Here is a 57,671-nt window from a genome sequence, read left to right as displayed (position 1 = left end):
CGATGGTCGTGCCGCAGCGCGAGCAGTGACCGACGGAGTGGGAGTACGGGCGCTTCTCGGCGACGACGCGGCCCTCGGCACGGAGCGCGGCGACGACGGCGGAACGCGCTTCCAGCCGGTCCAGGCCCTGGAACGGGCCGTGGGCGGTGATCACGGCGTTCTCGTCCATGATCGTCAGCTGCGGCAGGTCGTGCCGACGGCCGATCTCGAAGTCGTTGGGGTCGTGTGCCGGCGTGACCTTGACGGCGCCGGTGCCGAACTCCGGGTCCACGTGCGGGTCGGCGACGACGGGGATGGAGCGGTCGGTCAGCGGCAGCTTGATCTGCCGGCCGACGAGGTGGGCGTACCGCTCGTCGTCCGGGTGGACGGCGACGGCGGTGTCGCCGAGCATCGTCTCGGCGCGGGTGGTCGCCACGACGATCGAGTCCTCGCCGTCGCCGTAGCGGATGGAGACCAGCTCGCCGTCGGTCTCCTCGTACTCCACCTCGATGTCGGAGATCGCGGTCAGGCAGCGCGGGCACCAGTTGATGATGCGCTCGGCGCGGTAGATCAGGCCGTCGTCGTAGAGCCGCTTGAAGATGGTCTGGACGGCGCGGGAGAGGCCCTCGTCCATCGTGAACCGGTCGCGGGACCAGGCGACGCCGTCGCCCAGGCGGCGCATCTGCCCCTGGATCTTGCCGCCGGACTCCGCCTTCCAGCGCCAGACGCGCTCGACGAACGCCTCGCGGCCGAGGTCGTGGCGGGACTTGCCCTCCTTGGCGAGCTGCCGTTCCACCGCGTTCTGCGTGGCGATGCCCGCGTGGTCCATGCCGGGCTGCCACAGCGTCTCGTAGCCCTGCATCCGCTTGCGGCGGGTGAGGGCGTCGATCAGCGTGTGCTCGAAGGCGTGCCCGATGTGGAGGTTCCCGTAGACGTTCGGAGGCGGGATGACGATCGCGTAGGGCTCTTTCTCGCTCTTCGCATCCGCCTCGAAGTAACCACGTTCTACCCAGCGCTCGTACAGCTTTCCCTCTACCTCGGCCGGCGCGTACTGCTTCGGCAGGTCTGCGGGGGCGTCGTGGCGTCCGTTGACGGGCTGCTGGGTGTTCTCGGTCACGGCTCCACAGTGTAGAGGGAGCACCGGCCGGGCCAGAACTCAGTTCTCCGCTGCGGGCCCGGCACGCTCCGCTACTACTTTGTCCCGGTTCCGATGCAGAACGCCGCCCCCGATGTACAGCGCTGATCGCCGTCAGACAGGATGGGCTGAGCATCGGAATGCCGTGTTCGTTGAGGGGAAGCACCATGAGCAACAACCAACCGCCGGGACCCTACGGGCAGCCGCCGCAGGGCCCGCCGCCCGGCGGAGGCCCGAATCCGTACGCCCAGGGCGGCGGTGCCCCCGGTGCCCCCGGTGCCCCCGGTTCCCCTGCGCCCGGCTACGGCTACCCGCAGCAGCCGGGCCAGGCGCCGCCGCCTCCGCCGGGTGCGCCGGCCGGCGCTCCTGGCGCACCGCAGCCCGGTCCGTACGGGCAGCCGCCGTTCGGCGGGGCGCCGGGCCAGCCGCCTGGCCAGGGGGGCAACAAGAACCGCACGACGCTGATCGTGATCGCCTCGATCGTGGCGGTCGCCCTCATCGGTGGCCTCGTCTTCTTCCTGACGAGCGGCGGCGATGACGACGAGAACGACAACGCCCAGGGCGAGAACAGCGAGAACAGCGAAAACAACGAGAACAACCAGAACAACGAGAACAACGGCAACGGCGAGGACAACGCCGGCGACGGCACCGACGAGGGCGCCAACGGCGGCGCGCCGCCCGCCGGCCCGAGCTACGCCCTCTCCTTCCCCCAGCAGTCCGGCGAGTTCCAGCAGATGGCGGAGAGCCCGGGCTTCGGCGAGCCCAGCGACGAGGAGCTGCGGCGGCTCGGCCTGGGAGACGTGGAGAGCGACGAGGCGCAGTACCTCACCTCGGACCCGGGCCGGTTCGCCAATACCGGGATGTGGGATGACGGCTCGGTGCTCTCCGGCGCTCTGGGCCTGTGGGGCCAGATCGACAACCCGGACGCCACCGTGAGCGCGATGTTCGGCCTCGCCGAGGAGCAGCTGGGCCAGGGCATGAACGCCGGTGCTGAGCTGCAGGGCAGCCCCGTCGACCTGTCGGACGGCGAGGTGTCGCTCCAGTGCCAGATCGCCAACGGCACCGAGCCCGACCCGCTGCTGGGCTACGTCCAGGAGACGACCGTGTGCGTCTGGGCCGACCACAGCACCATGGGCATGGTGTACTACTCGCCGCTGCCCGACCTGCCCTCCGACTTCGACCCGATGGATGAGGACCCGCCGACCTTCGTCGCGCCCGATCCCGTCTCGATCGAGCAGGCCGGCGAGTACACGCGCCAGCTGCGGGCCGACTCCCTGGTGAACGCCGGCTGACCCGGCGCACCGCCCAAGGCGGCGTCACAACGCCCTGGGGCCCGCGGCCGCTCGGCGGTCGCGGGCCCCAGGGCGTTTGGGCGAGTGCGTCAGGTGGCCGGCGGCCAGGCGCTGGCCGGATCTCAGGCCGTCTTCTCCTGCGGCGGCACCGAACGCTGCTTGGTCAGGCGGGAGCGGGGCACGAGCGTGGGGTTCACGTTGGACCGGACCACGGCCTCGGTGATGACGACCTGGCCGACGTCCTGGCGGGAGGGGACCTCGTACATCACGGACATCAGCACCTCCTCCATGATCGCCCGCAGCCCCCGCGCTCCCGTGCCGCGCAGGATCGCCTGGTCGGCGATGGCCTCCAGCGCCGGACGGTCGAACTCCAGCTCCACGCCGTCGAGCTCGAAGAGCTTCTGGTACTGCTTCACCAGCGCGTTGCGCGGCTCGACGAGGATGCGCAGCAGCGCCTCGCGGTCGAGGTTGTGCACCGAGGTGATGACGGGGAGACGGCCGATGAACTCCGGGATCATCCCGTACTTCACCAGGTCCTCGGGGAGCGCTTCGGCCAGCAGCTCGGCGCTGTCGCGGTCGCGCTTGGAGCGGATGTCCGCCCCGAAGCCGATGCCGCGGGCGCCGGAGCGGGCGCGGATGATGTCGTCGAGCCCGGCGAAGGCGCCGCCGACGATGAACAGCACGTTGCTGGTGTCGATCTGGAGGAACTCCTGGTGCGGGTGCTTGCGCCCGCCCTGCGGCGGGACGGCCGCCGTCGTGCCCTCCAGGATCTTCAGCAGGGCCTGCTGGACGCCCTCCCCGGAGACGTCCCGGGTGATCGACGGGTTCTCGCTCTTGCGGGCGACCTTGTCGATCTCGTCGATGTAGATGATGCCCTGCTCGGCCTTGCGGATGTCGTAGTCCGCGGCCTGGATGAGCTTCAGGAGGATGTTCTCCACGTCCTCCCCGACGTACCCCGCCTCGGTGAGGGCGGTGGCGTCGGTGATGGCGAAGGGGACGTTGAGCATCTTTGCCAGCGTCTGCGCCAGCAGGGTCTTGCCGGAGCCGGTGGGGCCGAGCAGCAGGATGTTGGACTTGGCGAGCTCGATGTCCTCGTCCCGCTCACGCCCCTGGCCGGCCTCGGCCTCGCTGGCCCGCACCCGTTTGTAGTGGTTGTAGACGGCGACGGAGAGCGCCTTCTTGGCGTCCTCCTGACCGACGACGTAGCTGTCGAGGAAGTCGTAGATCTCGCGCGGCTTCGGCAGCTCACCGAGCTCCGACTCCGGTGACTCCGCGAGCTCCTCCTCGATGATCTCGTTGCAGAGATCGATGCACTCGTCGCAGATGTAGACCCCCGGGCCCGCGATGAGCTTCTTCACCTGTTTCTGGCTCTTGCCGCAGAAAGAGCACTTGAGCAGATCGCCGCCGTCACCGATGCGTGCCACGAGGTGCTTCCCCTTCGCCTGCGCACCGCCGGGGAGACGGTGCCTGGTGCTTGCTGAAGACGACGGTACCTTGTCGCCCCGCCGGATTGGCCCCCCTTAGCGCGAATCCCACCGTGGTGGGCGTTCCACGCCAAGGGGGATGGGCCACGCCGGTATCAGATAGTCGCCGAGCGCGTCGTCACGATCTGGTCCACCAGACCGTAGTCCACGGCCTCCTGGGCGGTGAGGATCTTGTCGCGCTCGATGTCCTGGCGGATCTGCTCGATCGGCTTGTTGGAGTGCTTGGCGAGCATCTCCTCGAGCTGGAGGCGCATCCGCTGCACCTCGTTGGCCGCGATCTCCAGGTCCGAGACCTGGCCGCGGCCGGTCTCGCTGTACGGCTGGTGGATCAGGACGCGGGCGTGGGGAAGCACGGTGCGCTTGCCCGGCGTGCCCGCGGCCAGCAGCACCGCGGCGGCGGAGGCGGCCTGGCCGATGCAGACCGTCTGGATGTCCGGCTTGACGAACTCCATCGTGTCGTAGATGGCCGTCAGCGCGGTGAACGAGCCGCCGGGGCTGTTGATGTACATGGCGATGTCCCGGTCGGGGTCCATCGATTCCAGGCAGATCAGCTGGGCCATCACGTCGTTGGCCGAGGCGTCGTCGATCTGCACGCCGAGGAAGATCACACGCTCCTCGAAGAGCTTCGCGTACGGGTCGTACTCGCGGATGCCCTGGGAGGTGCGCTCGACGAAGCGCGGAACGATGTACCGGGACTCGGCCGGGAGACGGTCGTAGAGGCCGGAGCCGGGAAAGTTGTTCATCGGTGAGTACCGCCTTGGGGTAGGGCTGCGAACAGGGCCGGAACAGGCGCGCCTGGGCGGGGGCTCAGGCGCCCGTGCCGCCGCCGCCCGCGATATCGGCGGCGCTGGTGATGACCTCGTCGATGAGGCCGTAGTCCTTGGCCTCCTCGGCGCTGAACCAGCGGTCGCGGTCCGAGTCCCGCTCCCACTGCTCCAGGGTCTGGCCCGAGTGCATGGCGGACAGCCGCGCCATCTTCCGCTTCGTCCGCAGCAGGTGCTCCGAGTGGATCTTGATGTCCGAAGCGGAGCCCGCCAGTCCGGCCGAGGGCTGGTGGATCAGCACCTCCGCGTTCGGCAGGGCGTACCGCTTGCCCGGAGCCCCCGCGGTCAGCAGGAACTGCCCCATGGAGGCGGCCAGTCCCATGGCGATCGTCACCACGTCGTTCTTGATGTACTGCATGGTGTCGTAGATCGCCATGCCGGCGGTGATGGAACCGCCGGGGCTGTTGATGTAGAGGAAGATGTCCTTGTCCGGTTCCGCGGCGAGCAGGAGCAGCTGCGCCGTGATCCGGTTCGCGATGTCATCGTCTACGGGCTGGCCGAGGAAGATGATCCGCTCGTTGAGCAGCCGGTTGTAGACCTGATCGCCGAGGCTGCCGCCGTTGGTCGGCTCCGCCATGGCGGGGGGCATCGAGAGCGTCACGTGTCCACCTGCTCATTCTCGTAACGGCCGCGGCTTCTCGCCCGGTCGTCGCTTGGCGTCTGCGTTGTATCTAGGGACCCTAACGCGCGGCGCCGACCGGCCCGTCCCGACCAGGGAACTGTTCGCTGTGAGCGCAGGGTCAGGCGCCCGGCTTCTCCTCGCCCCCGGCGGTCTCGTCCGCTCCGGCGTCCGCCCCGGCCCCGGTGCCGGCCTCGTCAGCGCTGGTGCCGTCGCTGCCATCGCCGCCGTCGCTGCCGTCGCCGTCGTCGTCGAGGCTGACCACCTCGCCGTTGCTGTCCTTGACGCTGACCTTGTCGACGATTGACGCGAGCGCCTTGCCGCGGCTGACCTCGCCGACCAGCATCTGGACCTGGCCGCCCTGGACGACGGCCTGCACGAACTGGTCCGGCGACATCCCGACGGAGCGGGCGCGGGCGACCAGGTGCTCGGTGAGCTCCTCCTGGCTGACCGCGATCTTCTCGCGCTTGGCGACCTCGTCGAGCACGAACTGCGTCCGGATGCCCTTCTCGGCCTGCTCCTTCAGCTCCGCCTCGAACTCCTCGGAAGACTGGTCGCGCATCTTCAGGTACGCGTTGAGGTCCATGCCGATCTGGCCGAGCTGGTGGTGGACCAGGTTGTGCTTGCGGGTCTCGATCTCGTCCGCGAGCAGCTTCTCCGGCATCGGGATCTCAGTCCGCTCCAGCAGCGCCTCCAGGACCTTCTCCTGGACCTCGGTGACCTGCTGGTACTTCTTCTGGTCGGTCAGCCGCTTGCGGCTGTCCTCGCGGAGCTCCTCCAGGGTGTCGAACTCGCTGGCGAGCTGCGCGAACTCGTCATCCAGCTCGGGAACCTCGCGCTCGGAGACGTTCTCGACGGTGACGGTGATCTCGGCCTGCTGGCCCTTGGCGGGGCCGTCCTTCAGCTCGGCGGTGAAGGTAGCGCTGCCGCCCGCCTCCAGGCCGGTGACGGCCTCGTCCAGGCCCTCGATCAGCTCGTCGGAGCCGATGGTGTACGTGGCGTTGGGCGGGACCGCACCCTCGGCCTTCTCACCGTTGACGGTGGCGCTCAGCCCGATCCGCACGACGTCGCCCTCGGCGGCGGCGCGCTCGACGACCGTGGTGGAGGCGAAACGCTCGCGCAGCCGCTCGATGCTCTGGTCGACGTCCTCGTCGGTGACCTCGATCGCGTCGACGGTCACCTCGACGTCGGACAGGTCCGGGATCTCGATCTCCGGCCGGACGTCCACCTCGGCGGTGAAGGTCAGCGACTCGTTGTCCTTCAGCTCCGTGATGTCCACCTCGGGCTGACCGAGCGTGCTGAGCTCACCCTCCGCGACCGCCTCGGAATAGAACTTGGGGAGGGCGTCGTTCACCGCCTGCTCCAGGACGGCGCCGCGCCCGAACCGCTGGTCGATGATGCGCGCGGGCACCTTGCCGCGGCGGAAGCCGGGCACCTGGACCTGCTGGTTGATCTTCTTGTACGCCGCGTCGAGGCTGGGCTTGAGCTCCTCGAAGGGCACCTCGACAGTGAGCCGAACCCGGGTGGGGTTCAGGGTCTCCACGGCGCTCTTCACGGTCGGTCTCCTTGGGCTGACATCGGGAGTGAGGTGGCACTGGCGGACACTTGCGCGCGCGGGCACACTGCTGGCGCGCAAGTTTTCACGCGTCCCTCCATCGTACGCAGTCGGGGTGGCCGGATTCGAACCGACGGCCTTCCGCTCCCAAAGCGGACGCGCTACCAAGCTGCGCCACACCCCGTCCGGCTCGCGTCGCGACACGTAGCGTACAGGGCCCCAGGGGGGCATTTCCGGCCGGACCTGTGGGAAAGCCGGGATCGGGACGGCACCCGGGCCGCGGCGTCCCGCTGGTACGATGCGGGTGCGTGCCGCACGGCACCGCGCGGGCGTAGCTCAATGGTAGAGCCCTGGTCTTCCAAACCAGCTACGCGGGTTCGATTCCCGTCGCCCGCTCGCACACGGCCCGGCTCCCGTGGGGAGCCGGGCCGTTTTCCTGTGCCGCAGCGCTCTGGGCGGGGAGGCGGCGGGCCGTCACTGGCCGAGGTCAGTGTCGGTGATGGATTCGTCCACCTCGTTGACTGAGTCCGTGACGGAGTTGAGGAAGTCCTCTATGGGCTCGGCGGCGCCGGTGGAAGCGAGGGTGAAGCCGAAGAGGATGGCCACGATGGCGGGGCCCCACTTGATGGTCCCTCCGCGGATCAGGAAGAAGAGGATCACGCCGAACAGCAGGGTCAGCGAGAACGAGATAACCACAACTGATCACACCTTCGGAAGGTTCGCCACTGCTCCGCCAGGGGCTTGACCACGGCCGCCGCACCCCCGCAGGGACCATCGTGCCATCAACTCCCTGGCCGGGGGAGGGCGGTGGCGCTCGGAGCGGCTGGATCGGCACCCTGCGTACCGAGGTGGTTCGTTACCCGGTCGTTAGCACCCGGACACGCGGAGTAAGCCGAAATCACGTCATTTTCCAGCGGATTCCAGGGGGGCGAGAAATGCGTCACACCCCGCGCCCGCACCGTCCGCGAGGGACGGAGCGCCGGTGCGGGCCACCCACACGAGGGAGCGCACCTGCCACGGCGCATATCTGTACAAACCACGCGACAGACCAGACATGACGGCTGCTTTCGATCACGTCGCGCGCGAGCGGCGCCCCGCCCGGTGATCACCTTCACGCCTCGGTCTCGTTTCACTGGATAAACCTTCATGAAATCCGGGCGCGGATATCGGAGGGTGATTAGCGCCAGGGCAACGACACGCACTATCGTGCGGCCGATGTTGCACGTCCGTAATCAACGAGCCCAGTCGTCCGCGCCCCGGGGCAACGCGGCCGATCCCCCACTGGCGGTCACGGACGGCCCGGCCCGGGTGAAGCCGCGCGACCCGTACTTCGACAACGCGAAGTACCTGGCCATCGTCCTGGTCGCCCTCGGGCACTGCTGGACGCCACTGCGGGACGACTCACGCACCGCAGCCGCCCTGTATCTGTTCGTGTACGCCTTCCACATGCCCGCGTTCATCCTGATCGCCGGCTACTTCTCGCGGACGTTCACGGCACGGCCGGACCAGCTGAAGCGGCTGGTGTCGGGCGTCGCGGTGCCGTACCTGATCTTCGAGGTCGCCTACGTGCTGTTCATGCGGTGGGCCAGCGACTCGGAAACCCCGCCGCTCGAGCCGTTCAGCCTGCTGGACCCGTACTACGTGACGTGGTTCCTGGCCGCGCTGTTCGTGTGGCGGCTGACCTCCCCGCTGTGGCGCATCGTGCGCTGGCCGGTCCCCGTCTCGCTGGCGATCGCCGCCGTCGGGGCGGTCTCCCCGCAGATCGGGGCGGACCTCAACCTCCAGCGGGTGCTTCAGTTCCTGCCCTTCTTCGTCATCGGGCTGCACCTGCGGCGCGAGCACTTCACCTGGCTGTGCCGCCCGGTGGTGCGGGCCGTGTCGGTGCCGGTCTTCCTGGCGGCCCTGGCGTGCGCCTACTGGGCCGTCCCCCGCATGAACCACGCCTGGTTCTACCGCAGCGACGCCGCACAGGAGCTGGCGGCTCCCTGGTGGACGGGGATCCTGATGAGCCTGGCGCTGTTCGGCTGCGGGCTGCTGCTGACGGCCTGCTTCCTGGCGTGGGTGCCGCGCCGGCAGCTGTGGATGACGGCGCTGGGCGCGGGCACGATCTACGGCTACCTGCTCCACGGCTTCATCGCCAAGGCTTCACGCTGGTGGGGCTGGTACGACGCGGAGTGGGTCACCACGCCGGCCGGCGAGGTGGCGGTGACGCTCATGGCCGCGGTGCTCATCACCGCGCTGTGCACGGCGCCGGTGCGGAAGGTCTTCCGGATCGTCATCGAGCCGACCATGGACTGGGCGTTCAAGCCTGACCGGCCCCGGCCGTCGCCGTCCGCCCCGCCGCGGCCCCGGGCGGAGGCGCACGCCGGCTGAGGACGGCCGCGGGGCCGCTGCGCCGGGGCCGCGGGGCCCGCCGGGGCCGGTCAGGCCAGGTGCACGCCGTGGCTGGCGAGGTAGGCCACCGGATCGACGTCCGTGCCGTACTCGGGGCTGGTGCGCACCTCGAAGTGGAGGTGCGGGCCCGTGCTGCGGCCGGTGTCGCCGGATATTCCGACGCGGACGTTCGCGGCCACCGTCTCGCCGGGGGAGACCGAGATCTCCGACAGGTGGGCGTACAGCGTGTAGTGGCCGTCGCTCATGCGCGCGATCACGAGATTGCCGTAGTCCCCCGACTCCCCCGCGAACTCGACCGTGCCGGGGCCGACGGCGCTGACGGGCACGCCGACCGGGGTGGCGAAGTCCACCCCGGTGTGGTAGCCGGCGGCCCAGCTTCCGGGAAGGCCGTAGGGGGCGGAGATCTCGTAGCCGGCCACCGGAGCGGTCCACGCCTCGGCCCGGGTGACGGCCCAGAACGGCAGCGGCACCACGCCGGGCACGGCCGGCGGCTCGAACGGGATGGCGGGTGACGGCGGCGCCGCGCGGCCCGCGACGCTCGAAGGGCTGGACGGGCGGGGCGGCTTGGCGTCCTGCCCCGAGGCGGCGGGAAACGTCGTCCAGGGGCCGGTGAGGACCAGGCTCCCCAGCAGGGCGCAGGTGGCGAGGTGCCGTGCCGCGCGACCGGTCGGAGGGGGGCGGCGCGGGAGCTGACGCCGTGTCACCGCCGGTGGCTGCTTCGTGTCAGCGCTCATGCCCCGAGCCAACGGCAGCGCGCCGCCGCCCGCATCTCCCGTCCGCCCCGCGCCACCGCCGATCGGCGGACAGGGCGGACGCACCGTGCCCGGCTTCCGCCCAGCTCAGCGCGGCCTCACCCGGCGACGACACGCGGGGCGGCCGATTGCCCCCACCGAGTGATCACGGTTTCGGGTTACTCACGGGAGATCAGCACCAGCGCGCGGTCGTCGTTGACGTCCCGGGCGACGGCCTCGATCAGGTGCCAGGCGGCGCCGCGGAAGCCGGTGGTCACGTAGCGGTCGGCCTCGCCGGTGAGCCGGTCGATGCCCTCGGACAGGTCCCGGTCGGCGCGCTCGACGAGGCCGTCGGTGAAGAGCATCAGGACATCGCCCCGGCGCAGCCGGCCCGTGGCGGGGTGGAACTCGGCGCCGTCGTAGACGCCGAGCAGCGGCCCCTCCCCGGCGATCTCCTGCCACTTGCCGGTCCCCGCGTTGAGCTGAAGGCCCGGCGGATGCCCGGCCGAGTACAGCTCGTACTCGCCGGTGTCGAGGTCCAGGACCAGGTGCGCGGAGGTCGCGAAGCCCTCTTCCCAGTCCTGGCGCAGCAGGTAGCCGTTGGCGGCCGGCAGGAAGGCGTGCGGCGGGAGCGAGCCGAGCAGCCCGCCGAAGGCGCCGGAGAGCAGCAGGGACCGGGAGGCGGCGTCCATGCCCTTGCCGGAGACGTCGGTGAGCACGACCTCAAGCGTCCGCTGGCCGCGCCCGGTGCGGGCAGCGACGACGAAGTCGCCCGAGAAGTACTGGCCGCCCGCGGGGCGCAGCGAGACCTCGCGGTGCCATCCGGCGGGCAGCCGCGGCAGCGCGCTCTGGGTGCGGATGCGCTCGCGCAGGTCGAACAGCATGGTCCCGCCGCGCCGCCAGGGCACCCCGACGCGGCTGCGGAACTGCGCTATCAGCAGGCCGATGAGCGCCACGCAGGCCACGATGAGGATGGAGCCGGGCGTGACCGGGTCGGCCCGGGAGCGGCTGTCGTCGATCAGCACGGTCTGGAGCATGAGCGCCGCCGCCACGACGGCGTACAGGCCCAGCAGGCTGGCCGGGCGCAGCAGCAGGCCGCCCGCGACGAGCGGCAGCACCAGGGACTCGGGCGGGCACCAGTCGGACCAGGCGACGGTGGCGCCGCTGAGCAGCGGCACCGTCAGCAGCAGCGAGACGAAGGCCAGCCAGTCGGAGGCGTCACCGCGGAAGTAGTCCACGGCGGCGCGGCGGGCCGCGGTGCGGGCGCGGTGCAGCGCCTTATGGACCCTCAGCCTCCGGGCCCCGGGAGGGGGAGCAGACTTACTACCGCGCGCCATGATTCGGGACCCTATCCACCCGTTCGGCCGTCCGTCGAACCCCATTGGCCTCCGCTCCCCCCGGGGCGGGAACGGCCCGGCGGGCCGCTCGGCGGAGACCACGCCGCCCGCCGCCCGCCGCTCTGACAGGGCCGGTTCGGAGGCGACCGGGCTGCGTGGTGCTGCGGCCGGTGGCCTGGTCCGGCGGCAGTCCGCCCTGGCATGGGGCCTTGGCGGCACCGTGTCCGGGCGGCTGCTGGCCGGCCCCGAAGGTGCCTCGTGCGCGCGGACGCGGGAGGCGCCGGCGCCGCCGGTCGGCGCGCTGGGCGCGGCCCGGCTGGGCGACGCCTCGCTGGCGGCCGGCTCGCTCGCCGTCTCCCCGGTCATCGCCGTCTGGCCGGCGCACGGCTCCTGCTGCCGCCCCGCCCGCTGGTCCGCCCGCTGCCGTACCCACCGCACACCCCCTGGCCCCCTGCCCGGACACGCTGGCTTGAGCATACGGCCGGAGACTGACAGCAGGCAGCCGAATCAGCGGGTCTGGCAGCCGGGGCACCAGAAGAGGTTGCGCCCGGCGAGCACGGCGGTGGCCACGGCCGTGCCGCACAGGTAGCAGGGCTGGCCGGCGCGCCGGTAGACATAGACCTCGCCGCCGTGGTCGTCGACCCGGGGCGGCCTGCCCATCGCCTCCGGAGTGTGCTGGGGGCGGACGGTGTCGATCCGGCCGGTGCGCACCCCCTCGCGCATCAGGCCGGCCAGGTCCGACCACAGCGCGTCCCATTCGCCCCGGGTGAGGGAGCGTCCCGGGCGGTAGGGATCGATGCCGTGCCGGAAGAGGACCTCGGCGCGGTAGACGTTGCCGGCGCCGGCGACCACCGACTGGTCGAGCAGCAGCGCGGCGACCGGGGTGCGGCTGGCGCTCACGCGGTGCCAGGCGCGCTCGGGGTCGGCGTCGGCCCGCAGCGGGTCGGGGCCGAGACGGCCGGTGAGGGCGCGTTTCTCGCCCGGGGTGACCAGGGCGCAGACGGTGGGGCCGCGCAGTTCGGCGTGGGCCTCGTCGGTGGCCAGGCGCAGCCTGATCTGCCCTGCGGGCGGCGGAGGCGGCCCGTCGCCGAACCGGACGGTGCCGTAGAGGCCGAGGTGGATGTGTATCCAGGTGACCGGCTCCTCGGCCGGGGCGGCCGCGGGGCCCGGGGAGCTGGCGAAGCCCAGGAACAGGTGCTTGCCGTGGGCCTCGGTGCCGGCCAGCCGCTGGCCCGTCACCAGCGCGGCGCCGTCGGTGAACTTCCCCTGCGGGCTGTCCGCGCGTACCGCCCGCCCGCCGAACCGCCGGGCGTATCCGGCGGCCAGGCGGTGAATCGTGTGGCCCTCGGGCATCCTGCCCCCTCAGCCCTCGGCGCCGGGCAGCGGGGGCAGGGTGCCGTTGGTCTCGTAGTCGGCGAGCATGGCGATGCGGCGGCTGTGCCGCTCCTCGCCGGAGTAGGGCGTCGACAGGAAGACGGCGACGAAGGACGTGGCCTCGTCCGTGCTGTGCATGCGGGCGCCGATCGACAGCACGTTGGCGTCGTTGTGCTCCCTGCCGAGCCGGGCCGTCTCCTCGCTCCAGGCCAGGGCGCAGCGCACGCCCTCGACCTTGTTGGCCGCGATGGCCTCGCCGTTGCCCGAGCCGCCGATGACGATGCCCAGCGCCCCGTGGTCGGCCGCGGTGCGCTCCGCGGCGCGCAGGCAGTAGGGCGGGTAGTCGTCGGCGGGGTCGAAGGCGTGCGGGCCGCAGTCCACCGGCTCGTGGCCGTGCTCGGTGAGCCAGTGGACGAGGTGTTCCTTCAGGTCGTAGCCGGCGTGGTCGGAGCCGAGGTAGACGCGCATGAACGGGAGTCTGCCATCACTCGTCTCCGGAGCGGCCGGCGATCCGCCATGCGAGCGGCAGGGCGCCCATGGCCAGGGCGGCCTTCAGGGCGTCGCCGACGAGGAACGGCAGCAGCCCGTGGGCGACCGCCTCGCTCGCGGACATGCCTGTGGCGAGGGCGAGGTAGGGCACGCCGAGGGCGTAGATGACCGCCGTGCCGGCCGCCATGGTGGCGGCGGTGCGGGCCATGGTGCGGTCGCCGCCCCGGCGGGCCAGCGCGCCGACGACGGCGGTGGCCAGGAGCATGCCCAGCAGGTAGCCGAAGGTGGGCATGGCGGTGCCGGAGGTGCCCTCGGCGAACCAGGGCATGCCCGCGGCGCCCGCGAGGGTGTACAGCAGCAGCGACAGGAAGGCGCGGGCGGGGCCGAGGGAGACGCCGACCAGCAGGGCGGCGAAGGTCTGCCCCGTCACCGGCACGGGTGAACCGGGGACCGGCACGGACAGCTGGGCGGCGGCGCCGGTGAGGGCGGCGCCGCCCACGATCAGGGCCAGGTCGCGCGCGCGGGCACGGGGAGCGGTGGCGGCGGGGAGGAGATCGGCGAGAACGGCGCCTGGCCGGGCCATGGCTGAGGCTGTGCTCATGGTGTGCTCCAGCGGTCGATCAGGAAGCTGACAAGGCGGGGACGGCCCTGACGGTAGCCGAACCGCCCGGCGGCGGGGCCGTCCGGGTGCCGTGATTTTTCCGACAGCCGGTGCCGGTTTCGCGTCAACGCACCGATGTGGGACGAAAGTTGCGACTGCGGGTCCAGAGCTCCGGCGCGGGCGCCCGGTCTGCGGAGCGGGTGGCGGCGCGAGGCCAAGGGGGCAGCCGGCGGGCCGGTGACGCTGCTACCTTGCCCTTGCAGGACATACTGCCGGATCCTTGCCTTTGCAAGAGCTTCGCAATAAGAGCGCCGCCCACGCGTCCTGCTCGCGTGATCGTCTTCTCACCCGTCACCCGGGCAGGCGAAGAAGAGGCGGCCCCCGCGCGGGACGGATCCGCGCGGGGGCCGCCGGCTTGGGGCACCGGCCGGGACCGCCGGGCGTCACTCGAAGCTCGGCTCGGCGGTGCGGGTGCGCTTGATCTCGTAGAAGCCGGGGGTGCTGGCCACCAGCAGCGTGCCGTCCCACAGCCGCGCCGCGGCCTCGCCCTTGGGGGCGGGCGTCACGACCGGGCCGAAGAACGCCACCCGCTCGCCGTCGGCGCCCGGCACGGCGATCACCGGCGTGCCGACGTCCTCGCCGACGAGCCCGATGCCCTCCTGGTGCGAGGCGCGCAGGCCCTCGTCGTACCGGTCGGTGTCCGCCGCGCCGGCCAGCGACTCGGGCAGGCCGGCCTCGGCGAGCGCCTCGGCGATGGTCTCCCGCGACCGTTCCCGGCCCTGGTTGTGGAAGCGGGTGCCCAGCGCCGTGTACAGCGGGCCGAGCACCTCCCTGCCGTGCTCCTGCTCGGCGGCGGCGCACACGCGGGCGGGGCCCCAGGCCGGGCCGCGCATCATCTCGGCGTACGTGGCCGGCAGTTCGTCCAGGCGCTTCTCGTTCAGCACCGCCAGGCTCATGATGCGCCAGCGCACGCTGACGGGCCGCTGCCGCTCCACCTCCAGCATCCACCGGGAGGTCAGCCAGGCCCAGGGACACAGCGGATCGAACCAGAAGTCCGCGGTGGTCCGTGCCGTGGGGGCGCTGTCGGTCATGGTGCTCCTTCGCTCGGGTCCTCGGGTTCGTGTGTCCTTGCCCGGCGACCTTACGGATGACCTCCGGGCCGTGGCGTTAACCTCGTGCGGCTGTGCCGCATTCCCCGTGGGATGCTGGCACGCGCCCGTGCCGCACACCGAGGAGTACGACCGTGTCCGGAGAGAACGCGCCCGGAGAGAACCTGACCCGTCAGGAGGCCCGCGAACGTGCCCGGCTGCTGACCGTGCACGGGTACGAGGTCGCCCTCGACCTGCGGTCCGCCGTCCAGCCGCATGACCCGGAGTCGGGCCCCCGGACCTTCCGCTCGACGACGACGATCCGCTTCTCCTGTGCCGAGGAGGGGGCCTCCTCCTTCGCCGACCTGCTGGCGCCGCACGTCCACTCCGTGACGCTCAACGGCGAGTCCCTCAACGTCGACCGGGTCTTTGACGGCACGCGCGTCGCGCTCCCGGGCCTGGCCCGGGAGAACGTGCTGACCGTGGACGCCAGCTGCGCCTACAGCCGCACCGGTGAGGGGCTGCACCACTTCCAGGACCCGGAAGACGGCGAGACGTACCTGTACACGCAGTACGAGCCGGCCGACGCGCGGCGGGTGTTCACCTGCTTCGAGCAGCCCGACCTCAAGGCGCCGTTCGACATCACGGTGACCGCGCCGGCGCACTGGACCGTGCTCAGCAACGGGGCCGAGACCGGGCGGGAGGCGCTGCCCGGCGCGGCGGCGACCTGGCGGTTCGCCAGGACGCGGCCGATCTCCACCTACCTGATGGCCGTCGTCGCCGGCCCCTACCACTACGTCCGGGACCACTACACGCGGACACTGCCGGACGGCAGCCTGCTCGAGATCCCGCTGGGGGCGCTGTGCCGCAAGGGCCTGGCGCGCCACTTCGACCACGAGGAGATCTTCGAGCTCACCAAGCAGGGCCTGGACTTCTTCCACGACAACTTCGGGTACCCCTACCCCTTCGGCACCTACGACCAGGCGTTCGTGCCGGAGTACAACATCGGGGCGATGGAGAACCCGGGGCTGGTGACGTTCCGGGAGGAGTACGTCTTCCGGGGCCGGACCACGCGCGCGGCCTACCAGGGGCGGGCCAACACGCTGCTGCACGAGATGGCGCACATGTGGTTCGGCGACCTGGTCACCATGGAGTGGTGGGACGACCTGTGGCTCAAGGAGTCCTTCGCCGACTTCATGGCGGCGTTCTCGCTGGTGGAGTCGACCCGCTACCAGGAGGGCTGGATCACCTTCGCCAACCGCCGCAAGGCGTGGGCCTACCGGGCCGACCAGCTGCCGTCGACGCACCCGGTGACCGCCGACATCCGTGACCTGCAAGACGCCAAGCTCAACTTCGACGGCATCACGTACGCCAAGGGCGCCAGCGTGCTCAAGCAGCTCGTCGCCTACGTGGGGCGTGAGGCGTTCCTGGAGGGCGCGCGCCGTTACTTCCAGCGCCACGCGTACGGCAACACGCGCCTGGAGGACCTGCTGGCCGTGCTCGCGGAGACCTCGGGCCGCGACATGGACGCCTGGGCCCAGGCGTGGCTGAAGACGTCGGGCGTCAACACGCTGACCCCGCAGCCGGTCTGGGACGCGTCCGGCCGGCTGACCGAGCTGTCGCTGGTGCAGGAGGCGCCCGAGACCCCGGGCTCCGACCCGGTGCTGCGGCCGCACCGGGTCGCCGTCGGCCTGTACCGGCGCGAGGAGGCGACCGGCGCGCTGGTGCGGTACGCCCGCGCGGAGACGGATGTGACCGGCGCGCGCACCGTCGTGCACGACCTGGCGGGCGCCGAGCGCCCCGATCTGATCCTGGTCAACGACGACGACCTGACGTACTGCAAGGCGCGGTTCGACGCGCGGTCGCTGGAGACGCTGCGCGGGCGGCTCGGCGATGTGACGGACCCGCTCGCCCGCGCGCTGTGCTGGTCCTCGCTGTGGAACATGACCCGCGACGCGCTGCTCCCGGCGCGGGAGTTCCTCGGCCTGGTGCGGCGGTTCGGCGGCGGCGAGAGCGAGATCGGCGTGCTCCAGATGGTGCACGCCTGGGCGCTCACGGCCCTCGACCACTACACCGCCCCGGCGCAGCGCGAGGCGGCGCGCGAGGCGCTGACGGAGGCCGCGCTGGCCGAGCTGCGCACGGCTGCCCCCGGCAGCGACCAGCAGCTGGCCTGGGCGCGGTTCTTCTGCCAGATCGCCGCCTCCGAGGCGGATCTGCGGCTGCTGTCCGGGCTGCTGGCCGGCACGGCCGTCATCGACGGCCTGGAGGTCGACCAGGAGCTGCGCTGGACCATCCAGCTGGCGCTGGCGGCCCAGGGCCGGGCCGACGAGAAGGCGCTCGCCGCCGAACGGGCGCGCGACGACACGGCCTCGGGCGCCCGCCACCACGTGCGGTGCCTGGCGGCGCGGCCGTCGGCCGAGGTGAAGGCGGCGGCGTGGGCGGACGTCGTGGAGTCGGACCGGCTGTCCAACGCGCTGGTGGAGGCGACGATCAGCGGCTTCGTCCAGCCGGGGCAGCGGGAGCTGCTGGCGCCGTACGCCACCGCCTACTTCGAGGCCATCGAGCGGGTGTGGCGGGAGCGGACGATCGAGATCGCCATGGCGGTGGTGCGCGGCCTGTTCCCGGCCTACCCGGTGGCCGGGGAGGGCGCCCGCGTCCTGGCGGCGGCGGACGCGTGGCTGTCCGCGCACGAGGACGCCGCCCCGGCGCTGCGGCGGCTGGTGCTGGAGGCGCGCGACGACTTCGCCCGGGCGCTGCGCGCCCAGGAGTGCGACGAGGCGTACACCGACCCGCTGTGACCGCCGGCCCGTCCGCCGGGTGCCGGAACACCACCTGTTCGCCGCTAAGTTGTCCGCGTTTGTCGACGACCCTGTAACGACAGGTGGAGCCCGCGCCCGGCGCGGGCAGTCGCGGGGCATGACCTCCGCGAACCTGCCCCACGAGCCGCTCACCCCGCGCCCGCTGCAGGAACTGCCCGGCGCGCGGAGCCGGCTGATGACGACCCAGGAGCTGCGGGCCCACGGCGTCACCACGGCGGCCGCCCACGCGCGCTGCCGGCCCGGCGGGCCCTGGCAGATGCCGCTGCCGGGCGTCTACCTGCTGCACGCGGGGCCGCCCACCGGCGAGGAGCGGCTCCAGGCCGTGCTGCGTTACACCGGCGGCGAGCGCGGCGGGGCCGTGCTGAGCGGGCTGGCGGCGCTGGCGCTGCACGGCTTCACCTCGGTGCCGCCGCTGTCGGCGCTCAACCGCGTGGACGTGCTGGTGCCGCGCACCCGCCGGCTGCGCTCGGCCGGGTGCGCGCACGTGGTGCGGACGCACCGGCTGCCGTCGCCGGTGTGGCGCGGCGGCTTCCCGGTGGCGCCCGCGGAGCGCGCGCTGGCCGACGCGGTGGCGGCCAGCCGGCAGGCCGCCGGCTGGACCCCGGACGCGCTGGCGGTGCGGGGGCTGCTGACGGAAGCGGTCAGGGGCGGGTTCTGCGAGCCGCACGCCGTGGTGCGCGAGCTGATGAGCGCGCGGCTGCTGGGGCTGCCGCAGGTGGCCAGCACGCTCGACGTGCTGCTGGCCGAGGGCCGGGCCTCGGCGGAGGAACGGCTGATGTCGTGCGTGCGCGACGCCAGGCTGCCCGACCCGTGCTGGAACGTCGAGCTGTGGCTGTCGGGCGGCACCTGCCTGGGCGCGGCCGACGCCTACTGGCCGGAGCACGCGGTGGCCGTCGAGATCGACACCCGGCTGCCGGGGCTGCTGACGAACGGTGAGGCGTGGGCGCAGCGGCTGCGGCGGCGGGAGCGGCTGGAGGCGCTCGGGGTCACCGTCGTCGCGGTCACGCCGCGGGCGCTCCGTCAGGCGGCGCGGGCGCAGGCCGAGCTGATGCGGCAGGCGCTGGTGCGGTCCGCCGCCGCGGCCGAGCCGCCGGTCCGGCTGGTCGTGCTTCCCAGGTGACCCGCGCGCCCCCTTAATGCAATCGTTACTGATCTGGGCACGACAATTCTTGTGCAACTCATCCATACGGATTGATCACTTCCGTAGGATGACCGGTCATCCTGCTCCGGATTTCGCACACCTCCGAACCAAGGATGCCCATGCGCGACAGACCCCCGTCCGTGTCCGTGACGCCCAGGCCACGGGCCCGCGCCGCCCTCGCAGCCGGCCTGGTGGCCGCGCTCGCGGCGGCCGGCGCCGCCCCCGCCGCCGCGGCGGCCGGCGCCCAGGCCACGGACCCCACCCCGGCCGACAAGCCGATCGGCGAGAAGTTCTCCAGCCACGACGCCCAGCTCCTCGCCGAGGCCAGGGCCGCGGGCGAGTCCCACGTGACGATGATGATCGCGGCCGAGCCGGGCTCGACCGACGAGGTCGCCGACCGCCTGGACGCCGTCCAGAGCGCGTCCGTGGGCTACACCGAGGACTCCGTCGGCTACCTCCGCGTCACCGTCCGCACCAGCGAGGCCCAGGCGGCCATCGACACGGCCACCGGCCTCGACTCCGTGCACGCCATCGACCTCAACGAGACGGTGCCGCTGCCGGATCCCGTCCCCGTCCCGGCCGCGTCGGACAACACGCCGCGCCGCGCCTACCCGGCGCCCGGCCCGGACACCCCCGCCGACAACCCCTACCAGCCCGCCGCCGAGACCGGCGCCGTCGGCTTCACCGAGCGCCACCCGGAGGCCGACGGACGCGGCATCACCATCGGCGTCCTGGACACCGGCGTGGACCTGGCACACCCGGCCCTCCAGGAGACCACCACCGGCCAGCCCAAGATCACCGACTGGGTCACCGCCACCGACCCCCTCATCGACAATGACGGCACGTGGCTGCCGATGACCACCGAGGTCTCGGGCGAGTCCTTCAGCTACGAGGGCCGCGAGTACACCGCCCCGGCCGGCGACTACCTCATCAGCGTCTTCCGCGAGGACGTCACGGCCGGCGGCGAGCTTGAGGGCGACGTCAACCGCGACGGCGAGCAGAACGGCTCCTGGGCCGTGCTGTACGACCCGGCCGCCGGCACCGTCCGCGTGGACCTCGACGACGACGGCGACTTCGCCGACGAGGACGTCATGCGGCCATACCGGGAGAACCACGACGTCGGCTACTTCGGCACGGACGACCCGGACACCGAGATCGCCGAGGCCATGCCGTTCACCGTGGAGATCCGCGAGGACGTGCCGATGGACCCCTACGGCGGCGACTGGGCCGGCCAGACTGCCGACTTCGTCAGCATCGGCATCGTCTCCGGCGCCCACGGCACGCACGTGGCGGGCATCGCCGCGGCCAACGGCCTGTTCGGCGGCGAGATGAAGGGCTCCGCCCCCGGCGCCCAGGTCGTCTCCTCCCGCGCCTGCGGCTTCGCCTCCGGATGCACCTACACGGCGCTCACCGAGGGCATGATCGACCTCGTCGTCAACCGCGACGTCGACGTCGTCAACATGTCGATCGGCGGCCTGCCCGCGCTCAACGACGGCAACAACGCCCGCGCCCGGCTGTACAACGAACTCATCGAGACGTACGGCGTCCAGATGTTCATCTCGGCGGGCAACGAGGGCCCCGGCACCAACACCGTGGGCGACCCGGCCGTCGCCGACGACGTCGTCAGCGTCGGCGCCGCCATCTCCCGCGAGACCTGGGAGGCCAACTACGGCTCCGAGGTGAGGCGGCCCTACGCGCTGCTGCCGTTCTCCTCCGTCGGCCCCCGCGACGACGGCGGCTTCAAGCCCACCCTCGTCGCCCCCGGCGCCTCGGTGAACTCCATCCCCACCTGGCAGGAGGGCAGCCCGGTCCCCGAGGCCGGCTACGACCTGCCGCCCGGCTACGGCATGCTCCAGGGCACCTCGATGGCCTCACCGCAGGCCGCGGGCGCCGCCGCCCTGCTGCTGTCGGCCGCCCAGGAGCGCGAGCTGGAGGTCACCCCCGCCGAGCTGCGCACCGCGCTCACCAGCACGGCCCGTCAGATCCCCGGCGTGCAGGCCCACGAGCAGGGCGCCGGGCTGATCGACACCGAGGCCGCCTGGCGCGCGCTCACCCGCGGCGCGCAGACGCACGAGTACACCATCAGCGCCCCCGTCGACCACACCCTCGCCTCCTACCTGGCCACCCCGGGCTCCGGTGAGGGCGTGTACGACCGCGAGAGCGCGCCCGGCCCCGGCGAGCGCGAGGAGTACGAGGTGACGGTGACCCGCACCACCGGCCCCGACCGCCCGCTGCGGCACCGCGTCAGCCTGGAGAACAACCACGAGCGGACGTTCTCGCTGCGCGGCCCGCGCACCGTCTCGCTGCCGCTGAACGAGCCGGTCACCCTCACCCTGACCGCTGAACCTCAGTCACCGGGCGCCCACAGCGCCCTGCTGACCGTCGATGACCCGCGCACCCCGGGCACCGACCACCTGGCGCTGGCGACGATCGTCTCCAGCGCGGAGCTGGCCGCGCCGTCGTACGCCCAGGAGTTCTCCGGCAGCGTGGAGCGCAACGCCTCCACGTCCTACTTCGTCACCGTGCCCGAGGGCACGCGGACGCTGGAGGTTGCGATGGACGGCCTGGCCGAGAACAGCCAGACCCGGTGGATCGCGATCACCCCGCAGGGCGTGCCGGCCGACGACACCGCCAGCAACCAGTGCTACCCCCACTACAACCCCGACACCACCTGCCCGCCCGGCGTGCGCGGCTACGAGAACCCCGAGCCGGGCGTGTGGGAGATCGAGGTGGAGTCGCGGCGCACCTCACCGCTGCTCGACAACCCGTTCACGGTGACGGCCACGGCGCTCGGCGCCTCGTTCGAGCCCGGGACCGCCGTCATCGAGGAGGCCGTCACCGGCGAGCCGGCGTCCGTGTCGTGGGAGTTCACCAACGAGCTGGCGCCCGTCACGGCCACGCTGGCGGACGGCCCCCTCGGCTCGGCCCTGACGCAGCGGCCGTCCATCGCCGAGGGCGAGTACGTCACCTCCACGGTGCGGATCGGCGAGGACGTCGAGGAGTTCTCCGCCACCATCGGGTCGCCCTCCGACCCGGGGGCCGACCTGGACCTGTTCGTCTACCGCGACGGTGAACTGGTCGGCGAGTCCACCACCTCCACCGCGGAGGAGACCGTCGTCCTGCCCTCGCCGGAGCCCGGCGAGTACACCATCGAGGTGCACGGCTACGCCGTGCCGCAGGGCACCACCGAGTTCGACTACCGGGACGCGTACCTCTCCCCGAGCCTCGGCACGCTCGACGTCGACGAGTCCGAGACCTTCGAGCTCGGCACCGGCGACACGGCCGAGGCCAGCGCCGAGGTCACGGTCACGGGTACCGCGCCGGAGGGCCGCGAGTTCTTCGGCACGGTGACCCTGCGGAACGAGGCCGGCACCCCGATCGGCTACGGCGGCGTGCGCATCGAGAGCGTCACCCCGTAGCGGCACGGCACCGGCCGGAGCCTTCCGGCCCGGCACGCGGCGGCCCCCGCCGGGCGGTCACACCCCCGCCCGGACGGGGGCCGTCGTGCGAGGATGGCGGGACGGTACGCGTGATGCACCCGTACCCGACCCCACATGCGACCCATGTCAAAGGGAGATCACCTGGTGCCTGGCACGAATCTCACCCGGGAAGAGGCGCGGCAGCGGGCGCGGCTGCTCAGCGTGGACGCTTACGAGATCGCGCTCGACATCTCCGGAGCCGAGCGGGAGGACACCTTCCGGTCGGAGACCACCGTGCGCTTCACGGCGCGCGAGGCCGGGACGACCTTCGCCGACCTCATCGCCCCCGAGGTGACCGAGGTAGTGCTCAACGGCGAGGCGCTGGACCCGGGCGAGGTGTTCGCCGACTCCCGCATCACCCTGCCGTCGCTGCGCGAAGGGGAGAACGAGCTCCGCGTCGTGGCGCGGTGCGCGTACACCAATACGGGTGAGGGCCTGCACCGCTTCACCGATCCGGTGGACAAGAAGACGTACCTGTACACCCAGTTCGAGGTGCCCGACGCCCGCCGGGTCTACGCCTGCTTCGAGCAGCCCGACCTGAAGGCCACCTTCCAGTTCACTGTCACGGCCCCCGAGGGCTGGCAGGTGATCTCCAACTCGCCCGCCCCCGAGCCCGAGGGCGGCGTGTGGCGGTTCGCCCCCACGCCCCGCCTGTCGACGTACGTCACCGCCCTGGTCGCGGGCCCGTACCACGCCGTGCACAGCACCTGGGAGGGCGGCGGCCGCACCGTGCCGCTCGGCCTGTACTGCCGCCCCTCGCTGGCCGAACACCTCGACGCCGAGCACATCTTCGAGGTCACCCGGCAGGGCTTTGACTGGTTCCAGGAGAAGTTCGACTACCCCTACCCGTTCGCCAAGTACGACCAGCTGTTCGTGCCTGAGTTCAACGCGGGCGCGATGGAGAACGCGGGCGCCGTCACCATCCGCGACCAGTACGTCTTCCGCTCCAAGGTGACCGACGCGGCCTACGAGATGCGGGCCGAGACGATCCTGCACGAGCTGGCCCACATGTGGTTCGGCGACCTCGTCACCATGGAGTGGTGGAACGACCTGTGGCTGAACGAGTCGTTCGCCACCTACACGTCCATCGCCTGCCAGGCGCACGCCCCCGGCAGCCGCTGGCCGCACGCGTGGACCAGCTTCGCCAACCAGATGAAGACCTGGGCCTACCGCCAGGACCAGCTGCCGTCCACGCACCCGATCATGGCGGACATCCGGGACCTGGACGACGTCCTGGTCAACTTCGACGGCATCACGTACGCCAAGGGCGCCAGCGTGCTCAAGCAGCTCGTCGCCTACGTCGGCATGGACCAGTTCTTCCGGGGCGTCCAGGCGTACTTCAAGCGCCACGAGTGGGGCAACACCCGCCTGACCGACCTGCTCACGGCCCTGGAGGAGACCAGCGGCCGAGACCTGAAGCGCTGGTCCCGCGCCTGGCTCGAAACGGCCGGCATCAACGTGCTGCGCCCCGAGATCAGCACCTCGGACGACCAGACGATCACGTCCTTCGCGATCCGCCAGGAGGCCCCGGCGCTGCCGCCGGGCGCCACCGGGGAGCCCGTGCTGCGCCCCCACCGCGTCGCCATCGGCCTGTACGACCTCGACGGCCAGGGCACGCTGCGGCGCACCGACCGGATCGAGCTGGACGTCGACGGCGAGCTGACCGAGGTGCCCCAGCTGACGGGCCGCCAGCGCCCCGACGTCATCCTGCTCAACGACGACGACCTCACCTACGCCAAGGTCCGGCTGGACCCCGAGTCGCTCGCCGTCGTCACGCGCCACCTCGGCGACTTCGCCGAGACCCTGCCGCGCGCCCTGTGCTGGGCCGCCGCCTGGGACATGACCCGCGACGGCGAGATGGCCGCCCGCGACTACCTTGAGCTGGTGCTGACCGGCATCGGCAAGGAGAGCGACATCGGCGTGGTGCAGTCGCTGCACCGGCAGGTGAAGCTGGCGCTCGACCTGTACGCCGCGCCCTCCTGGCGGGAGACCGGGCTGCGGCGCTGGAGCGAGGCGGCGCTGGCGCACCTGCGCCAGGCGGAGCCGGGCAGCGACCACCAGCTGGCGTGGGCCAGGGCCCTGGCCGCCGCCGCCCGCACCGGCGAGCAGCTCGACCTGCTCGCCGGGCTGCTGGCGGGCACGGAGACCATCGAGGGCCTGACCGTGGACACCGAGCTGCGCTGGGCGCTGCTCCACCGGCTGGTCACCACCGGCCGGGCGGGCGAGGCGGAGATCGCCGCCGAGCTGGAGCGCGACCCCACGGCCGCCGGGGAGCGGTACGCCGCCTCGGCGCGCGCCGCCCGGCCGACGCCGGAGGCGAAGGCCGAGGCGTGGGCGTCGGTCGTCGAGGACGACAAGCTGCCCAACGCCGTGCAGGAGGCCGTCATCGGCGGCTTCGTGAGCACCGACCAGCGCGAGCTGCTGGCGCCCTACACCGAGAAGTACTTCGCCGCGGTGAAGGGCGTGTGGGAGTCCCGCAGCCACGAGATGGCGCAGCAGATCGTCGTCGGGCTCTACCCGTCGGTGCAGGTCAGTGAGGCGACGCTGGCGGCGACCGACGCCTGGCTGGAGCGCGAGAACCCGGCGCCCGCGCTGCGGCGGCTCGTCATCGAGTCGCGGGCCGGGATCGAACGGGCGCTGCGTGCCCAGGCCACCGACGAGGCGGCCGGCCGGGACGCCTGACCGTCCCGCCGCACGCGGCACCGGGCGGGCCGGCTGACGGCCCGCCCGGCCCGGTGCCGCCTCTTCCGCACCCCGCGCGCCGGGTTCCAGGGCACGACGAAAGCCCGGCCCGCAGCCGCGGGACCGGGCGAACGGCGCGGGGCGTCAGCGCTTGCGGTCGGTGACGACCACGAGCCCGGCGATCACCGCGAACAGCAGCACGGGCGTGAGGACGAACAGGCCCAGCGTCTCGAAGACGCTCAGGCCGCTGCCCGGGTCGTCGCCGTCGTCGCGCATCAGCGCGTGGGCGGCGGGGGACGACAGCAGCAGCACCAGCCCCGTCAGGGCCGTGACACCCGCGGCGCGCACCGCGCCGCGACGCCGCCCGTGCTGCTGGCTGGGCTCACTCACAGGCTTACTCACATCGACCACGGCATCCACCCTAGCGCCCGCCCTTCCGCCGCCGCCGGGCAACCCCCGGCGAGCCCTCCCCGAGCTCCTCCCGCACGGCCCGCGCCAGCGCCACCGCCCGGGGCGAAGCGGTGATCTCCTCCAGCGTCGCGGCCCCGCCGCGCCGCGGCGGCGGCCCGGCGGCGTCGGCCAGCCACACGCCGACCAGCCGGGCCGGGGTGCGGGCAAGGAAGCGGTGCGCGGCGATCAGGCGCCGCTCCTCCCCCGCGCCCCTGGGCATCAGCCCGAGCCGGGCAAACAGGTCCAGCCACGCGCTGGCCCCGGGCGCCGCGAGCCGCGCGGTCGCCGGGTCGCGCCCGTCCAGGGTGACCGCCGCCAGGCCGTCCCCGGGCCAGCCGTCGCGCGCGGCGGGGGCACCGCGGCCGCGGTCCCACGCCCGGGCCAGCCCGGGGCCGGCGGCCGCCAGGTCCGTGACGCCGGTCAGGCCCAGCCGCCGCGCCGCCTCCCGCTCCGGCCCGGGCGGCGGCAGCTCGCCGAGCACGAGCGCCCCGGCGCGGTGGGCCTCCAGCGCCAGCACTGCGAGGACCGCGCGGGGGTCCAGCGTCACGTAGGTGCCCTGGTCGGGCGGGGCGCCCTCGGGGATCCACCACTGCCGGTACAGCCCGGCCAGCGGCCCGGTGCGCACCCCGCCGGCGTGGCGCAGCACCCCGGCGAGCGGCTCGCGCCACGGCTCGTACCCGGCCCCGGCCAGCGCGCTCGGACACCAGGGCGGCACGCCCCAGTCGCGGCCCTCGGGGTGGTCATCGCCGGGCGGCTCGCCCAGCGACATGCCGCGTGCCAGCAGCCCCTGGGCCGTCCACGCCTCCGAGCCGTGCGGGTGCGCCCCGGGCGCCAGGGTGTGCACCAGGCCGATGTCCATCCCGGCGGCGCGGGCGACGCGCTGGACGCGGGCGAGCTGGGTGTCGGCGAGCCAGGTGAGCCAGCTGTGGAAGTCGACGCGCTCCAGGTGGTCGGCGCGGGCGCGGGCGGTGTCGGGTGAGCGGGGGTCGCGCAGCCCGGGCGGCCACAGCCGCCAGTCGGGCCCGTAGAGCTCGGCGAGCGCGCACCAGGTGGCGTGGTCCTCCAGCGCCTGCCCCTGCTCGGCGAGATAGGCGTGGTAGGCGGCGCGGCGGCCAGGGCTGAGCGGGACCGCGCGCAGGATCTCCAGGGCACGCCGTTTCAGGGCCCACACGGCGTCCCGGGCGCCGGGTGTGCCCTGGGCCAGGGCGGCGCGGCGCAGGTCGGCGGCGCCGGCCAGCACCGGCTCCAGGCGGCGCCGGTCCTCCGGCGCCAGGTAGGGGAACTCGGGAATGTCCTCGATCCGCAGGTGCACGGGGTCGGGGTAGCGGCGGTTGCCGGGGCGTCCCGGACCGTCCTCGGGCACGGCGGCGTGGAGCGGGTCGACGACGAGGAACCCGGCGCCGAGGGTGTGGCCCGCCCAGCTGGCGAGGTCGGCCAGATCGACGAGGTCGCCGCGCCCCCAGGAGCGGAGCGAGCCGAGCGCGGTCAGGCGGGTGAGGAGGCCGAACCGGCGGCGGGCGGGGGCGGGAAGCGGCCCGGGCGGCACGATGAGCCGGGCGCGGGCGGTGCGGCCGCCGGGCGCGCGAGCCAGCAGCGTGTGGTAGCCGGGCGGGAGCCCGGGGAAGGACGGGTGCGCCGGCGGGCGGGGCCGCCAGGGCGTCTCCTGGCCGTCCTCCGTGACGACGACGAGGTCGGTGCCCTCGGGGAGGGTGCGTAAGGGGGCGGGGACGCCGTCCCCGGGTAAGCCGGATAACGCGATCGCCGGCGGCAGCAGCGGGCGCGTCCCGGCGCCGGTCTCCCCGGCGCTGGGCACGCCCAGCGCGTCGAGCACGGCGGCGACGGTGGCCTCGGGCACCGCCACGCGCCTGCCGCCGGCCGCAAGGTAGCTGGTGGCGACCCCGTGGGCGGCGGCCAGCTGGGACAGGGACGCCATCAGCCGTGCGCGGTCTCCGCGTGCCACTCCGGCTCGGGGTACACCGCCTCCGAGGTCAGCGGCGGCTCGGCCGCGAGCGGCGGCTCGCTGGTCAGCGGCGCGGCTTCGGCCAGCGGCGGCTCGCTGGTCAGCGGCGTGCGCTCCGGCCGGTCGGGCAGGGCTATCAGGCGGGGCGGGTCGAGGGGCAGTGTGGCTGCGGCCACGTGGGTCACTCCGTTCGCTTCCGGGAGGTGCCGGACGGCTGTACGGCCTGCCCTACCCAGTCAACGCCACCTCATCCGTGTCCGCGACCCGAATCCACGGAAATCATGCTGGAACAGCGCGTCTGCGGCGGAAAAGTGGCCGATGTCACCGCGCCAGGGGTGAAGAAAACGCGGAAGGCGCGGGAAGCACGGCCTGCCTAGATCCCTCCGGGCGCGGTCCTCCCCTCGATCCTCGCCAGCGCGTCGTCCGCGCCGTACGGCCGCAGGTACGGCAGCCAGCGCGGGTCCCGGTGGCCGGTGCCGATGATGCGCCAGGCCAGCCCCGAGGGCGGCCCTGGCTTGTGGCGCAGGCGCCAGCCGAGTTCGGCGACGTGGCGGTCGGCCTTGAGGTGGTTGCAGCGGCGGCAGGCGGCCACCACGTTGTCCCAGGCATGCTGCCCGCCGCGGCTGCGGGGGATCACGTGGTCGACGCTGGTGGCGACACCGCCGCAATAGACACAGCGCCCGCCGTCCCTGGCGAACAGGGCGCGGCGGGTCAGCGGCACGGAGGTACGGTAGGGGACACGGACGAACCGTTTGAGCCTCACCACGCTCGGCGCGGGTATCGCGTGCGTGGCGCTCCGCATCAGAGTGCCGGAGTTTTCCAGGCTCACGGCCTTGTCGTTCAGCAGCAGGATGAGCGCGCGGCGGACCGGCACGACGCCGAGCGGCTCGTACGAGGCGTTGAGGACCAGGACGTGTGGCACGGATGCCCTCCGTTTCCGTCGGCGGCACGTGGCTCGCGCCGAGACGATCTCCCACAGTGTGTCCCGTGCGGGGCTCCAAGCGCCACCACGATACGGAAATGCGACGATTTGTGCCGCCCGCCACGGCTCCCCCGCCTTCCCCTCACGGCTCCTGCGTACCGTTGACACTGCGGGCGACGTGTCATCTGCCGGCGCCGCCTGACGGCGTATGTGGCGTGTGAAGGGCGCCCCGCGAGGACGCCGACCGAAGGACCCGGAGAAGGACCCGGAGAGGACACCGAACGACCAATGGCCGAAGCCTGGGAGACGTGGCTCGCCGCGAGCCTGCGGATCGTCCTCATCGTGGTGATCTCCTTCACCGCCCGGTTCGTCATACGCCGGGCGATCACGCGGTTCGTCACGCGGCTCAACCGCGGCGACCGGCAGCGCCAGCGTTCCGCCGGCCGCGGCTCGCTGGCCAGCTCCGAGCGGCGGCGCCAGCGCTCGGAGACGATCGGCTCCGTGCTGCGCAGCGCCTCCTCGGTGCTGGTGCTCGGCACGGGCGCGCTGATGGTCCTGTCCGAACTCGGGGTCCAGCTCGGCCCGCTGGTCGCCAGCGCGGGCATCATCGGCGTCGCGATCGGCTTCGGCGCGCGCAACCTCGTCACGGACGTGCTCAGCGGGATGTTCATGCTGCTGGAGGACCAGTACGGGGTCGGCGACCGCATCGACGCCGGCGAGGCGACGGGCACCGTGCTGGAGATCGGCCTGCGCGTGACGACGCTGCGCGGCGACGACGGCGAGATCTGGTACGTGCGCAACGGCGAGATCAAGCGGGTCGCCAACCTGAGCCAGGGCTGGGCCACGGCCTCGGTCGAGGTCCAGGTCCCGGCCGGCACCGACCTGGACACCGTCCGCGAGCTGATCACGGCGGCGGGCGAGGAGATGGCCGGCGACGAGCCGTTCGACGAGATGCTGTGGCAGCCGGTTGAGGTGCTGGGGCTGGACGCCGTGACCATGGACACCATGACGGTACGGGTCACCGCGCGGACCCAGCCGGGCACGGCGGCCGCGGTGGAACGGGAGCTGCGCTGGCGCGTCAAACGGGCCCTGGACCAGGCCGGGATCAAGCAGGTGGACGAGGCGGGCCTGACGCTGCGCAAGCTCTCCGGCCCCGGCACCTGAATATCTCCTCGCCCGCCTGGGTCCGGCCGCCGAGAATGGTGCGCCATGAGTGACGTGATCATCCGCGGCTACCGTCCCTCCGACCGCGCCGCCCTCGACGACATCTGCATACGCACCGGACACGTGGGCGGCGACGCGCGGGGCCACTTCCGCGAGCCCGAGCTGCTGCCGCTGCTGTTCGCGGCACCCTACGCGGCGTTCGACCCGGACCTCGTCTTCGTCGCCGACAACGGCGAGCGCGCCATCGGCTACATCGTCGGCACCGACGACTCCCCCGCCTACTACGAGCGCTTCCGGCGGGAATGGCTGCCGCCGCTGGCCGACCGCTACCCCGCCCCCGACGGCGAACCGGACGGTCCCGACGCCACCTTGCGGTACCTGCTGCACCACCCGGAGACCATGATGGACCCCGAGGTCGTCCGCGCGTACCCGGCACACCTGCACATCGACCTGCTCCCCGAGGGCCAGCGCCAGGGCTTCGGCCGCCGCCTGATGACGGCCCTGTGGGACGCCCTGCGCGCCCGCGGCGTGCCCGGTGTCCACCTGGGGCTGAACCCGGCCAACACCAACGCCCGCGCCTTCTACGACCGGCTCGGCTTCACCGAACTCACGCCCTCCGTCCCCGACGAGGACGTCGTGTACCTCGGCAAGCGCCTCGGCTAGCCACCGCCGCCCTGGTCCGGCGGGCGCGCCGGACCAGCGGGAGCACCCCCCGTGCGGATGTTCGGGAACACCGGCGCCACGCCGGGAAATCGGCACGGGATCCGCGCAAAGGCTGTATGGCGTCCTGGCGCAACGGCCATACTGGCGGCCAGCAACCGCTGCGAGGGGGGAGGGCCCGGAACGTGTCGCAGCCGCCGACCGCACCGCCCGCGGCCGCGGGCGCCGCGGCGCCGCCGCCCGACCCGCCGCCGTGGCGGATGGCGCTCACCGAAGGGCTGGCCACCATGCGCGCCGCCGCCCGCACCGAACCGGGCAGGCTGCGGATGACCGGCGCCGCCGTGGCCGCGCTGCTGGTGCTGTTCGGCGCGGTCACGGCCTGGCAGACCTCCGGCCGCTCGTCGGCCGCCGACCATGTCCTCGCCTCCAGCCAGCCGCTGAGCGCCGCGGCGGCGGGCGTCTACCGGTCGCTCGCGGACGCCAACACCACCGCCACCGCGGCGTTCCTGGCGGGCTCGGAGGAGGAACCCGCCGTCATGTCACGCTACGCCGACGACATCGGCAGCGCCGCCCGGCTGCTGGCCGAGGCCGCCGCGCGCGGCGAGGGCACGGGCGAGTCGCAGCGCCTGATCGAGACCCTCAGCCAGGAACTCCCCCGCTACACCGGCCTGGTGGAGACCGCCCGTGCCATCAACCGGCAGGGGCTGCCGCTCGGTGGCGCCTACCTGCGGTACGCCGACGAGCTGATGCAGGAACTGCTGTCGCTCGCCGACCGGCTGTACGCCCTGGAATCCGCCCGGCTGCGGCAGGACGTCGACCAGGCGCGCTCCTGGCCGTGGCTCGCCCTGGCGGCCGGCACGGCCTGCCTCGCCGTCCTGGCATGGGCGCAGCTGCGCGAATACCGCCGCACCAACCGGGTGTTCAACCCCGGCCTGCTCGCCGCCACCGCCGCGGCGGCGGCCCTGCTGGTCTGGCTCGCGGGCTCGCACGCGGTCGCCCGCACCCATCTGAACGAGGCCAGGAACGACGCCGCCGCGTCGCTCAGCGTGCTGACCGATGCCTGGGCCGAGGCGCTTCAGGCGCGCGGTGACGAGAACATGGTCCTGGTGGCGCGCGGGGCGGGCGAGCAGTTCGAGGACAGCTACGCCGCGCACATGGCCGACCTGGCCGGCCCCAGCGGCGGCGCGGAGGACACCGGCGAGGATGCGGGCCTGCTGGGCCGCGCCGCCGACCTGGCCGGGGACGACCGGGGCCGCCAGTGGGTCGAGAACGCCCTCCGCGCCACCGGCGAATGGCGTGACCGCCATCAGGAGGCCCGCGAGCAGGAGCGCCTCGGCGACTACGACGGCGCCGTGGAACGGGTGACGGGCGGCCAGGGCTCGACCCGCGAGTCGTTCGACCAGGTGGACGACGCGCTGGAAGGGGCCGTCGGCCACGAGCAGGAGCGGTTCGAACGGGCCGCCACCGGCGGGCGCGACGCGCTGGACGGGCTGTCTCCGGCCGCCGCGCTGGCCCTCGCGGCGCTCGGCGCGCTGGCGGCCGTGCTCGGCATCGGCAGCCGGCTGTCGGAGTACCGGTGACCGGGTGCGGGCCGGGACGCACGGCACGCGGCGGCGGGGAGCGCCGGACAACGGCGGATCACGGCACATCACGGCACATCACGGCAGGGAGAGGGGTGGAGACGGTGACAAGGACAGACCCCAGCGGTGAGCGGGCGCGCGAACGGCGGGCCCTGCTGGCGGCCGCCTGCGGGCTGCTGCTCACCGCGGCGGTGCTCCTGTGCTCGCTGCCGGCCGCCGGCGGGGGCACCGGCTACCACGGCGGCGGCCCGCAGCCGCCGGAGCGGGCCGCCCAGCCCGCGCGCCTCGGCCAGCAGGACGGCGGCCCCGCCACGGACGGCGAACGGGAGGTGTGCGACGACGGGTACGAGGCCGCCGCCAGCTACCCGCCCTCCCGCGCGGGCGGCCCCGCCGTCGACCGGATCCTGTCGCGGGGCTATCTCAGCGTCGGCGTGGACCTCAACAGCTACCTGTGGGGCTACCGGGAACCCGGCAGCACCGGCATCGTGGGCTTCGACATCGAGCTGGTGGAGGCGATCGCTGCCAGCCTGTTCCAGACGTCCAGCCCGGAAGACCACATCCGCTACCGGGCGATCCCGACCAACCAGCGCGAGGCAGCGGTCATGAACCGCACCGTCGACATGGTGGTGCGCACGATGTCCATCACGTGCGAGCGCTGGAGCAACGTGGCCTTCTCCAGCTCGTACTTCGAGACCCGCCAGCAGCTCGTCGCGCCCGGGGGCTCCGGCATCACCGGCTACGACGAGTCCCTGGCGGGACGGACCGTGTGCAGCGCGGACGGCTCGACCGCCCAGGAGCTGCTGCAGAGGGAGAGTTACGGCGCCGAGCTGGTGTTCCGGCCGCACCAGCTGGACTGCCTGGTGCTCGTTCAGCTCGGTGAGGCCGACGCGCTGATGACCGACGCGGCGCTGGCCGCCGCGCACATCGCCCAGGACCCGGAGATCGAGCTGGTGGGCGAGCCCGCGGGCCTCATCGAGTCCTACGGTGTGGCCATGCGGCAGGAGGACGTCGCCCTGGTGCGCTGGGTCAACGACGTCCTGGAGGAGTACATCGCCGGCGGCGGCTGGGATGAGGCGTACCGCACCTGGCTCAGCGACTACCTCGGCGATCCCGGCACGTCGCGGCCCGGGGACCTGCGGCACCGGAGTGAGGTGTGAGGCGTTCGACCGGTGAGCGGGCGTCACGGCGGGGAAGGAATCCGCCCGGGCGCTCCGGGAAACCGTGAGCGTGAGCCCGCGGCACAACGGCCCAGACGACCACGAGGCGACCACAGAGGGGAGAGCGATGGCCCCGGATACCGGCGGAACGGTGCTGAGCCGCGAGGAGGCGGACCGCGCCCTGGCACGGCTGTCAGCCGAGCACGAGGCGATCGAGTCCTCCCTGCTCGCCCTCCAGGACCACGCCGGGCGGCGGCTGCTGGAGGGCGCCGACCTCGCGGGCGTCACGCGCGAACGGTGGCGCAGCGCGGAGCGGACGCTGTCGCGGCTGTGGTCGTGGTTCGACGCGTGCACCGCGGCGCTCACCACGGCGCGCGAACTGCGCGCCCGGCGCCGGAACCCCAGCAAGGACGACCTGGTCCGGCTCAGCCAGCTGCTCGACGGCGAGAACCTGGTCATCCCCGACGCGGCGGCGGGCAACGGCCCGATGGCCGAGCGCATGGGCTGGCAGGAGCTGCTGGACCGCCTCAACGCCGGATACGCCCAGGTGCTCGACGTCGTCGTGGCGGCGGACTCGGTGTGGTCCACGCTCCCGGCGCGCATCGACATGCTCTCCGCCGAGCTGCACCGCCTCAGCACGCTGGCGCACTCCGTGGGCGTGCGCCCCGGCGCGCACCCGGCGGGCGATGAACTGCGGCGCGTCACCGACGAGCTGACCGCCCTGCGCGCGGAGGTGATCGCCGACCCGCTGGCGTTCTGGCTGCCGGACGGCGGCAGCAGCGCGCCCGGCAGCGGGCGCCCCGACACCGCGCGCTACGACACCGCCGCGCGGGCCCTGGACGACATCCGGCGCGAGGTCGAGGCCGTCATCGACGTCCGCAAGGACGCCGAGAACCGGCTGATCCGGGTGCGCGACCTGCTCTCCCGCGCCGACCGCACGCTGGCCGAGGCGCGCACCGCGCGCGGCGAGGTGCTGGCGAAGATCGCCGCCTCCGAGGTGCCGGCCGTCTCGGGGCCGGCCACCGTGCTGCACGAGGAGCTGGCGCAGGCCGCCGAGTACCGCAGGCGGGCCCAGTGGCACCGCCTCTCGCCGCTGCTGGACTCCCTGGAGCGGCGCGCCGAGGAGGAGCTGGAACGCGCCCGGGAGTCGCTCGCCGCCGTCACCGCGCCGCTGGCGGTCCGGGCCGAGCTGCGCGGCCGCCTCGACGGCTACCGGGCCAAGGCCGCCCGCTACGGCGTGGCCGGGGAGCCGCTCCTCGCCGAGCGGTACGACGCCGCCCGGCGGCTGCTGTGGACCGCGCCGTGCGACCTGCGCGCGGCCGAACGCGCCGTGCTGCGCTACCAGGAGGCGACGGCCGAGGTGCTGGCCTCGGGGGCCGTTCCGCCCGCCGACGCCCGGCAGCCGGAAGGGAGGAACGGCCCGTGACCGAAGCGGCAGGCGGCGGCCGGATCCCGCCGTCCTCACGCTGCCAGCGGCCCGGCTGCTCCGGCCGCTACGAGGACGTGGGCGGCGGCGAACTCTACTGCGATGTCTGCGGCCTGGCGCCGGTCGTCTCGCCGCAGGGCATGCTCGGCCCCGCCCCCACCGGACTGACCTCGGCCCCGCGCGGCTCCGGCAGCGGACCGTCCGGCGCCGCGTCCGCCGCCTCCGCCGGGTCCCCCGGGTCCCGGTCATCCCGTTCCTCCCGGGCTTCCCGTCCCTCGCGTTCGCAGTTCTCCCGCCGCTCCGTCTCGGGGCGGCTGTCGCGCTCGTCGTCCGGGCCGCTCACCGCCCGTTCGGTGTCGGTGCGGTCGCCGGGCTCCACCGTCTCCGCCCCCAGCCGCTCCCGCCTGGGCGCGGGCGTGGTGACCGTGCCGGAGGTGCCGCGCCAGGACCCGCTCGAGGTCGTGCTGGAGCACCCGGAGGTGCCCGAGCGGAAGCGGTTCTGCGGCAACAGCGAGTGCGGCGCGCCGGTCGGCCGGGCGCGGGCGGGGCGGCCGGGCCGCACCGAGGGGTTCTGCACCTCCTGCGGGCACCCGTACTCGTTCGTCCCCAAGCTGCGCCCGGGCGACGCCGTCCACCACGGCCAGTACGTGATCGCCGGCTGCCTCGCGCACGGCGGGCTCGGCTGGATCTACCTCGCGCGGGACACCAAGGTCGCCGACCGGTGGGTGGTGCTCAAGGGCCTGCTCGACACCGGTGACCAGGACGCCCGGGCCGCGGCCATCGCCGAGCGGCAGTTCCTCGCCGAGATCCAGCACCCGAGCATCGTGCGCATCTACAACTTTGTCGAGCACCTCGACGAGCGCACCGGCAGCCTCGACGGCTACATCGTGATGGAGTACGTCGGCGGCAAGTCGCTCAAGACGATCGCCAACTCCCGCCGCACCCCCGACGGCCGCCGCGACCCGCTGCCGGTGGCCCAGGCGTGCGCCTACGGCATCGAGGCGCTCGACGCCCTCGGCTACCTCCACAGCCGCGGCCTGCTGTACTGCGACTTCAAGGTGGACAACGTCATCCAGCAGGACGACCAGCTCAAGCTGATCGACCTGGGCGCGGTGCGGCGGGCGCACGACCAGCACAGCGCCGTCTACGGCACGGTCGGCTACCAGGCGCCCGAGGTCGCCGAGACCGGGCCGACCGTGGCCTCCGACCTGTACACGGTCGCCAGGACGCTGGCGGTCCTGACCTTCGACTTCCAGGGCTACACCACGGTGTACGCCGACAGCCTCCCCGACCCGGCCGGCATCGACGCCTTCCAGCGGTACGAGTCGTTCTACCGCTTCCTGGTCCGGGGCACCGATCCCGACCCCGAGCGCCGCTTCGCCTCGGCGCGGGAGATGGCCGAGCAGCTCACCGGCGTGCTGCGGGAGGTCGTGGCCCTGGACACCGGGCAGGCGCAGCCGGCACTGTCCCCGCTGTTCGGGCCGGAGGAGCGGGTGACCGGCACCGAGCTGATGCCCGCCTGGTCGCGCGACGGCGTCTCGCGGCTGGGCGTGCGGCCGCCCCGTCCCCGCCGCCGGCCCAGGCGCGGCGCGGCCGCCGTCCCGCCGCCCCCGGCCGCCGCGCCCGGCGCTCCGCTGGTGCGCGGCCTCGACGTGGCGCCCGCCGCGCTGGCGCTGCCCGTGCCGCGCGTCGCCCCGTCCGATCCGAACGCCGGTTTCCTGGCGGGGCTGATGGCCAGCACGCCCGAGGCCACGCTCACGGCGCTGGCCGCGGCGCCCGCGGACTCCATGGAGCTGCGGCTGCGGGAGCTGCGGGCGCGCCTGGAGCGCCAGCAGCGGGACGGCGACGGCAGCCAGGCCGTGGCGGCCGAGCGCATCCTGGCAGGGCTGGCGGAGGAGCACGCCGACGACTGGCGCGTCATCTGGTACCGCGGCCTGGCGGCGCTGGTCAGCGGCGACTGGGAGCTCGCCGCGATCGCCTTCGACGCGGTGTACGACGCGTTCCCCGGCGAGGCGGCGCCCAAGCTGGCCCTCGCCATCTGCGCCGAGGTGCTGGGCCAGCTCGACAACGCCGCCGACTACTACGAGCTGGTGTGGCGCACGGACCCCAGCTACGTCAGCGCGGGCTTCGGCCTGGCGCGGGTGCGGCTGGCGGCCGGCGACCGGCGCGGCGCGGTGGCAGCGCTGGAATCGGTGCCCGCCACCTCCGCGTACTTCACCGCCGCCCGGGTCGCGGCGGTGCGGGCCCGGCTGCGGCAACGGGCCCCGGACGCGGACTTGCTGCCCGACCTGCTGGCGGCCGGGGAACAAGTGATGCGGTTGCGTGACACGGGACTGGAACCATCTCTCGCGGAACAGCTGTCCTGCGAGGTGCTAGGTTCCGCGCTGGACTGGGTGCTCGCCGGGCGAGTGGGGCCGTCCCCGCCGCAAACGCCAGCACCGCAGACGCTGCTGGGTGCGCCGCTGGATGAGACCGGCCTGAGGCTGGGACTCGAGCGCTCCTACCGCCGGCTCGCCCGGCTGGCGCAAACCAGCAGCGAACGGATTGGACTGGTGGAGGCGGCCAACCGCCTCCGCCCGAGGACATGGGTGTGACGATGCCGCAGATCGACCAACTCTCCGCCTGCCCTGGCTGCGGTGAGCCGCGTGAGGACGACGACCGCTTCTGCGGCGTCTGCGGTATGGATCTGCGCGCCGCGGCCGACAAGGCCGAGGGCGCCGGGGGCGAGGGCGGCGTGGTCCGCACGCCCACGGAGCCCGACTTCCCGCTGCCCCCGCCGCGGCCGCGGGCGCGGGCGCGGACCAGGCCGCAGGCGCCCAGGCCCGCGCCGCCGGACGCCGCCGAGCCGCCGCCCCGGCCGCAGACACCGCCGCCCGCCCCGCCGCAGCGGCCTGCCCCGGCCCCGGCCGGGCACCGGGCGCCGGGCGGCAAGCGCCTGCCCTCGCTCGACCCGCGGACGCCGGCCGTTCCGCCGCCTCCCTCCGCGCCCCCGGCGGCTCCGGCTGCCCCAGCGGCCCCAGCGGCCCCGGGGCAGCCCGCGCCGAACGCGGCCGCACCGGCCCCGCCGGCCCCGCCGACCGCACCAGCCGCCCAGCAGGCGGCAGCCCAGCCGACGCGCCCCGCGGCCCCCGCCCAGCCGCCCGCGGCACCGGCACCGCGGGCCAGGCCGGAGCCCTCCCCGCGGCCGGCGCCCCCCGCGCCCCCGGCGCAGCCGGCCGACCCGCGCCAGCCCCGGGAGGCCGCGGACCCGCGCACGGCGGCCCCGGCCGCCGCCCAGCCGCTGCGCGAGGACCCCGCCGTCCCCTGCACGGTGTGCGGCACCGGCCCGGTCAGCAAGGAGGGCTACTGCGAGGAGTGCGGCCGCGCGCAGCCGCGCCCGCGCGACCACGTGGAGCGCGCGCTCGGCGGCGTCGCGGCCGTCAGCGACCTCGGCCTGCGCCACCACCGCAACGAGGACGCGTTCACGGTCTCCGCCACCGCGCTGCCCGACGGCTCGCCCGCCGTGATCGCCGTCGTCTGCGACGGCGTCTCGTCCTCCAGCCGCCCCGACGAGGCGTCCGCCACCGCGGCCGAGGCCGCCCAGGAGTCCCTGCTCGCCTCGCTGCCGCGCGGCGTCTCCGGCCAGCAGGCCATGCACGACGCGCTGCTGACCGCCGCCGACGCCGTCGCCGCGCTGGCCCGGGAGTCCGACCACGCCTCCGGGCGCAACGCCCCCGCGTGCACGATCGTCAGCGCCGTCACGGCCGGCGGCACGCTGACCGTCGGCTGGATCGGCGACAGCCGCGCCTACTGGGTGCCGGAGGAGAAGGGCGCCGCCCCGGCCCGGCTGACGGAGGACGACTCCTGGGCCGCGCAGATGGTCGCGGCCGGCCTGCTCACCGAGGAGGAGGCCATGAAGGACCACCGGGCGCACGCCATCACCGCCTGGCTCGGCGCGGACGCCCAGGACGTGGAGCCGCACACCGCCTCGTTCAAGCCCGACCGGCCCGGCGTCGTCATCGTCTGCACCGACGGGCTGTGGAACTACGCGGAGACGGCCGAGCAGATGGCGCGGCTGGTGCCGCCCGGCTCACGCACCGCTCCCCTTGCCTCGGCCCAGTCCCTGGTGCGTCACGCCCTGGACTCAGGCGGCCACGACAACGTAACGGTGGCGGTGATCCCGTTCCCTGTGAGCGCTGACGGGGCAGGAACGGCGTGACCCCCCGCCGTCCTCCGCCCGATGCCCCTGGAGGGTCCGCCGATGGCTGACTTCGCCAAGTCCCAGGTCCCGCGGTTCACCATCGAGGTGTTCCAGAACGAGTACCTGCCCCGGGGCGGCGAAGAGGTCAACGCGATCGTGACCGTCACCAGCACGGGTGGGGGCACCACGGGTGGCCGGCCCCTTCCGGCTGACGCGGGAGCGCGCCGCGGTCCGCGCGCCGCCGTGGTGATCATGGTGGACTGCTCGGGCTCGATGGACTATCCGCCCGACAAGATGCGGCACGCCCGGCAGGCCACCGAGGCCGCCATCGACACGCTGCGGGACGGCGTGGCGTTCGCCGTGGTGGCGGGCACCCACAAGGCGGCCGAGGTCTTCCCCGGCGGCGGCCGGCTCGCCACCGCCGACGACGCCACCCGGGCGCGCGCCAAGGAGGCGCTGACGCGGCTGAGCCCCTCGGGCGGCACCGCGATCGGGACGTGGCTGCGGTGCGCGCGGCGCCTGCTGGGCGCTTCGGACGCGGCGATCCGCCACGGCATCCTGCTCACCGACGGCAGGAACGAGCACGAGGAGGCGGCGCAGCTGCGGCAGGCGCTCACGGAGTGTGCGGGCGTCTTCACCTGCGACGCACGGGGTGTCGGCACCGACTGGGACGTGAAAGAAGTCACATCCATCGCCTCCGCGCTGCTGGGCACCGCGGACATCGTGGCCGAGCCGGACGGGCTGACCGCCGACTTCACGGCCCTGATGGAGACGGCCATGGGCAAGGAGATCGGAGACGTCAGCCTGCGGCTGTGGACGCCGCAGGGCGCGCGGGTGCGGTTCGTCAGACAAGTCGCGCCCGCCGTCGAGGACCTGACGGACCGCCGGACGCCGGCGCCGCCCCGTTCCGGCGACTATCCGACGGGCTCGTGGGGCGACGAGTCGCGCGACTACCACGTGTGCGTGCGGGTGCCGGCCGCGGGGGTCGGGCACGAGATGCTCGCGGCGCGCGTCGCGCTGGTCGTCCGCGAGCCGTCCGACCCCTCCGGCCCGCCGGCGACCACCCTCGGCACGGGCCTGGTGAGGGCTGTGTGGACCGATGACATCGCCGCCTCAACGCGCATCAACCCGCAGGTCGCGCACTACACGGGCCAGGCCGAACTGGCCGACGCCATCAGGGAAGGGCTCCAGCTCCGCAAGGAGGGGGATGTCGCCGGGGCGACCGCCAGGCTGGGCCGGGCCGTGCAGCTCGCTCACGCCTCGGGGAACGCGGACACCGCCAGGCTGCTCGAGAAGGTGGTAGACGTGGAGGATGCCCCGGCCGGTACTGTTCGACTGAAAGCGAAAATCGCCGAGGCCGACGAGATGACTCTCGAGACGAGGTCAACGAAGACGGTCCGGGTAAAGAAGTGATCCCGTGACGGACGTGACTCATCGCAGGTACGTAAGGGGGAGGCAGTAACATGCCGACTTGCCCGAACGGCCACCAGTCGGTGGCCGAGGACTGGTGCGAGGTGTGCGGTCACCGCATGCTCGCACCCGCCGCTGCCGCGGCGCCCCCGCCGCCTGGCGCGCCCCCCGGTTACCCGCAGCAGCCCGGCCCTCCGCCGCACGGCGTGCCGCCTCAGCCACAGCCTCCGCAGCCCTTCCCGCAGCAGGGCGGGACGCAGGAGCGCTGCCCGCAGTGCGGCACCCCGCGCGAGGCGCAGGCGCCGTTCTGTGAGGAGTGCCGCTTCAACTTCCTCACGAACTCGCCGACGCAGTACATACCGCCCACGCCCCCGGCGCCGCAGCCGATGGGCGCGCCGCCGCAGGGTCCCTCGTACGGTTACCCGCCGCCGCAGCAGCCCGGACCGCAGCCGCCTGGCCCGCAGCAGCCCGGACCGCAGCCGCCGGGCCAGCAGCCCGCGCCGCCGCAGCCCCCGCAGCCGGGCCACGGCCAGCCGCAGCAGAGCGGTGACTGGGTCATCTCCCCGCCCGGCGGGCCGGGTCAGCCGCCCGGCGCCCCCGGGCAGCCGGCGCCGGGAGTGCCGCCGCAGCCCGGTCCGTACCCGGGCGCACCCGCCCCCGGGCAGCCGCAGCCGGGCGGCTGGTCGGTGACGGTCGGCGCCGACCCCGACTACTTCGCGGCGATGATGCGCCGCTCGGGCCCTGAGGCGTCGCAGCTGAACCTCCCCGCCTACACGCCGGAACAGCAGATCCCGCTGACCGGCCCGCAGATGACGATCGGCCGCCGCCGCCAGTCCACCGGCGAGGCGCCCGACATCGACCTGGCGCGCCCGCCGGAGGACCCGGGGGTGTCCCACCAGCACGCGGTCCTCGTGCAGCAGCCCGACGGCAGCTGGGCGGTGGTCGACCAGGACTCGACCAACGGCACCACGGTCAACGGCAGCGACGAGCCCATCCAGCCCTTCGTGCCCGTGCCGCTCAAGGAGGGCGACCGGATCCACATCGGCGCCTGGACGACCCTCACCCTCTACCGGAACTGAATGAAAACGGCTCTTCGTGACCACTAGTACACCCGCCATACAGGTAGAGGGGCTGCACAAGAGCTACGGGGACGTGCGCGCCGTCAACGGTGTGACGTTCGAGGTGGCCGCCGGCGAGTTCTACGGCATCCTCGGGCCCAACGGCGCGGGGAAGACCACCACGCTCGAACTGGTCGAGGGGCTGCGCGAGCCGGACTCCGGCACCGCGCGGATCCTCGGCTCCCCCTCCTGGCCGCGCGACCCCGCGCTGCTGCGCCGCATCGGCGTCCAGCTCCAGGCGTCGGCGTTCTTCGAGAAGCTCACCGCGCGCGAGCAGATCCGCACCTTCGCCGCGCTGTACGGCGTGAGCACCGAACGCGCCGACGCCATGCTGGAGTCGGTGGGCCTGAGCGAGAAGGCGAACGTCCGGGACGACCAGCTCTCCGGCGGCCAGGCGCAGCGGCTGTCGATCGCCTGCGCGCTGGTCCACGACCCGGAGCTGGTCTTCCTGGACGAGCCGACCACGGGCCTGGACCCGCAGGCGCGGCGCAATCTCTGGGATTTGCTGCGGGAGATCAACGCGGCCGGCCGGACGGTCGTGCTGACCACGCACTACATGGACGAGGCGCAGGCGCTGTGCGACCGCGTCGCCATCATGGACGCCGGGCGCGTGCTGCGCGTCGGTCCGCCCGCCGAGCTGATGGAGCAGCTGGGCGCCACCTCGCTGGAGGACGTGTTCCTTCAGCTCACGGGCAGGGAGTACCGGGAGTGAACGCCAGCGCGCTGAGCGCGTTCCGCAGTCTGTCGCGCGCCATGCTTCTGGGGCTGCTCCGTGACCGCATGGCGGCGTTCTTCACGGTGCTGTTCCCCCTGTTCTTCCTGCTGCTGTTCGGGGCGCTGTTCCAGAACGACTCCTCCGACCGCGTGGTCATCGCGCAGGTCGGCGACGTGGCGATGCTGGACGAGATGTCCGCGGAGCAGCTCGCCGCGCTGGACGACGCGATGACGCTCCAGCGCACGGCCGACCGGGACGAGGCGCTGCGCGAGGTGCGCGAGGGTGACATCGACGGCGTCATCTGGGAGGAGGAGGACGGCCAGGTCGAGCTGCGCTACTCGGCGGCCGACCCGGCACGCGCGGGCACGGTGCAGGGTCTGGTGCAGTCGCTGGTGCAGGGCGCGAACGTCGCGGCGACGGGGCAGCCGCCGGCCTACGAGCTGCGCACGGACCAGGTCGAGGACGAGTCGGTCAAACCGATCCAGTACCTCACGCCCGGCCTGCTGGGCTTCTCCATCGCCATGGGCGCGTCCTTCGCCTCGGCACTCACGCTCGTCAGCTGGCGCAAGAAGCGTATCCTGCGGCGGCTGTGGCTGGCGCCCGTCAGCCCCGGCACGGTGATCGGGGCGCGGGTCGGCGTCAGCCTGGCGCTGTCGCTCACGCAGCTGACGCTCTTCCTCGGGGTGGCCACGCTCCCCTACTACGGACTGGACCTGTCCGGGCAGTGGTGGTGGTGCGTGCCGCTGGTGGCGAGCGGCACGCTGGCGTTCATGGCGATCGGGCTGCTCATCGGCGCCTGGGCCAAGAGCGAGGAGGCGGCGAACGGCGCCCTCCAGCTGACCATCATGCCGATGTCCTTCCTCGCAGGATCGTTTTTCCCGACGGACTCGATGCCCTCGTGGCTTCAGGCGTTCTCGACGGTGCTGCCGCTGAAGCACCTCAACCAGGCGCTCCAGGACGTGCTGACACGCGGGGCGGGCTGGGACACCGCGCTGCCGGTGGTCGGGGGCCTGCTGCTGTTCACGGCCGTGCTGTCCGCGGTCGCCGCACGGCTCTTCCGCTGGGACAACACCTGACACACACGGGATCGTTATCCAACCCAGACCGCCGGGAGCACATCTTGTGCGTGTTTCCAGCTATCAAACAGTGCGTGAATGAGCCTGCGCCAGGAATGACGGGGGTATGAACGGCGGTGCGAACAGCGTTGACACAGATCAGCAGGGGCAAGCGCCCGGCAACCGGCAGGAAGAGCAGCACGCGGGAGCCGCGCTGGGACAACGCCCGGTTCGTGGCGGGCACCCTGGTGGTCCTGGTCCATATGTCGGGATCGCTGGCGGACCGCGACGGGCTGCGGTGGCTGTACCTGGCGACCTGGGCGATGCGGGTGCCGCTGTTCGCCGTGCTGGCCGGGTACTTCAGCAGCGCGGAGCCGCTGCGGCCGAGGGAGGCGCGGCGGCTGATCGAGTCGGTGCTGGTGCCGTACCTGGCGGTCGGGCTGCTGCACACCGCGCAGATCTGGCTGCTCTACGACCGGCTGGAGCTGTTCGTCGTCAACCCGGCGTGGGGGCTGTGGTTCCTGCTGTCCCTCTTCTTCTGGCGGATGTCCCTGCCGTACCTGGCGCACCTGCGCTACCCGCTGGCGACGGCGGTGGTCGTCGCGCTGGCGGCCGGCTACGTCTCGGACATCGGGACCGACCTGTCGCTGTCGCGGACGCTGACGTACCTGCCGTTCTTTCTGGTCGGCTGGAAGCTGCGGCAGCGCGGCAGGCTGCGGGAGGCGTTCGAGGCGCGCTGGAGCGCGTACGCCGCGCTGGCGGTCGTGGGCGTGGCATTCGTGGCCGCGTGGTTCCTGCGCGCTGACGTAAAGGGCAGCACGCTGCGGATGAAGGGCCCGTACGCCCCGGGCAACCCGCTGGACGAGCCCTGGGCCTGGCTGGAGCGCGGAGCGGTGCTGGGGCTGGGGTCCCTCATCGCGCTGGCCGCGCTCCGGCTGGTGCCGCAGCGCCGGGTGCCGTTCCTGACCGCGCTCGGCGCGGGCGGCATGTACATCTACATCCTGCACCCGCTGGTGCTCCGGGTGTACCAGCGGCACTGGGGCTACGACTGGGTCGGGCCGTGGTACGACCAGATCGCGCTGGTGCTGATGGCCGTGGCGCTCGGCGCGACGCTGGCGTCGCCGCCGGTGCGGCGGCTGACCAAGCCGGTGGTGCAGCCGCGCCTGCCGTGGCTGTTCCGCCCGGAGCAGCCGGCCGCCGGGAAGTCCCCGCAGTCCGGGCCGCCCGCCCCGCCGTCCGCTGCCGCTCACGCCGGCGAGGAGCGGGTGCCGGAGCAGACCGGTGCGCGGTCTCAGTCCGGGGTGTTGACCATGGACGCGGCCGCGTACACCAGGTAGTCCCACAGCTGGCGCTCGTGTTCGGGCGCCAGCCCCAGGCTGTCCACCGCGTCGCGCATGTGGCGCAGCCACGCATCGTGCGCGGCGCGGTTCACGGGGAACGGCGCGTGCCGCATCCGCAGCCGCGGGTGGCCGCGCCGCTCGCTGTACGTGCGGGGGCCGCCCCAGTACTGGATGAGGAACAGCCGCAGCCGCTCCTCGGCGGGGCCGAGGTCCTCCTCGGGGTACATGGGACGCAGCAGCGGGTCCGTCGCCACGCCCTCATAGAAGCGGTGCACCAGCTTGCGGAAGGTCTCCTCTCCTCCGACCTGTTCGTAAAACGACTGCTGCTGCTCGTCCATCACTCCTCCATCCTCGCAGACCCCTTCGCTGTGATACGGGTGTCACGGGGAAAGCGTGCCCCGTCGCTTTCGCCGTCGCGCACCGGTGCTCACCATGAGTAGACCGGAGGCGACGGAGCGCGGCACACTGCGCTGGGCCTGACACCAGGAGGAGGGCACATGCCGCCAAGGGACGTTCCGACCGCGCGAGAGGCGCGCCTCGGCACGGAGTTGCGCAAGATGCGCGAACGCGCCGGAAGGACGGCGCACGAGGCGGCGGCGCACATTGGAACCGACCGCGCAAAGATGTCGAACATCGAGTCCGGGCGGCGCGGAATCAGCGAGGGGCGCATCCGGAAGCTCGCGGATTTCTACGAGTGCCACGACGCGCCCTACATCGACGCGTTGTGCGCCATCGCGCGCGAACACCGGGGGCAGCACTGGTGGGAGCGGTACCGGGGCGTGCTCGCGCCCGGCGCACTCGACGTCTCCGAACTGGAGCACCACGCCACCGCACTGCACCTGGTGCACCTGCTGCTGGTGCCGGGCATCTTCCAGACCGAGGGGTATGCGCGCGCCATCCTCAGCAGCGCCATCCCCGGTCCCGACGAGGAGCAGCTCACCGCCCGCGTCGAGCACCGCGTCAGCCGTGCCCGGATCTTCCAGCGCCCCGACCCGCCGCGGTGCGAGGCGATCATCCACGAGGCCGCGCTGCGCATGCGCTACGGCGGGCGCCAGGTCGCCCGCGGCCAGCTCTCCCACCTGCTGACGGTCGCCGAGTGGCCGGGCGTCACGCTGCGGGTCATCCCGTTCGCGCTTGAAGACGTCCCAGGTCACGCGCAGTCTATGCTCTACGCGGAAGGACCCGTTCCGCAGCTGGACACCGTGCAGATGGACACGCCGTTCGGCGGCGTGTTCCTGCACAGCGAGCACGAGCTGAAGCGGTACCGGCGGCTGTGCGACGCGGCGAGCGCGCTCGCGCTGGACGCCGAGGAGTCACGGCAGCTGATCCGGTACCTCGCGCGAGAGATGTGAGCAGGCCCATGGCAGCATCGTTGACCTGGCAGAAGTCCTCCTACTCCAGCACCGGCGACAACTGCGTGGAGCTGGCCCGGCACCCCCGCGGCGTGGCACTCCGCGAGAGCGACGAGCCCCGGACCGTCCTGACCGCCAGCCGCCGCCGGCTCGCGGCGCTGCTGCGCGCTTCCCGGTCCGGCCGGTTCGACCGGCTCGGCTGAGCCCGCCGCCCGGCCCGGCGAAGCACCCCGTGTCATGACGCGGCGGCATATACCAAACCAGGCCCGGATTTGACAACCGTATCCCGGGATACAGTTGCCGGGTCCCCTGGGTAGCGTTACCGTTGCAGCACGTCAGCGCTGACGCCCTCGCGAGATTCCGAACCTCAGCTTCACGGCACGGCGAAGGGCACCCTCACTCATGTCAACGGCACCCGCCGCCTCCCAGAGCGGCCAGAACACGAACGACACCACGAGCGCCTCCGACCGGCTGCGCGAGAAGGTCAAGGAGGCCAACGCGCAGAGCGAGGCCAACCGCCTCATCAAGAACGGCAGGTAGCCGGCGCTGGCCGCGGTGCGTCAGCGCCCGGCTAGCCTGCCGGGATCGAACAGGCCGATCGGATGGGCGGTCTCCGCCGTCAGCGCCAGGTCGGCGAGGATCTCCCCCACCACCGGCACGAACTTGAAGCCGTGCCCCGAGAAGCCGCAGGCCACGGTCGTGGCCTCGCACCCGGGATGCCGCGCGATCACGAAGTGCTCGTCAGGCGTGGTGGTGTACATGCACGTCGCGGCCCGCAGCGGCCGCCCCGGCAGCCCCGGCAGCCGCGCGCCCGCGTAGGCCGCCATCTCGGCCACCTCCCGCTCCCGGACCGTCCGGTCGATCGTCTCCGGCGTGCACGTCTCCCCCTTGCGGAAGAACGCCACCTTCACGCCGCCCGCGGGGCCGTCGATCGCGGGGAAGCCGTAGATCTGCGTACCCTCGGTCTCCCCCTCGGCCCGGTCGTCGCCCTCCCAGATGTACACGGGCTGCCGGTCCGGGGTATACGCCGCGGTGCCGCCAAGGGGCTGGAACCAGTGCATGACCTGCCGCTCGACAGTGAACGGCACTCCCAGCCCGGCGAGCAGCTCCGGCGCCCACGCCCCGGGGGTGATCACCAGGTGGCCGGCGGTGTACTCGCCCTGCCCGGTCCGCACCCGCACGCCCGCGCCGCCGGGCAGCTCCTCCCAGCTGGTGGCGGGCTCGCCGAACCGCAGCTCGGCACCGTCGCGCCGCGCCAGCTCAAGCTGCGCCGCGACCGTCTCCTCCGGCCGCACCAGCCCGGCCCGCGACTCGTACAGCGCCACGTCCGCCGGGCCCGGCGCGAACACCGGGAAGCGCCGCCGGATCGCGGCCGCGTCGAGCATCTCGTGCGGCAGGTCCCAGGCGCGCGCCGAGGCCAGGCTGCCCGCGACCGTCCGGCTGTCCCCGCGGCCGATCATCAGGCCGCCGCACAGCAGCATCAGGTCCCGGCCGCTGTCCCGCTGGAGCCGCTCGAACAGCTCGTAGCTGCGCAGCAGCAGCGGCACGTACTCCTCGCCCTCGAAGTACGACTGGCGCACGATCCGGGAGCCGCCGTGGCTCGACCCGTTGGCGTGCGCCGGCCCGAACCGCTCGAGCCCCAGCACGCGCGCGCCCCGCGCCGCGAGCTCCCTCACGGCGGCGCTGCCCATGCCGCCGACGCCCAGGACGATGACGTCAAAGGCGCGGGGGCTGCCCGGGCTCATGGTCCGGGCCGTGCCCGGGTCCGGTGCCGGTTTCGGTGTCATGGTGATAGTGCTCCCTGTGGTGCCCGCCGGCGGTCCGCCGCACCGGCATGACGTTCAGTCCCGGCAGCCCCGGCGTGGCGGGGCGCCGCACCGCTATCGAGCCGAGCGCGGTGCGCAGCCGCAGCCACGGCCCGCTGGCCAGGACCGCCGCCTCGCCCGCGCCGGGCGGCGGCGCCGGCGGCAGGAAGCCGAGGGCGTGGGCCGCGTGCACGGCCCGCAGCGGCAGCGGGGTGCCGGGCAGCGGGCGCGACCAGATCTCCTCGGCGAGCCCGTCGAGCGCCTGCCGGGTCCGCGCCTCGGGCGCCATGCCTTCGGTGCGCTGGCGGAACTCCGCGACGACGGCGGCCGCGGCCTCGCGCGCCGCGGCGTGCGCCACGTCGGCCAGCCGCTGCCAGCCGCCGCGCGGCGGCAGCACCCCGGCCCAGGACGGGCCGGTCACGGCGCCGGGCACCGCGATCTCGCCGCGCTCCTCGTCGATGCCCTCCAGCAGCTCGCCCGCCGAGACCGTCACGTCCAGGCGCACCGGCGCGCGCAGCCGGCCCGGCAGCACGGCCAGCACGTTGAACCGGGCCGGCCGCGTGAAGACGGCCAGCACCTCGCCGCCGGCCGTGATCCGGGCCGCCGCCGTCCGGTCCCAGCGCAGCTGCCGCGCCAGGAACGCCGCGAGCGAGGCCGCCCCGGCAGACTCGGCGAACGCCAGCCGGGAGCGCCGGCCGTCCGCCGCGTGCGTCGCATCCGTCGTCACGTCGTCACACCGCCACCGCGTCGCGTTCCCTGCCGTGCGGTCACACGCCGTAGGCGTCGTCGCCGTGCGCGTCGTCCCGGTACTTCTCGGCGAACGTCCGCTCCTGCGGCGTCAGCCGCCGGGGGCGCCCCTCGGCCAGGTCGTAGGGGACGACGACGGTCGAGGCGCGCGCGTACGTCTCGCGCTCGTCCTTCACCTCGTAGGCCACCGTCAGCGAGGCGCCGCCGAGCCGGGTCACCCACAGCTCGATGGTGACCGGCTCGGGGCGGTACGTCAGCGGCCTGAGGTAGTCGATCTCGTGGTGCGCGACGACCGACCCGGACGCGAACGTGCCCGCGTCGGCCTCGCGCGCCACCCGGAAGAAGAGATCGATCCTGGCCTCCTCCAGATAGCGGAGGAAGACCACGTTGTTGACGTGCCCGAAGGCGTCCATGTCGGACCAGCGCAGCGGGCACCGGTAGACGTGACGCACGGCGCGCTCAGCCCCGCGTCAGCTTCTTGTAGGCGGTGCGGTGCGGCCGGCTGGCCTCCGGGCCCAGGCGTTCCGTCTTGTTCTTCTCGTAGGACTCGAAGTTGCCCTCGAACCAGAACCAGCGGGAGTCGCCCTCGTAGGCCAGGATGTGCGTGGCGATGCGGTCCAGGAACCACCGGTCGTGGGAGATCACCACGGCGCAGCCGGGGAAGTCGAGCAGGGCGTTCTCCAGCGAGGACAGCGTCTCGACGTCCAGGTCGTTGGTCGGCTCGTCGAGCAGCAGCAGGTTGCCGCCCTGCTTGAGGGTGAGCGCCAGGTTCAGCCGGTTCCGCTCGCCTCCGGAGAGCACCCCGGCGGGCTTCTGCTGGTCCGGGCCCTTGAAGCCGAACGCGCTGACGTACGCCCGGGAGGGCATCTCGACCTGGCCGACGTTGATGTAGTCCAGGCCGTCGGAGACGACCTCCCACAGGGTCTTGTTCGGGTCGATGTTGGCCCGGCCCTGGTCGACGTAGGAGATCTTGACGGTCTCGCCGATCTTGATCGAGCCGGAGTCCGGCTGCTCCAGGCCCAGGATCATGCGGAACAGCGTGGTCTTGCCGACGCCGTTGGGCCCGATGACACCGACGATCCCGTTCCGCGGCAGGCTGAACGACAGGTCGTCCACCAGCACCTTGTCGCCGAAGGACTTGCTGAGGTGGTCGACCTCGACCACCACGTTGCCCAGGCGCGGGCCCGGCGGGATCTGGATCTCCTCGAAGTCGAGCTTCCGCGTCTTCTCGGCCTCGGCGGCCATCTCCTCGTAGCGGGCGAGGCGGGCGCGGGACTTGGCCTGGCGGCCCTTGGCGTTGGAGCGGACCCACTCCAGCTCTTCCTTCAGGCGCTTGGCGCGCTTGGCGTCCTTGGCGCCCTCGACCTTCAGGCGGGCCTGCTTGGTCTCCAGGTAGGTCGAGTAGTTGCCCTCGTACACGTAGGCCCGGCCGCGGTCGAGCTCCAGGATCCACTCGGCCACGTTGTCCAGGAAGTAGCGGTCGTGGGTGATGGCGACGACCGTGCCCTGGTACTTGGCGAGGTGCTGCTCCAGCCACTGCACCGACTCGGCGTCCAGGTGGTTGGTGGGCTCGTCGAGCAGCAGCAGGTCGGGCTGCTCCAGCAGCAGCTTGCACAGCGCGACGCGGCGCTTCTCACCGCCGGAGAGGTGGGTGACGGGCCAGTCGCCGGGCGGGCAGCCCAGGGCGTCCATGGCCTGGTCAAGCTGGGCGTCGAGGTCCCAGGCGCCCGCGTGGTCGAGCTGCTCCTGGAGCTTGCCCATCTCGTCCATGAGGGCGTCGGAGTAGTCCGTCGCCATCTGCTCGGCGATCTCGTTGAACCGGTCGAGCTTGCCCTTGATCTCGGCGACGCCGTCCTGCACGTTCTCCAGGACGGTCTTCGACTCGTCGAGCGGGGGCTCCTGGAGGAGGATGCCGACGGAGTAGCCCGGCGTGAGGAAGGCGTCACCGTTCGACGGCTGCTCCAGACCCGCCATGATCTTGAGCACCGTCGACTTGCCCGCGCCGTTGGGGCCGACGACGCCGATCTTGGCACCGGGAAGGAAGCTCAAGGTGACGTCGTCGAGGATCACCTTGTCGCCGTGCGCCTTACGCGCCTTGCGCATGGTGTAGATGTACTCAGCCAAGAGAAACCGTCCGGCGGATCGCGTAGTGAGCTTCGAGAGCGGATGTCCCCATCCTGCCGCATGCCACCGCCAGCGCGGAAACCGGCTGTGACCCGCGGGGCGGGCGGGGACGGGGAGCCCCGGGGGGACCGCGGGCGGGGCGCCGACGCCTCGCCCGGACGCCCCGGGGCGGGGTGCGTGCGGGAAGCACGGAACAGTACGGCAAGCACGGGGAACACGGCGAAGGGGGCGGACCCGTCCGGCGGGCCCGCCCCCTTCCGGGCGGTCAGCGCGGCGGCGCCGGATGGCTCAGGCGCCGCTCGCGGCCGCGTCAGTCGTCAGCCGAGGCACCCGAGGCGCTGGCGGCGGACCGGCGGCGGATGAAGAAGACCGCGGCACCGCCGGCGACGAGCAGCGCGACCGCGATACCCGCGATCATGGCGGGGTTGCCGCTGCTGCTGCCGGTGTCGGCCAGGTCCGGGCCGGTGTCGCCCGCGGGCGAGGGCTCGTTGCTGTCGTCGTCCCCGATGGGCTCCATGCCGCCGTCACCGTTGGTGGAGCAGTCGAGGACGCCGGTGAACTCCCAGCCCTCGCCGCCATCGAGGCCGGCGATGGTGATCTCGTACGCCTGGCCGTCCTCGACGGGGACGGTCACGGTCTCGGAGCCGCCGGCCGGGATCTCGTACTCCTCGCCCTCCAGCTCGAAGACGAACGGCTCGTCACCCTCGTTGGTGGCGGTGATGTCCACGCCGCCCGCGGCGCAGTTCTCGTGCGCGGTCACGGCCGGGGCCGGGCCCTCGCTGGCCCAGTTGGCGGTCGCGGTCGCGGACACGGAGGCATCGGAGGAGCCGGCGAGGATCATCGTCTGGGTGACGGTGTCCACGCCGGTGAAGGCACGGCCGACCGGCACCGAGGAGGTCGCCGTCGCGGTCAGCGAAGCGCTGCCGTCCTCGGCGCCCTCGGGCACTGAGAAGTACAGCTCGCTGCCGTCGGTGACCGCGACGTCCTCGCTGATCGGCTCGCCGTTGGCGTCGACGATGGTCACGCCCTGCTCGGCGGCGGCCGCGTCCGGGGCCACGTACACGGCGTCGGCGCTGGTCTCGACCGTGACCGGGCCGATGATGCTGCCCGGCGTGCCGGAGACCTGCGACGGGTTGAGCTGGAGGGACGGGCTGGGCTCGGCCACGTCCTCGGCGGCCGAGAGCAGCCACTCGGTGAGCGCCTGGGCGTTCTCGTTCTGCGGCACGGCCTCGACACCGTCGGAGAGGTGCCAGATCGCGGCCTGCGTGCCGGCGGCAGCCTGCTCCTCGGTCAGCGACTCGGCGCCCGCCTCGGCGGCGAGGGCGTTGAGGTCGTCGACCACCGGGTAGGAGTTCTGGAGGATCCAGTTGATCTTGCCGGCGTCCGGGTTGTCGTGCAGCGTCGAGGAGTCCCAGCCGGTCTCCCGGTACTGCGTGCCGTTCTGGGCGGCGGTGCCGAAGTCGATGCAGTACGTCTGGTACGTGCCGCCGCCGTCGGCGGCCAGGTTGAACAGCCCGGCGCCGTAGGTGTGGGTCCGGCCGTCGACGGTGACGTCGACCCGGTCGTAGATCTGGAGGCCCTCCAGCGTGGCGGTGGCGCCGCCCGTGCCGGGGGCGTCAGCCGCGGCGGGCGCCGCGGTCGCTATCGCACCGGCCGCGGTGAGGCCCGCGGCGACGGCTGTGGCCGCACAGCGGGCAAGAACCCGCTTGCGCGCAAGCAACATGTGTGTCCCCTCCACAATGCCAGTGATCACAGGGCGCAGCCGTCTGTCCGGCCGCACGATTCTCACGTGTCCCCGTGCGTACGCTGGATCGTAGAGAGCGGAAAGCTCAATGTCCCCACCGCCCCCCGCTGTTACACGTTCCGAAGTTGAATCGTTACCTTCACACGGGGAGTTGGGCGCCGCCGGGCGGCCCGGCGGCCAGATGGTAGCGCTCGGCCGCCTCCTGATAGCGCATCAGCTCCGCGGCGACCGGTTCCAGCACGTGCCGGTGCCCCTGCTCGGCCGCCAGCCGCCGCAGCCGCGACTCCTCCTCGTGCCCGAAGGCGCGGGCCCCGCCGCGCGCGGCGACGCGGCAGGCCCAGGCCAGCAGCGGCCCGGCCAGCGCGCCGCCGGCGAGCAGCATGAACGGCAGCCAGCGGCCGACCACCGGCTGGGCGACGAGCGCGGTGACCAGCCAGCACAGCCCGAGCAGCTGGAGGCCCACGAGCCCGGCCTGCCCGGCGGCGGCGGCCGACCACCAGCGCGGCCGGGGCGCGATGCCGGTGGGCTGCGTCGCCAGCGCTTCGTCGAGGGCGGCAGGCAGGTCCGCGGCGCCGCGCCGCGCGGCCCGGGCGACCGCCTCGGCCCAGGGGCGCGGCAGGCCGCGCGCGGCGTCCTCGGCGAGGCGCCGCACGGCCTCCTCGATCGCCGGGCGGGAGACGGCGGGCGGCTGCGCGGCCCGCTGCCGCTTGGCCGCGAACGCGTGCGGCTCCCCCCGCCGTTCGGCCTGGTGCCAGGCGAGGCGGCGCAGCAGCCGCGCCCAGGGCGTGCCGCAGGCATGGTCGGCGCGGCGCAGCCAGGCGCGTTCGGCCGTCTCGCCCGCGGCGGGCGCCCCGACGGCGACGGCGAGGCGGTCCTCGAACTCCTGGCGGACCCGGGAGGTCAGCCCGGCCGGGGCGTCGCCGCCCGCGGGCACCAGGTGGGGCCGCAGCTGGCGGGTGAGGCCGTCGACGTCGGCGGCGAGGCGGCGCGCGGCGGTGGCGCGCGTGGACACCAGGTCGGCGATGTCGCGCCGCAGGTCGGCGATGCCTTCGCCGGTGAGCGCGGAGACGGCCAGCACCCGGGCGCCGGGCTCGCCGTGTTCGCCGAGCGGGACGCCGCCCTCGTCGAGCAGCCGGCGCAGGTCGTCCAGGACGGCGTCCACGGCGTCGCCGGGCAGCCGGTCGGCCTGGTTGAGCACGACGACGCTGACCTCGGCGTGCCCGGCGAAGGCCCGCAGGTAGCGCTCGTGGAGGAGGGCGTCGGCGTACTTCTCGGGGTCGGTGACCCAGATGATGGCGTCGACCAGTCCGAGCAGCCGGTCGGTCTGCTCCCGGTGGGCCGGGTCGACGGAGTCGAGGTCGGGCAGGTCGACGAGGATCAGGCCGCCCAGGGCGGGGTCGTCGCAGTGGGGGCGGCGGCGGAAGCGGGGTGCGATGCCGAGGCGTTCCAGCAGGCCCTCGGGGTTGTCGCCGCCGCGCGGGGTGTCCCACACGCACGACAGGGCGGTGGCGGTGGTGGGACGGCGCACGCCGGTCTCGGAGAGCTGGGCCCCGGCCAGGGCATTGAACAGGGACGACTTACCGCCGCCGGTGGCGCCCGCGAGGGCGACGGTGGTGAACGCGGCGGGCAGCCGGTCGCGGGCGGCGGCCTCGTCGAGGAGGCGGGAGGCGGCGTCCAAGGTCCCGGCGTCGAGGCGGGCGCCGGACAGGCTGACCAGGTCGCGCAGGGCCCCGAGCCGGGCGCGCAGCGTGCGCAGCTCAGGCGCGGGCTCGGACGTGCCCGGGGACATGCCCGGAGACGTGCCCGGAGACGTGGCCGGAGAAAAGCTCGTGTGCGGCATGGCGCACTCCTTCCCGGAGGATCGCGGGGAGCGGCGGTCAGTGAGGGAGGGCGGCGGGCTCGCGCCGGCCCGTGCGGACGGCGGACAGCGCGGCGACCAGATCCGCCTGCGGCCGGGGCGACAGGCCCAGGCCGTGCAGGGGCGCGGCGCAGCGCGTGCGTTCGGCGTCGAGGGCGGTGGAGACGGCGGAGGCCAGGAGCGCTGCGCCCTGGTCGCACATGCGGACGGTCTCGTCCGTGCCGAAGGCCCCGGCGAGGAGCTGGCGGGCGATGACGGAGGTGTCACCGCCGAGCAGGGCGACGGCGAGGACGGCGGCGGTCTCGGCGTCGTCGGCGCGGACGCCGCGGCGGCTCCTGGCCTCCTCGGCCAGTTCCTCCAGGCAGCGGCGCAGCCGCCGGACGCCGACGCCCAGGCGGGCCCGCAGTTCCCCGGCTCCGCCCGGCTGGTCGGGCGTGGCGGGCTCCGGGGCTCCGGGCGCGGCGCGCCAGGCGGCGGCGACGCGCTGCGCGGCGTCGGTGACGGCCTCGGCGAGCAGCCCGGTCAGGGCGGCGGCCAGAGCGCTGAGCAGCTCCTCGCCGCTGGCGTCGTCAGGGAAGGCGAGCCACTGGGCGCGCACGTCGCCGGTGACGAGGCCGCCGGTGTCCAGGCAGTCGCGCACCCGGTCGCGGGCGGCGGTGAACGCCTCGGTGACGTGCCGGTCGAGCCGGACGGCCGCGCCGTACTGGGCGGCGCTGGCGGCGGCCAGGGAGATCACCCGCGGCCGCAAGGAGGCCAGGGCGCCGGTGGCGGTGCGGGCGGCCGCGGCGGCGCGCGCGACGGGGTCCTGCGCGCGCCGCGTCAGCCACTCGCGGAGCCCGGCCACGGCGGTGGCGGGCAGCAGGCCGGAGCCGCCGCGCGCGGACTCGGGAAGCTCGGGGACGGTGAACCGCGGCACGCCGCCGAGCCCGGCCTCGTCGAGCAGCGCGGCGTAGTGGCGGGTGACCTCGGTGGCGATCTGGTGCGGCACCCGGTCCAGGACGGTGACGAGCGTGACGTCGTACTCGCGGGCGCTGCGCAGCAGGTGCCAGGGCAGGGCGTCGGCGTACCGGGCGGCGGTGGTGACCAGCACCCACACGTCGGCCGCGCAGATCAGGTCGGCGGCCAGGTCGCGGTTGCCCTGCACGACGGAGTCGATGTCGGGCGCGTCCAGCAGGGCGACGCCGGGCGGCACGGCGGGCTCGGCCACGACGGCGAGGGCGGGCGGCCCGTCGGGGCTGGGCCGCGTCACGCGCTCCAGCTGCGGCAGCACCCGCCGGGAGGCGAACCACTGCCGGTCGCGGGGATGGCAGACCAGGACCGGCGCGCGGGTGGTCGGACGGAGGACCCCGGCTTCGGTCACTCTCCGTCCCACCAGAGAATTGACGAGTGTTGACTTTCCCGCACCGGTTGATCCGCCGACGACGGCGAGCAGCGGTGCCTCCGGCTTGCGCAGCCGGGGCAGCAGGTAGCCGTCGAGCTGTGCCAGCAGCTCCGCGCGCGTGCGCCGGGCGCGTTCCGCACCCGGAAGGTCCAGGGGGAAACGCGCTGCGGCGAGACGCTCGCGCAGCAGAGTCAGCGCGTCCAGCAGTTCGGGCCGTGCGTCCAAGATCGCCACATGCGCAGAATGCCCGCTTTAGGGGCGTTTCCCAAGCATATTGCGCCGAACGCACCACACCACTGGCGCGTTCCGCCAGATCCGGCACGCCCGAGGCATAACGACTGCGCAACACCCCTCGGGCGGAGCTGCAAAACCGCTGCGCTCATCGCATTCGCCTGCGATTATCAGGTCTGCTTCACTGGATCTCCACACGAGGGTGCTGCCGTGAAGCAACAGGGACGGTCCTCTCGAAGCCCTATCCTGTGCCCGACGAGGTAGAGAGGGGCGCCGTCCCGCACAGCAGGCACGACAGAGGAGACCGGCCCCCGTAGCTCAGCGGATAGAGCAGGTGCCTTCTAAGCACTTGGCCGCAGGTTCGAGTCCTGCCGGGGGCGCCACGCCGGGCCGCCGCGCCGGGCCCGCCCGCCGCCGCGTTGCCGCACCTCAGCGGCGGCGGACCGGCCCGGCCCCCTCCCCCCTCTCTCACACCCGTGTCCCTCCCGGCTCAGCCCAGCCGCCCGCACCCCGGTAACCGCGCCGCGCGACGATCACCCGGCCGGGCGCGGCAACACCGCTGGTGCACGACGCATCGAAAGTAGTCGACCGCAACACCACCCGCCTGCACACCGTGCACTTCTTCCCGGATCCCGCACGGCCGGGCGAGTTCATGCACCCGTTCATGGGCGCCATCGAATTTGCGGACAGCAAGGACCACCCGCAGCTCCAGGTGGCGGACTGGGCTGCGGGCGCGACGCGCCAGTGGGCACAGCGGATGGCAAGTGGCGGCGGGGACCAGTTCTCGCGCGACCTGGAGCCGCTTGCCCGACCCTGGCTCATCGACGGCATATGGCCGGCTCCCATGGAGGGCTCAAGGGCATGATGGCGACGAGGAGCGCCTGCAGGATCTGGACAGACGCCCCTGAAGCCGGAGTCGAGGGCCCGCACATGAGCGGCTCGTCCCCCGAGTGCCTCGCGATCGAAGGCCTCGCCGGCTTCTCCGTCAGCCAGGTGACGACGCCCCTGCGTTTCCCTCATAGCGACGCCGACGGCGGCTCGTCCCGGAACGGACCTTGCAGCTTGCCGAGTGACCGGCGGAGGCAGGAACGACTGCGGCGGAGCCGCCGGGAGGCTTCCGGACAGCCCCGCCTGCGAGCACCGCTCAGACCGGGACGGCAGCGGTCACCGGCTCGGTCTCTGCCGCGCCACGGGCGGCAAGGTAGCGCTCGGCGTCCAGCGCCGCGGCCGCGCCGGTTCCGGCAGCGGTGATGGCCTGGCGGTAGGTGTGGTCGACGACGTCGCCGGCGGCGAACACCCCGGGCAGGCTGGTACGCGTAGACGGGGCGGCGACCCTGATGTAGCCCTCGGCATCGAGGTCGACCTGGCCGGTGAACAGCTCGGTGCGCGGGTCGTGGCCGATCGCGATGAACAGGCCCGTCACGTCCAGATCGCGGGTGGCGCCGGTGAAGGCGTCGCGCAGGACGACGCCGCTGAGCATGCCGTCCTTCTCCTTGATCTGAACGATCTCGCTGTCGAAGGCGAAGGAGATCTTGTCGTCGGCGAACGCCCGGTCCTGCATCACCTTGGAGGCGCGCAGGGTGGAGCGGCGGTGGACGACGGTGACGGAGCGGGCGAAGCGGGTGAGGAAGGTGGCTTCCTCCATGGCGGTGTCGCCGCCGCCGACCACGACGATGTCCCGGTCACGGAAGAAGAACCCGTCGCAGGTCGCGCACCAGGACACGCCCCGCCCAGAGAGTTCATCCTCCTTCGGCAGGCCGAGCTTGCGGTAGCCGGAGCCGGTCGCGATGATCACCGTCTTCGCGCGGTGCACGGTGCCCGCGGAGTCGGTGAGGAGCTTGATGTCACCGGTGAGGTCGACCTCGACGATGTCGTCGTCGATCATCTCGGCGCCGAACTTCTCGGCCTGGGCCCGCATGTTCTCCATGAGGACGGGGCCGTCGACGCCGTCAGGGAAGCCGGGGAAGTTCTCCACCTCGGTCGTCGTCGTGAGCGATCCGCCGACGAAGATGGAGCTGCCGAACAGCAGGGGCCTCAGCTGGGCGCGGGCGGTGTAGAGCGCGGCGGTGTATCCGGCAGGGCCGGAGCCGATGACGACGACCTCGCGTATCTCGCTCACGCCGTCGCCTCCGGCTTCGCCGGGGCGATCTCGGCGATCAGGCCCTCCACCAGGGTCTTGATCTCGTCGCGGATCGGGCGTACGGCCTCGACGCCCTGGCCGGCCGGGTCGTCCAGCTTCCAGTCCAGGTAGCGCTTGCCGGGGAAGACG

Annotated in this window: 48 protein-coding genes and 3 tRNA genes (2 of these 51 only partly in view); 24 read left to right on the top strand and 27 right to left on the bottom strand. The window is 73.4% G+C overall.

Annotated elements, in window-relative coordinates; all coding sequences use genetic code 11:
• Positions 1 to 1,096, bottom strand: partial view of a valine--tRNA ligase gene (locus tag JK356_RS07495; protein ID WP_201866757.1) — the 5' end (the start) only. The gene continues 1,547 nt to the left of window position 1, outside the view; only the first 1,096 of its 2,643 coding nucleotides appear in the window; its start codon is at positions 1,094 to 1,096; its stop codon lies off the left edge, out of view.
• Positions 1,097 to 1,281: 185 nt separating this feature from the next.
• On the opposite strand from JK356_RS07495, the gene JK356_RS07490 reads away from it, so the two are divergent.
• On the top strand, positions 1,282 to 2,406 hold the full coding sequence (locus JK356_RS07490) for a hypothetical protein (protein ID WP_201866756.1): 1,125 nt from the start codon (positions 1,282 to 1,284) through the stop codon (positions 2,404 to 2,406).
• Between the two features lie 122 nt (positions 2,407 to 2,528).
• On the opposite strand, the gene clpX is transcribed toward JK356_RS07490, so the two are convergent.
• From clpX to JK356_RS07465, 5 genes are all read right to left on the bottom strand, one after another.
• On the bottom strand, positions 2,529 to 3,830 hold the full coding sequence (gene clpX, locus JK356_RS07485) for an ATP-dependent Clp protease ATP-binding subunit ClpX (protein ID WP_201866755.1): 1,302 nt from the start codon (positions 3,828 to 3,830) through the stop codon (positions 2,529 to 2,531).
• 155 nt (positions 3,831 to 3,985) lie between these two features.
• Positions 3,986 to 4,633, bottom strand: a complete 648-nt coding sequence (locus JK356_RS07480) for an ATP-dependent Clp protease proteolytic subunit (protein WP_201866754.1) — start codon at positions 4,631 to 4,633, stop codon at positions 3,986 to 3,988.
• Positions 4,634 to 4,697: 64 nt separating this feature from the next.
• Positions 4,698 to 5,303 carry an ATP-dependent Clp protease proteolytic subunit gene (locus JK356_RS07475; RefSeq protein WP_201866805.1) on the bottom strand — a complete coding sequence of 202 codons (606 nt, stop codon included), beginning with the start codon at positions 5,301 to 5,303 and terminating at the stop codon, positions 4,698 to 4,700.
• Between the two features lie 151 nt (positions 5,304 to 5,454).
• On the bottom strand, positions 5,455 to 6,888 hold the full coding sequence (gene tig / locus JK356_RS07470) for a trigger factor (protein ID WP_201866753.1): 1,434 nt from the start codon (positions 6,886 to 6,888) through the stop codon (positions 5,455 to 5,457).
• Between the two features lie 110 nt (positions 6,889 to 6,998).
• A tRNA-Pro gene (locus JK356_RS07465) sits at positions 6,999 to 7,072 on the bottom strand.
• Positions 7,073 to 7,213: 141 nt separating this feature from the next.
• Between JK356_RS07465 and JK356_RS07460 the strand changes: the two genes are divergently transcribed.
• Positions 7,214 to 7,284, top strand: a tRNA-Gly gene (locus JK356_RS07460).
• 78 nt (positions 7,285 to 7,362) lie between these two features.
• On the opposite strand, the gene JK356_RS07455 is transcribed toward JK356_RS07460, so the two are convergent.
• The gene (locus JK356_RS07455; RefSeq protein WP_201866752.1) at positions 7,363 to 7,584 is read right to left on the bottom strand and encodes a hypothetical protein; all 222 of its coding nucleotides are present in this window, start codon (positions 7,582 to 7,584) and stop codon (positions 7,363 to 7,365) included.
• A 519-nt stretch (positions 7,585 to 8,103) separates the two neighbouring features.
• Between JK356_RS07455 and JK356_RS07450 the strand changes: the two genes are divergently transcribed.
• Positions 8,104 to 9,261 (top strand): acyltransferase family protein, encoded by a 1,158-nt coding sequence (locus JK356_RS07450; protein ID WP_201866751.1) that lies wholly within the window; start codon positions 8,104 to 8,106, stop codon positions 9,259 to 9,261.
• Between the two features lie 50 nt (positions 9,262 to 9,311).
• Here the strand turns inward: JK356_RS07450 and JK356_RS07445 are convergent, their stop codons facing one another.
• The 6 genes from JK356_RS07445 to JK356_RS07420 all read right to left on the bottom strand — a co-directional run bounded on the left by JK356_RS07445 (position 9,312) and on the right by JK356_RS07420 (position 14,905).
• On the bottom strand, positions 9,312 to 10,016 hold the full coding sequence (locus JK356_RS07445; RefSeq protein WP_201866750.1) for a M23 family metallopeptidase: 705 nt from the start codon (positions 10,014 to 10,016) through the stop codon (positions 9,312 to 9,314).
• 176 nt (positions 10,017 to 10,192) lie between these two features.
• Entirely contained in the window at positions 10,193 to 11,350 is a 1,158-nt protein-coding gene (locus tag JK356_RS07440; RefSeq protein ID WP_201866749.1) for a PP2C family protein-serine/threonine phosphatase, read from the bottom strand.
• A gap of 507 nt (positions 11,351 to 11,857) precedes the next feature.
• A complete protein-coding gene (locus JK356_RS07435) occupies positions 11,858 to 12,703 on the bottom strand; it encodes an Fpg/Nei family DNA glycosylase (RefSeq protein WP_201866748.1) in 846 nt (281 codons plus the stop codon).
• Positions 12,704 to 12,712: 9 nt separating this feature from the next.
• The gene (locus tag JK356_RS07430) at positions 12,713 to 13,192 is read right to left on the bottom strand and encodes a ribose-5-phosphate isomerase (protein WP_201866746.1); all 480 of its coding nucleotides are present in this window, start codon (positions 13,190 to 13,192) and stop codon (positions 12,713 to 12,715) included.
• Between the two features lie 16 nt (positions 13,193 to 13,208).
• A complete protein-coding gene (locus JK356_RS07425) occupies positions 13,209 to 13,814 on the bottom strand; it encodes a biotin transporter BioY (RefSeq protein WP_201866744.1) in 606 nt (201 codons plus the stop codon).
• Positions 13,815 to 14,257: 443 nt separating this feature from the next.
• Positions 14,258 to 14,905, bottom strand: coding sequence for a DsbA family protein (locus JK356_RS07420; protein ID WP_201866743.1), 648 nt, complete (start codon positions 14,903 to 14,905; stop codon positions 14,258 to 14,260).
• A gap of 152 nt (positions 14,906 to 15,057) precedes the next feature.
• Here JK356_RS07420 and pepN (JK356_RS07415) point away from each other — a divergent pair, with 152 nt between their 5' ends.
• From pepN (JK356_RS07415) to pepN (JK356_RS07400), 4 genes are all read left to right on the top strand, one after another.
• Entirely contained in the window at positions 15,058 to 17,700 is a 2,643-nt protein-coding gene (gene pepN / locus JK356_RS07415) for an aminopeptidase N (RefSeq protein ID WP_201866742.1), read from the top strand.
• A 118-nt stretch (positions 17,701 to 17,818) separates the two neighbouring features.
• Positions 17,819 to 18,841 carry a hypothetical protein gene (locus JK356_RS07410; protein WP_201866741.1) on the top strand — a complete coding sequence of 341 codons (1,023 nt, stop codon included), beginning with the start codon at positions 17,819 to 17,821 and terminating at the stop codon, positions 18,839 to 18,841.
• A 140-nt stretch (positions 18,842 to 18,981) separates the two neighbouring features.
• Positions 18,982 to 22,281: a S8 family serine peptidase gene (locus tag JK356_RS07405; RefSeq protein WP_201866740.1), complete on the top strand. Its 3,300-nt coding sequence runs from the start codon at positions 18,982 to 18,984 to the stop codon at positions 22,279 to 22,281.
• A 165-nt stretch (positions 22,282 to 22,446) separates the two neighbouring features.
• A complete protein-coding gene (pepN, locus tag JK356_RS07400) occupies positions 22,447 to 25,023 on the top strand; it encodes an aminopeptidase N (RefSeq protein ID WP_201866739.1) in 2,577 nt (858 codons plus the stop codon).
• Positions 25,024 to 25,167: 144 nt separating this feature from the next.
• Here the strand turns inward: pepN (JK356_RS07400) and JK356_RS07395 are convergent, their stop codons facing one another.
• The 4 genes from JK356_RS07395 to JK356_RS07380 all read right to left on the bottom strand — a co-directional run bounded on the left by JK356_RS07395 (position 25,168) and on the right by JK356_RS07380 (position 28,355).
• Entirely contained in the window at positions 25,168 to 25,413 is a 246-nt protein-coding gene (locus tag JK356_RS07395) for a hypothetical protein (protein ID WP_201866737.1), read from the bottom strand.
• A 31-nt stretch (positions 25,414 to 25,444) separates the two neighbouring features.
• Positions 25,445 to 27,406, bottom strand: coding sequence for a 4-alpha-glucanotransferase (locus JK356_RS07390; protein ID WP_201866735.1), 1,962 nt, complete (start codon positions 27,404 to 27,406; stop codon positions 25,445 to 25,447).
• Positions 27,406 to 27,594 carry a hypothetical protein gene (locus JK356_RS07385; protein ID WP_201866804.1) on the bottom strand — a complete coding sequence of 63 codons (189 nt, stop codon included), beginning with the start codon at positions 27,592 to 27,594 and terminating at the stop codon, positions 27,406 to 27,408. Before JK356_RS07385 ends, JK356_RS07390 begins: the two co-directional genes overlap by 1 nt.
• A gap of 212 nt (positions 27,595 to 27,806) precedes the next feature.
• Entirely contained in the window at positions 27,807 to 28,355 is a 549-nt protein-coding gene (locus tag JK356_RS07380; RefSeq protein WP_201866733.1) for an HNH endonuclease, read from the bottom strand.
• Between the two features lie 288 nt (positions 28,356 to 28,643).
• On the opposite strand from JK356_RS07380, the gene JK356_RS07375 reads away from it, so the two are divergent.
• From JK356_RS07375 to JK356_RS07320, 12 genes are all read left to right on the top strand, one after another.
• Positions 28,644 to 29,519, top strand: a complete 876-nt coding sequence (locus JK356_RS07375; RefSeq protein ID WP_201866732.1) for a mechanosensitive ion channel family protein — start codon at positions 28,644 to 28,646, stop codon at positions 29,517 to 29,519.
• Between the two features lie 45 nt (positions 29,520 to 29,564).
• Complete coding sequence (locus tag JK356_RS07370) at positions 29,565 to 30,182, top strand: GNAT family N-acetyltransferase (RefSeq protein ID WP_201866731.1); 618 nt, start codon at positions 29,565 to 29,567, stop codon at positions 30,180 to 30,182.
• 182 nt (positions 30,183 to 30,364) lie between these two features.
• Positions 30,365 to 31,759 carry a hypothetical protein gene (locus JK356_RS07365; protein ID WP_201866730.1) on the top strand — a complete coding sequence of 465 codons (1,395 nt, stop codon included), beginning with the start codon at positions 30,365 to 30,367 and terminating at the stop codon, positions 31,757 to 31,759.
• A 104-nt stretch (positions 31,760 to 31,863) separates the two neighbouring features.
• The gene (locus JK356_RS07360; protein WP_201866729.1) at positions 31,864 to 32,916 is read left to right on the top strand and encodes a glutamate ABC transporter substrate-binding protein; all 1,053 of its coding nucleotides are present in this window, start codon (positions 31,864 to 31,866) and stop codon (positions 32,914 to 32,916) included.
• 127 nt (positions 32,917 to 33,043) lie between these two features.
• On the top strand, positions 33,044 to 34,342 hold the full coding sequence (locus tag JK356_RS07355; RefSeq protein ID WP_201866728.1) for a hypothetical protein: 1,299 nt from the start codon (positions 33,044 to 33,046) through the stop codon (positions 34,340 to 34,342).
• Entirely contained in the window at positions 34,339 to 36,936 is a 2,598-nt protein-coding gene (locus tag JK356_RS07350) for a tetratricopeptide repeat protein (protein WP_307815450.1), read from the top strand. The genes JK356_RS07355 and JK356_RS07350 overlap by 4 nt, the downstream gene beginning before the upstream one ends.
• Positions 36,927 to 38,540 (top strand): protein phosphatase 2C domain-containing protein, encoded by a 1,614-nt coding sequence (locus JK356_RS07345; protein WP_307815449.1) that lies wholly within the window; start codon positions 36,927 to 36,929, stop codon positions 38,538 to 38,540. Before JK356_RS07350 ends, JK356_RS07345 begins: the two co-directional genes overlap by 10 nt.
• 42 nt (positions 38,541 to 38,582) lie before the next feature.
• A complete protein-coding gene (locus JK356_RS07340; RefSeq protein ID WP_201866727.1) occupies positions 38,583 to 39,935 on the top strand; it encodes a VWA domain-containing protein in 1,353 nt (450 codons plus the stop codon).
• A gap of 50 nt (positions 39,936 to 39,985) precedes the next feature.
• Positions 39,986 to 41,011, top strand: a complete 1,026-nt coding sequence (locus JK356_RS07335) for an FHA domain-containing protein (RefSeq protein WP_201866726.1) — start codon at positions 39,986 to 39,988, stop codon at positions 41,009 to 41,011.
• A gap of 16 nt (positions 41,012 to 41,027) precedes the next feature.
• On the top strand, positions 41,028 to 41,762 hold the full coding sequence (locus JK356_RS07330) for an ABC transporter ATP-binding protein (protein ID WP_307815447.1): 735 nt from the start codon (positions 41,028 to 41,030) through the stop codon (positions 41,760 to 41,762).
• A complete protein-coding gene (locus JK356_RS07325) occupies positions 41,759 to 42,841 on the top strand; it encodes an ABC transporter permease (protein ID WP_307815446.1) in 1,083 nt (360 codons plus the stop codon). Before JK356_RS07330 ends, JK356_RS07325 begins: the two co-directional genes overlap by 4 nt.
• A 128-nt stretch (positions 42,842 to 42,969) precedes the next feature.
• Positions 42,970 to 44,157 carry an acyltransferase family protein gene (locus JK356_RS07320; RefSeq protein ID WP_201866724.1) on the top strand — a complete coding sequence of 396 codons (1,188 nt, stop codon included), beginning with the start codon at positions 42,970 to 42,972 and terminating at the stop codon, positions 44,155 to 44,157.
• On the opposite strand, the gene JK356_RS07315 is transcribed toward JK356_RS07320, so the two are convergent.
• Positions 44,112 to 44,498 carry a globin gene (locus tag JK356_RS07315; RefSeq protein ID WP_201866723.1) on the bottom strand — a complete coding sequence of 129 codons (387 nt, stop codon included), beginning with the start codon at positions 44,496 to 44,498 and terminating at the stop codon, positions 44,112 to 44,114. The genes JK356_RS07320 and JK356_RS07315 overlap by 46 nt on opposite strands.
• Positions 44,499 to 44,657: 159 nt before the next feature.
• Between JK356_RS07315 and JK356_RS07310 the strand changes: the two genes are divergently transcribed.
• The 3 genes from JK356_RS07310 to JK356_RS07300 all read left to right on the top strand — a co-directional run bounded on the left by JK356_RS07310 (position 44,658) and on the right by JK356_RS07300 (position 46,052).
• Positions 44,658 to 45,512, top strand: a complete 855-nt coding sequence (locus JK356_RS07310; protein ID WP_201866721.1) for a helix-turn-helix transcriptional regulator — start codon at positions 44,658 to 44,660, stop codon at positions 45,510 to 45,512.
• Positions 45,513 to 45,520: 8 nt separating this feature from the next.
• Positions 45,521 to 45,715, top strand: coding sequence for a DUF397 domain-containing protein (locus JK356_RS07305; protein ID WP_201866720.1), 195 nt, complete (start codon positions 45,521 to 45,523; stop codon positions 45,713 to 45,715).
• A 199-nt stretch (positions 45,716 to 45,914) separates the two neighbouring features.
• A complete protein-coding gene (locus JK356_RS07300) occupies positions 45,915 to 46,052 on the top strand; it encodes a hypothetical protein (RefSeq protein ID WP_201866719.1) in 138 nt (45 codons plus the stop codon).
• Positions 46,053 to 46,072: 20 nt separating this feature from the next.
• On the opposite strand, the gene solA is transcribed toward JK356_RS07300, so the two are convergent.
• From solA to JK356_RS07265, 7 genes are all read right to left on the bottom strand, one after another.
• Positions 46,073 to 47,257, bottom strand: coding sequence for an N-methyl-L-tryptophan oxidase (gene solA / locus JK356_RS07295; protein WP_201866799.1), 1,185 nt, complete (start codon positions 47,255 to 47,257; stop codon positions 46,073 to 46,075).
• The gene (locus JK356_RS07290; RefSeq protein WP_307815444.1) at positions 47,229 to 48,044 is read right to left on the bottom strand and encodes a hypothetical protein; all 816 of its coding nucleotides are present in this window, start codon (positions 48,042 to 48,044) and stop codon (positions 47,229 to 47,231) included. The genes solA and JK356_RS07290 overlap by 29 nt, the downstream gene beginning before the upstream one ends.
• Before the next feature lie 40 nt (positions 48,045 to 48,084).
• Positions 48,085 to 48,516, bottom strand: a complete 432-nt coding sequence (locus tag JK356_RS07285; protein WP_201866717.1) for a thioesterase family protein — start codon at positions 48,514 to 48,516, stop codon at positions 48,085 to 48,087.
• A gap of 7 nt (positions 48,517 to 48,523) precedes the next feature.
• Positions 48,524 to 50,188, bottom strand: a complete 1,665-nt coding sequence (gene ettA / locus JK356_RS07280; protein ID WP_201866715.1) for an energy-dependent translational throttle protein EttA — start codon at positions 50,186 to 50,188, stop codon at positions 48,524 to 48,526.
• 310 nt (positions 50,189 to 50,498) lie between these two features.
• A complete protein-coding gene (locus JK356_RS07275) occupies positions 50,499 to 51,911 on the bottom strand; it encodes a thioester domain-containing protein (protein WP_201866713.1) in 1,413 nt (470 codons plus the stop codon).
• Positions 51,912 to 52,071: 160 nt separating this feature from the next.
• A complete protein-coding gene (locus JK356_RS07270; protein WP_201866712.1) occupies positions 52,072 to 53,772 on the bottom strand; it encodes a GTPase in 1,701 nt (566 codons plus the stop codon).
• A 37-nt stretch (positions 53,773 to 53,809) separates the two neighbouring features.
• On the bottom strand, positions 53,810 to 55,405 hold the full coding sequence (locus JK356_RS07265; protein ID WP_201866710.1) for a dynamin family protein: 1,596 nt from the start codon (positions 55,403 to 55,405) through the stop codon (positions 53,810 to 53,812).
• 304 nt (positions 55,406 to 55,709) lie between these two features.
• Here JK356_RS07265 and JK356_RS07260 point away from each other — a divergent pair.
• Both JK356_RS07260 and JK356_RS07255 read left to right on the top strand, forming a co-directional pair.
• Positions 55,710 to 55,785, top strand: a tRNA-Arg gene (locus JK356_RS07260).
• Between the two features lie 179 nt (positions 55,786 to 55,964).
• The gene (locus tag JK356_RS07255; RefSeq protein ID WP_201866708.1) at positions 55,965 to 56,267 is read left to right on the top strand and encodes a DUF3800 domain-containing protein; all 303 of its coding nucleotides are present in this window, start codon (positions 55,965 to 55,967) and stop codon (positions 56,265 to 56,267) included.
• A gap of 279 nt (positions 56,268 to 56,546) precedes the next feature.
• Here JK356_RS07255 and trxB read toward each other — a convergent pair whose 3' ends face one another.
• Positions 56,547 to 57,521: a thioredoxin-disulfide reductase gene (gene trxB / locus JK356_RS07250; RefSeq protein ID WP_201866706.1), complete on the bottom strand. Its 975-nt coding sequence runs from the start codon at positions 57,519 to 57,521 to the stop codon at positions 56,547 to 56,549.
• Positions 57,518 to 57,671, bottom strand: partial view of an arsenate reductase ArsC gene (locus tag JK356_RS07245; protein ID WP_189896938.1) — the final stretch only. 269 nt of this gene lie beyond the right edge of the window; the window shows 154 of its 423 coding nt (coding positions 270–423); the start codon falls outside the window, past its right edge — the gene reads right to left on this strand; its stop codon occupies positions 57,518 to 57,520. Before JK356_RS07245 ends, trxB begins: the two co-directional genes overlap by 4 nt.

This window comes from Streptomyces sp. 7-21 (genome assembly GCF_016741785.1).
Classification (GTDB): Bacteria; Actinomycetota; Actinomycetes; order Streptomycetales; family Streptomycetaceae; genus Streptomyces.
This window is presented reverse-complemented; position numbering and strand designations above follow the sequence as displayed.

Excerpts from the sequence above, each read along its gene's own strand:
- JK356_RS07475 (WP_201866805.1), bottom strand. The coding sequence starts at position 5,303 with ATGCCCCCCGCCATGGCGGAGCCGACCAACGGCGGCAGCCTCGGCGAT.
- JK356_RS07355 (WP_201866728.1), top strand. The coding sequence starts at position 33,044 with ATGGCCCCGGATACCGGCGGAACGGTGCTGAGCCGCGAGGAGGCGGAC.
- JK356_RS07315 (WP_201866723.1), bottom strand. The coding sequence starts at position 44,498 with ATGGACGAGCAGCAGCAGTCGTTTTACGAACAGGTCGGAGGAGAGGAG.
- solA (WP_201866799.1), bottom strand. The coding sequence starts at position 47,257 with ATGAGCCCGGGCAGCCCCCGCGCCTTTGACGTCATCGTCCTGGGCGTC.
- JK356_RS07430 (WP_201866746.1), bottom strand. The coding sequence starts at position 13,192 with ATGCGCGTCTACCTCGGCTCCGACCACGCCGGCTACGACCTGAAGGAA.
- JK356_RS07450 (WP_201866751.1), top strand. The coding sequence starts at position 8,104 with ATGTTGCACGTCCGTAATCAACGAGCCCAGTCGTCCGCGCCCCGGGGC.
- JK356_RS07440 (WP_201866749.1), bottom strand. The coding sequence starts at position 11,350 with ATGGCGCGCGGTAGTAAGTCTGCTCCCCCTCCCGGGGCCCGGAGGCTG.
- JK356_RS07490 (WP_201866756.1), top strand. The coding sequence starts at position 1,282 with ATGAGCAACAACCAACCGCCGGGACCCTACGGGCAGCCGCCGCAGGGC.
- JK356_RS07275 (WP_201866713.1), bottom strand. The coding sequence starts at position 51,911 with ATGTTGCTTGCGCGCAAGCGGGTTCTTGCCCGCTGTGCGGCCACAGCC.
- JK356_RS07305 (WP_201866720.1), top strand. The coding sequence starts at position 45,521 with ATGGCAGCATCGTTGACCTGGCAGAAGTCCTCCTACTCCAGCACCGGC.
- JK356_RS07375 (WP_201866732.1), top strand. The coding sequence starts at position 28,644 with ATGGCCGAAGCCTGGGAGACGTGGCTCGCCGCGAGCCTGCGGATCGTC.
- JK356_RS07480 (WP_201866754.1), bottom strand. The coding sequence starts at position 4,633 with ATGAACAACTTTCCCGGCTCCGGCCTCTACGACCGTCTCCCGGCCGAG.
- JK356_RS07420 (WP_201866743.1), bottom strand. The coding sequence starts at position 14,905 with ATGACCGACAGCGCCCCCACGGCACGGACCACCGCGGACTTCTGGTTC.
- JK356_RS07270 (WP_201866712.1), bottom strand. The coding sequence starts at position 53,772 with ATGCCGCACACGAGCTTTTCTCCGGCCACGTCTCCGGGCACGTCTCCG.
- JK356_RS07425 (WP_201866744.1), bottom strand. The coding sequence starts at position 13,814 with ATGAGCACAGCCTCAGCCATGGCCCGGCCAGGCGCCGTTCTCGCCGAT.
- JK356_RS07410 (WP_201866741.1), top strand. The coding sequence starts at position 17,819 with ATGACCTCCGCGAACCTGCCCCACGAGCCGCTCACCCCGCGCCCGCTG.
- JK356_RS07340 (WP_201866727.1), top strand. The coding sequence starts at position 38,583 with ATGGCTGACTTCGCCAAGTCCCAGGTCCCGCGGTTCACCATCGAGGTG.
- JK356_RS07405 (WP_201866740.1), top strand. The coding sequence starts at position 18,982 with ATGCGCGACAGACCCCCGTCCGTGTCCGTGACGCCCAGGCCACGGGCC.
- JK356_RS07335 (WP_201866726.1), top strand. The coding sequence starts at position 39,986 with ATGCCGACTTGCCCGAACGGCCACCAGTCGGTGGCCGAGGACTGGTGC.
- JK356_RS07310 (WP_201866721.1), top strand. The coding sequence starts at position 44,658 with ATGCCGCCAAGGGACGTTCCGACCGCGCGAGAGGCGCGCCTCGGCACG.
- JK356_RS07435 (WP_201866748.1), bottom strand. The coding sequence starts at position 12,703 with ATGCCCGAGGGCCACACGATTCACCGCCTGGCCGCCGGATACGCCCGG.
- JK356_RS07300 (WP_201866719.1), top strand. The coding sequence starts at position 45,915 with ATGTCAACGGCACCCGCCGCCTCCCAGAGCGGCCAGAACACGAACGAC.
- JK356_RS07345 (WP_307815449.1), top strand. The coding sequence starts at position 36,927 with ATGGGTGTGACGATGCCGCAGATCGACCAACTCTCCGCCTGCCCTGGC.
- JK356_RS07370 (WP_201866731.1), top strand. The coding sequence starts at position 29,565 with ATGAGTGACGTGATCATCCGCGGCTACCGTCCCTCCGACCGCGCCGCC.
- JK356_RS07445 (WP_201866750.1), bottom strand. The coding sequence starts at position 10,016 with ATGAGCGCTGACACGAAGCAGCCACCGGCGGTGACACGGCGTCAGCTC.
- JK356_RS07390 (WP_201866735.1), bottom strand. The coding sequence starts at position 27,406 with ATGGCGTCCCTGTCCCAGCTGGCCGCCGCCCACGGGGTCGCCACCAGC.